The following is a 43,039-nucleotide window of genomic DNA, read 5'->3' on the forward strand; positions in this document are numbered from 1 at the left end:
GAAGCACGGGCTGATCGGATTGACGCGCTCGATCGCCAACCTCTACGCCGACGACGGCATCCGGGCCACCGCCGTGTGCCCCGGTGGCGTCGCGACAGGGATCGGCGCGACGGCCGCCCCGACGGTGCCATGGGCCTACCAGCGGCTCGAGCGCTCCTTCGGCCGCATCACCCGCATGGCGCAACCCGACGAGATCGCGACGCTGATCTGCTGGCTCGGCTCCGACGAGGCGGTCAACGTCAACGGAGCCGTGGTGACGTCGGACGGCGGCTGGACCTCCTGACCTCGGACCGGTCACCGCAAACGGCGAAGGAACGGGTCCCACGACGGCCACGGCTCGACCCGCACGCGGGCGTCGACGACCACCATGCCATCGGGCCGGGCGATGACCGGGTTCAGGTCGATCTCGGCGATCTCAGGATGCTCGATCGCCAGCCGCGCCAGGCGGACGAGCAGCTCCTCCAGGCCGGCGAGGTCGACGGACGGGTGGCTGCGGTATCCCCGCAGGACGGCGGCGATCCGCGGCGCCCGCACCAGCTCGGCCGCGTCGACGTCCGTCAACGGCGCCAGCCGGGCGGCGCGGTCGGCGAGGACGTCGGTCGTCACGCCGCCGGAACCGAAGACCACGAGCGGTCCGAAGGTGGGTTCCTGCACGACACCGGCCAGTACCTCGACACCGTCGGCCGCCATGCGCTGCACCAGCACGCCACGGAGCCCGTCGCCGAAACGATCGGACATCTCACGAAAGGCGCTGCGGATCTCCCGATCGGTCGCGAGACCGAGCGCCACCGCACCGGCATCGGACTTGTGCACCACCCCGGCGACGTCCGCCTTCAGTGCCACCGCTCCCCCAAGGTCGGCGGCGGCCCGCGCGGCGGCGTCCTCTGTCGTGACCCGGCGCCAGTCCACCATCGGGATGCCGTAACACCCCACCAGCTCCAACGCGGCGGCCGTCTCCAGCCAGTCTCCACCGGGCCGGCCGGCCAACGCCTCGTCGACGATCCGGGCGGCGCGTGTCTGGTCGAGGCCGGTGAGAACGGGCTCCCGGCCTTCGGGACGGGTCAGCCAGCTCGCGTGGTCGGCCGCTCGGCGCAAGGCCCACGCGGCGGCCTCCGGCCCGGCGTACCAGGGCACGCCGTGTCGCATCAGCACGGTCTCGGCCTGGTCGATGGCCACCGCCGCGATGGGCTTCCCGGCGACGGGCCGGACACCGGCGGCCGGGTCGCTGACCGCCGTCGGGACCGTGACCGCGACGACGGCGTCGACCTCCTCGGCCGCGGCCACCAGATCGACGCACCGCCCGAACAGCTCGGCCGGCACGGCGGCCGTCGTGTCGACCGGCCCGGCGCAGGCGGCCCCGGCGGGGAGCAATGACCGTAGTCGTCGCTGCGTCTCGTCGGCCAGGGCCGCAACGGACAGGCCGGCGTCGGTGCAGGCGTCGGCCGCGAGCACCCCGGCGCCACCGGCGTTCGACACGACGGCGACCCGGTACCCGGCCGGCAGCGGCTGGTGACCGATGAGCGCGATGGTGTCGACCAGTTCGTTCAGTGTGGTCGTCGTGATGACGCCGGCTTGGCGGAACAGCGCCTCCCGGGTGGCCGCGGGCGTGGCGGTTGCGGCCGTGTGGGACACGGCGGCGCGCTGGCCCGCGTCGGAGCGGCCGGCCAGCACCGTCAGCAGTGGCATCGTGCGCGCGAGGCGCCGCGCCACGCGCGAGAACTTGCGCGGGTTGCCGAACGACTCCAGGTACAGGATCCCGAACCGGGTGGCGCCGTCGGACTCCCACCAGCGCATCAGGTCGTTGCCGCTGATGTCGTACTTGTCACCGACCGAGACGAACGACGACATGCCGAGCTCCAGCCTGTCCAGGTGTTCGAGCAGGGCGATCCCGACACCGCCGGACTGCACGACGATGCCGGCGTGGCCGGGCCGCGGCCGGCGGGCGCCGAAGGTCAGATCCAGCTTCGCCGTCGTGTCGGCGATACCGAAGCAGTTCGGCCCGACCAGCCGCATGCCGTGCCGGCGACAGGTCGCGAGCAGCTCCGCTCCGGCCGAGGCGTCGAAGCCCGAGGTCACCACGACGAGCGCGCGGACCCCTCGCGCGCCGCACTGCTCGGCCACTCCGCCCACCGCCGGCGCCGGTACGGCGACGACGGCCAGGTCCGGCGTCTGCGGCACGTCGAGCACGCTCGGGTAGCAGTCCACCCCGGCGACGGCCGTCGCCTTCGGGTTGACGGCGTACAACCGTCCCGGGAAGCCGGCCGCTCGCGCGTTGCGCAGGATCAGGTGACCGACGGAGCGCTCGTCGCGACCGGCGCCGATGACGGCCACGGTCGCCGGGCGCAGCAGCGGACGCAGGCTCTCCACGTCGGACAGCCGCTCCCGCTCGGCCACGGCGTCCAGGTACCGGTCGTCGACGTCCAACGGCACGGTGAGGGTGATCACGCCTGCCTCGGCGACGCCGGTCGCGTGCAGGCCGGCGTCGGCGAAGAGCTGCAGGATGGCCCGGTTCTGGCCGAGCACCTCGGCGCGGAACGCCGTCACGCCGTGAGCCCGGGCGCGGGAGGCGAGATGTTCGACGAGCAGGGTCCCGACGCCGCGATGGTGCAGGTCGTCCCCCACCACGATGGCGATCTCGGCAACGCCGTCGCGGTCAGGCGGCTCATGGTGGGCCACGCCGACGATGCGCCCGTCCAGGCAGGCCACCAGGGCGTGACCGGCGACCTCAGGAGCGACGCAGATGCGCTCGGCGATATCCAGGGGCATCCGGGGGTTCGTGCCGAAGAACCTCAGATAGTGACTCTCCGGCGACATGCGCCGGTGCAGGTCGACGACGCCGGCGAGGTCGGCGGCGGACGCGACCCGGATCTCCACCGTTCGACCGTCGGTGAGCAGGGCGTACGTGGAGCTGGTGTCCGCAGGTGCCGTCATCGGGTCCTCCCGGGTCGCTGGTTGCGACGCTAGACCTGCGGCCATCGACCGTGGTCGGGCCGAAAGTCCCCGGTTCACGGGCTTCGGCCTCTACGGCCGGCGTCGTCGGGGACGGACGCTGGAGGTATGCGGAACCACGCGAAACCAGTGCCAGCGGTGCGGCGGTTGCTCGTCGTCTGCGCCCATCCGTACGACGCGACGTTCGCGCTCGGCGGCGTGATCGGCGCCTTCGCCGACGCCGGGACGTCGGTGCACATCCTGTGCCTGACCCACGGGCGCGGCCCCGACCCGAGCCCGCGCTGCCGGCTCGACCGGGCACGCGACCTCGGCCGTGCCGTCCGGCGGCTCGGCGCCGAGGACGTCATGCTGCTGGACCATTCCCCAGGCACGCTCGGCACCGCGAACCTGGACGAGCTGGCCGACGAGATCCAGGAGGCCGCGGCCGCCGCCGACGCGCTGCTTGTCGTGGACGCCACCGGCCGCGATGCCCACCCCGACCACGTGCGGACCATGCGGGCGGCGTATCGCGCCGCCACCGCCACAGGCACCGTCCTCTACGCCTGGACGCTGCGCCCGGCCGAGCCGGGAGTCGGTCGCCCGGTTCTGGTGGTCGACGCCGACCGCGCCCGTCAACGCGCGGCCATCGCCTGCCACACCGGCCTTCCGGCCGACGATCCGCTGCGCAGCCGGTGGATGCGGCACCAGGACCCGACCGAGCGGCTGGTCGTGCTCAGGGCCGAGCGGATGCTCGCGCCCGCGAACCGGCCGCCGGCCGTCGGCGAAGAGGGAGACGATCACGATGACGACACGACCACCGATCACCCAGCTGGGGCTCGACACCGGCAAGAAGGCGCGGCTGCACCGCATCCTGTTCGAGCACGGACTGCGTAACGGGACCGCGCTGTTCCTCCCCTACGACCAGGGGCTGGAGCACGGGCCGCGCGACTTCTTCGCCAACCCGGCCGCCACCGACCCCTCCTACATCATGCGGCTCGCCCGCGAGGGCGAGTTCAACGGCATCGCCATCCAGATCGGCCTGGCGGAGAAGTTCTACTGGGACTACGCCGGTGAGATCCCGCTGATCCTCAAGCTCAACGGCAAGACCGACATCCCGTCCGACGCCGAGGCGCTCTCCCCCGTCCACGCGACGGTGGAGGACGCGGTCCGGCTGGGCGCGGACGCGGTCGGCTACACGCTGTACGTGGGCACGCCGGTCCAGGACCGCGACTTCGCGCAGTACCGCGTGATCCGGGCCGACGCGCAGCGGCTGGGCATGCCGCTCATCGTCTGGGCGTACCCGCGAGGCTCGGCGATCGAGGCCAAGGGCGGCAAGGACTCCTTCTACGCCGTCGACTACGCCGCGCGCGCGGCCAGCGAGCTCGGCGCGGACGTCGTCAAGGTCAACTTCCCGCATCCGGAGCAGCGCACCGGAGTCAAGCCCGAGTACGACGTCGACGTCGCCTCGCAGGCCGCGATCGACGCGGTGGTGCGGTCGGCCGGCCGGACCCTCGTCCTCGTCTCGGGCGGCACCCGCGCCGGCGACGACGCCATGCTCGACAAGGCTCGCCAGACGATGGACGCGGGCGGCACCGGCCTCATCTTCGGCCGCAACGTCTGGCAGCGGGGCCACGACGAGTCCCTGCGCTTCGTCGACCGGCTCAAGGACGTCCTCGCCAAGTACCCGAGCTGATGCTCGCTCGCTCGAACGGAGCCCACCATGACCAGCACCAATGCCATCGTCGTCGGCGTCGACGGCTCGCCCGACAGCAGCGTCGCCCTGGACTGGGCGATCGCCGAGGCCCGCCTGCGAGGAGCGCCGCTGTACGCCGTCTACGGACTGTGGATGCCGGTCGCGGCCGTGCCATTCGGCGGCGTGGCCGTCCTCCCACCCCCCGACGAGCTGCGCGCGTACTCCGAAGAGGTGCTCGACAAGGCACGGCAGCGGGTCAAGGACGCCGCGCCCGAGCTGGAGATGGACACCTTCCTGATCCTCCGGACGCCGACGGCGGCCATCCTCGAGATCGGAGGCGACGCCGGACTGATCGTCGTCGGCACCCGCGGCCTGAGCGGCCTCGGGGCGCTGGCGCTCGGCTCGGTCAGCGGCCGGGTCGCGGCCCACGCGAAGACCCCGGTCGTGGTCGTGCCCGGCCACCGCGTCGAGGACGACGGATCGATCGTCGTGGGCGTCGACGGATCGGCACACGGCGACGCCGCCCTGCGGTTCGCACTGCGCGAAGCCGATCGCCGGTCCGCGGCCGTCGTCGCGGTCGGCGCGTTCAACACCCAGTCGGTCCCGATGCCGATCTTCGACGCCGACGGGATCGCCAAGGCCACCGCACTGGAGCGTCGCCACACCGAGGCCATCGTGGCCGAGGCGGTCGCCCGCGCCCGCGCGGCCACCCGCTCCGCCGCGCACGTCACCGTCCGCGCCGAAGCCGGCTATCCCGCCGACGTCATCACCGGCGCGGGCCGGAACGCCGCGCTCATCGTCGTCGGCTCCCGCGGCCGGGGCGAGCTGCGCAGCATGCTGCTCGGCTCCACCAGCCACGCCGTCCTGCACCACGCGACCCGCCCGGTCGCCGTCGTGCACGTCCAGGAGATGAGCTCTCATGGCTGACAGAGGGGCGGCCGCCGGCGGCGGCGCCATCTACGGCCTCGGCATCTTCGGGGGGCTGGTCTTCTTCTGGCAGCAGGCCGAGTCCTTCTGGGAGTACCTGCTCGCCATCCTGCAGGGCCTGTTCTGGCCCGCGTTCATGGTCTACGAGGCCTTCCAGGCCCTCGACTGAACAAGCGAGGCGATCCACCATGCGCAAGAAGGTCCTGGTGCTCGGCGGCAACTTCGGCGGGCTCACCGCCGCCCTGAGCGTGAAGCACGAACTCCACGGCGACGTGGACGTCCGCGTCGTGTCGGCGTCGGACCACTTCCTGTTCAACCCGTCACTGATCTGGCTGCCGTTCGGCAAGCGGCAGCCGCAGGACATCACGTTCCCGCTCGCGCCGACGTTCGAGGAGCACGGCGTCGACTTCGTGCACGCCACGGCGACCCGGATCGATCCGGTGAACCGGCGGGTCACCACCACCGCCGGCAGCTACCCCTACGACTATCTCGTCGTGGCCACGGGCTACCGCAACGCCGTGGACGTGGTGCCGGGGCTCACCGGCACCCCCGGCGTGCACACGATCACGACCCTCGAGGACGCCATCGCCGCCGGCGCCGGCTGGCGCCGGTTCCTGGACGACCCCGGCCCGGTGGTGGTCGCCGCGACCCAGGGCGCCGGTTGCTTCGGGGCTGCGTACGAGTTCCTGTTCAACGTGTCCTACCAGCTGCGCCGCGCCGGGCTGAAGAAGCAGGTCGACCTCACCTACGTCACCGCCGAACCGTTCGTCGGCCACTTCGGCATCGGCGGGCTGCCCGGCGGCGAGAAGCTCCTCGGCATGTTCCTGCGCAAGGAGCACATCACCGCCGTCACCGGCACTCCGATCGCCGAGGTCACCCCCGGCAAGATCGTCCTGGCCGGCGACGCGATGGTCGACTTCGCCTACGCCGTGATCATCCCTCCGTTCGAGGGACAGGACGTCGTACGCACCGCCGACGCGCTGGCCGACGAGAAGGGCTACGTGCCCGTCCACGACACCTACCAGTCGCTGGCCTGGCCGGACATCTACGCCGTCGGCATCGCCGCCGCCGTCCCGGTGCCCTGGACCACCGCCGTCCCCATCGGCGTCCCCAAGACCGGGTTCCCGACCGAGGTGCAGGCGAAGGTGGCCGCCGCCAACATCGCCAGTCAGATTCGCGACGGCGAGCCGGCCAAGCACAAGCAGTTCGGCGACATCCCGGCCGTCTGCGTGATGGACGCCGGCAACAACGGCGTCATGATCCTCGCCGACAAGATGCTGCCGCCCCGCAAGGCCGGCGTGCTCATCCCCGGACCGCAGGCGCACGGAGCGAAGCTGCTGTTCGAGAAGTACTACCTGTGGAAATCACGGCACGGATACGTCCGCCTGCCCTGACGGGATGATGGTGACCGAACTACATGCCGCGGCTCATGCCCACGGCGCGCCAGTCGAACCATAGCGCCAGCCAGCGCCGCATCTGGACGATCTCGGCGTGCTGGTCGTCGCGGATGGTCCGGGCAAGCCCCGCCACCTGCTCATGTACGGTGCCTCGTCCCAAGAGCTGCTGCGACCACATCACCGCGGCCATGTGGTGGCCGATCATGTCCTGGAGGAAGACCTCGTCGAGCCGGTCTCCGGACAGCCCCGACAGGTCACGCATCATCGGCCGGTAGTCGACGGCCGGCGGCTGTTCCGGATACCAGGCTCGCAGCCAGCCGCGCATCTGATGGATCTGCGCGGACTGAGTCTCGACGATCGAGTCGCCGAACCGCCGCATCTCGGCTCGGCCGGACCGGGCCAGCTCACGCGCGGCGGTCACAGCCTCCTCGTGGTGGGCGACCATCCCGGCCAGGTACTCCGGCTCAGCGCTCACACCGAATCGGCCCACCGTCCCTGGGCCGTGGCGGTCCCACGAGTCGTCGTCCCGGCCGGATGATGCCATCACAGCGAACGCGCCCAGCACGGTCACCGCCGCGACCACGACCAGACCGACCACCAATACGGACAGGCGTCTCATGGGATCCTCCTGGGTTTCGTCGCTTACTCGGCCAAGGGTTCTCCCGTGCGGACATCACCGGCAGAGCAAACCCACCTGTAGGTGGCGGTCGAAAGTCCCACCTCCATCCGATAGCTGCACCGTGGGTCCAATGTCGACGCCGCCGCGGGACTCACGGCCCTGTCGGTGTGGTGCGCCGGTGACAAGGCTGAGGGAATGGATGTCGTCAAGGGCCGGGTCGCAGTGTTGCTGTTCGCAGCGTCCACACTGCTCTTGGCGCTCGGGGGCGCCTTGTGGCTGCTCGGGCCGGTCGACGCCGCCGAGGTGTGCTGGCTCGTCGGCACGGTGCTCGGCCTGGCGGCCTCCGTAGCTTGGACGGCTGCCGCAGTACGCAGGCGGGAGCCGTCGGTCGACGTCATCGCCGTACTCGCTCTGGCGGGCGCGCTGGCGGTGGGCGAGTACTTCGCCGGCGCGATGATCACCGTGATGCTGGCCACCGGGCGGCTGCTGGAGGCTCGGGCGGACGCGCGCGCACGCCGTGAGCTGCGGCTGTTGCTGGAACGGTCGCCGCGCACCGCTCGACGTCGTGCCGGCGATCAGCTGATCGACATCCCCGTCGACGACGTCACCATCGGCGATCGGCTGCTCGTGCGGAGCGGGGACGTCGTCCCCGTCGACGGCCGGCTGTTCACCGAAGCGACCCTGGACGAGTCGGCGCTGACCGGTGAGCCGCTCCCGGTCGAACGGACGCCGGGCGAGGACGCCCGCAGCGGCGCGGTCAACTCCGGCGCGCCGTTCGACCTGCTCGCCACTGCGGCCGCGGCCGACTCCACCTACGCGGGGCTGGTCCGGCTCGTCGAACAGGCACAGGCCTCGTCGGCGCCCTTCGTCCGATTGGCCGATCGCCTCGCGGTCCTGTTCGTTCCCCTGACGCTGCTGCTCGCCGCCGGAGCCTGGGCTCTGGCCGCAGACCCGGTGCGCGCCGTCGCCGTGCTGGTCGTCGCGACGCCCTGCCCTCTCCTGCTCGCCGCACCCATCGCGTACATCTCGGGTCTGTCCCGCGCCACCCGCGCCGGCGTCGTCATCAAGGGAGGCGGAACGCTGGAACGCCTCGCCGCGGCCCGCGTGGTCCTCTTCGACAAGACCGGCACCCTGACCCGAGGCCGCCCTCACGTCACTGACATCGTCACCGGATCCGACGCCCTCGGCGCCGACGAGTTGCTCCACCTGGCCGCGTCGCTGGACCAGATGTCGCCGCACGTCCTCGCCAGCGCCATCGTGTCCACCGCCAACACCCGCGGTCTGAAGCTGGACCTGCCGCGGCAGGTGACCGAGGAGCACGGCTACGGCCTCAGCGGTGTCGTCGGTGACCACGAGGTCGCTCTGGGAAAGCGGTCCTGGATCGCCCCCGACCCCGCCCCACCCTGGGTGCGTCGCGTGCGGCGGCGTGCCGGCCTGGACGGATCTCTGACGGTGTTCGTCTCGATCGACGGACGACCGGCCGGTGCGTTCCTTCTCGAGGACGTCATCCGGCCCGACGCACCACGGATGATCCACAGTCTGCGCGAGGCCGGGATCAGGCGCATCGTCCTCGTCACCGGTGACCGCACCGACACCGCCGAGTCGGTCGGCAGGATCGTCGGGACCGATTCCGTCCGAGCCGATTGTGATCCGGGTGAGAAGCTGGCGGTCATCGAGGCCGAGCGGGAGGCGGGCACCACCGTGATGGTGGGCGACGGAGTCAACGACGCCCCCGCCCTCGCCGCGGCCGACGTCGGAGTGGCCCTCGCCGCCCACGGCGCCACCGCCTCCTCCGAAGCCGCCGATGTCGTGCTCACCGTCGACCGGGTGGACGCGCTCGCCGACGCCATCCTGATCGCACAACGCGCCCGCCGCATCGCGCGGCAAGCGGTCGGCGTCGGCATGGGCCTGTCCTTGGCGGCCATGCTCATGGCAGCCGCCGGTCTCCTTCCCCCGGCCGCCGGTGCCGTCCTGCAGGAGCTCATCGATGTGCTCGCGATCGGGCTCGCGCTACGCGCCGTCCTACCCGGTCGCACCCACACGGTCACCATGCCGCCCGCGGACGTGGCGCGGGGCCGCGAGCTGCGCGCCCAGCACGAGTCCTCCCTCGCCGTCGTCGAGGAGATCCGCGCCGTCGCTGACGGCCTGACCACGCACGACCCCGGCCTCGGCCCAGTACGCAGGCTCGTGGAACGCCTCCAGACGGACCTCCTCGCCCACGAGCGAGCCGATCAGGACGACCTGGTGCCCATCGTCGCCCGTGTCCTGGGCGATCCGGCGACGTACGCGCTGACCCGGACCCATGCCGAGATCGAACACCAGGTCGCCACGCTCGGCCGGCTCCTCGAAGGCCTCCGGGACGAGCACGTCCAGCCCGAGGACGTCATCGAACTGCGCCGGCTGCTCTACGGACTCTACGGCGTGCTCCGGCTCCACAACGCCCAAGAGGACGAGACCGCCTTCAGCCTGCTGCCGTCATCACCGGTCGCTGTGGGTCCCCGAACACGCTGAAGCAGCTCGTCGCGCCGTCAGGGCAGGCCCGAAGTCCCGCCGGCAGCGGCCTATCCCGGTTCGACCAGGGCGCCAGCACACAACTGCTGCTGCTCTTCGTGTTCTTGACCTCGCTCACGGCGGCGGTCGCCGTCATCGAGACGCGCCGGCTCGGCATCTCTCGGCGGATGTTGCGACGCCCACGCCCATCGGCGTGATCATCACCGGCGAGGCCGCCGGTCGCTTCGCGGTGGCCATCGCCCAGGCTGCGGTGATCATCACCGGGACCTCGCTCTTCTTCGGCGTCAACTGGGGCGATCCCGTCGGCGCGGCCGCGTTAATCATCGCGGGCTACGACACAGCCACAAGACGCTGATGGTCGAGGCGCGGACGCCGGAGATCCTGTCCCACGAGAGGAACGCCTGGCGATGCATCCTGTCGAGGGTTTCGACGGGAGATCGAGGTCGTCCCACAGATATCCCACAGAACGGGAACAGGAGCGTGGAGGACATGATCGAAACAGCCTCTGACCTGGGTGGGCGATACTGGGATCGAACCAGTGACCTCTTCGGTGTGAACGAAGCGCTCTCCCGCTGAGCTAATCGCCCGGGCGCGACCAGAACCATACCGCACCCCGGGGCCGCGACGGAAACCACTGCCCGGGTTTCGCGTTGCGCGATGTCCGGAATGGCCTGACACTACTGGCCATGAGCGCGTCGACCATCTCCTATCCCCTGGCTCTGCGCCTGCTCGACGACGGTGACGGCGAGCGGTACATCCAGGCGGAGCTGCGCTACAGCGCCACCGATCCGCTGGCGGTCACGGCGGTGTTCGACACGACGGCGCGCGAGCCGGTGCCGTGGGTGTTCGCCCGCGACCTGCTCAGCGCCGGGCTCGACGACGCCAGCGGCCAGGGCGACATCAACGTCTGGCCGGCGATGGACCAGCACGGCACGCCGACGGTGCGGCTGCGGCTGCGCTCCCCTGACGGCGACGCGGTGCTCGAGGCGCCGGCGACGGCCGTCGAGGACTTCCTCATCCAGACGTGGGCGCTGGTGCCCACGGGCATCGAGGGCCGGCTGCTCAGCATCGACGCTGTGCTCGACTCCCTGCTGGACCGTACCTGACCTCTCCACCTGTCCCTCGCCTGTTGTGCCCCACGCACCGGTGGATTACGGTCATCCCACTTGAGACCCCGGAATCCGAGGTAAGGGCAGGCACGTGACCTTCAGCCACGACGTCGAGCACGCTCTCGAGGTTGTCGTCGACCTGGTGAACACCGATCCCGTCGCGACCGGCACCGAGGGGTTACCCGACGTCGGCTCGCTGCGGTCGTTCATCGATCTGTACAAGATCAGCGACCTGCCCACGGTCACCGAGGCCGACCTGCGCGCCGTCCGGGCGCTGCGCCCGCGGCTGCGCGAGGTCTTCGAGGCCGGCGACACCGCCGAGGCCGCCGACCTCGTCAACGATCTGCTCGACGGCGCGCGAGTATGCCCGCGGCTGACCAACCACGACGGCTACGACTGGCACACCCACTACTTCGCGCCCGGCGCGGCGCCCGCCGAGCACCTGCTGATCGACGCCGGCATGGCGTTGTCGTTCGTGGTGGTCGCGGGCGAGCAGGAGCGGTTGCAGGTCTGCTCCGCACCCGACTGCGAGCGCGTGCTGGTCGACCTCTCGCGCAACCGCTCCAAGCGCTACTGCGACAGCCGCACGTGCGGCAACCGGCTGCACGTCGCGGCCTACCGCGAGCGGCAGCGCGCCGCCGCCGTCTGAGGCCGCGACGGCGTCAGCTCACGGCTCGGGGTCGGCCGCCGCACGCTCGGCGAACGTCGCCGCGGCGCGGGCCGTCACCGGGCCGGGCGCCGGCAGCTCGCGCCGTCGCCCGTCGTCCCAGACGACCGCCGAGACCGCCTGCACGTCGCGCGTCGTCGACGTGAGGAAGATCTCGTCGGCGGTGTCGAGGACGCCGAGGTCGAGCTCGGCCTCCGTCGCGCCGCACCACTCGATGACGAGGTCGCGGGTGACGCCGGCCAGGCACCCCGTCGCCGTCGACGGCGTCAGCAGCCGGCCGTCCACGACGACGAAGACGTTGCTGCCCGTGCCCTCGCACAGCCGGCCGCGGGTGTCGGCGCACAGCGCCTCGCTGGCCCCGGCCGAGGCCGCGCGCTCGAGCGCGACGACGTTCTCGGCGTACGACGTGGTCTTCAGGCCGGCCAGCGCACCCCGTTCGTTGCGCGGCCAGGGCACCACCGCCACGGTCGTCTCCGGCGGCTGCGGCGCGGCCGCCGCCAGCGCGACCACGAGCGTCGGCCCGGCGTCGCCGCGCTGCGAGCCCAGCGGCCCCACGCCGCCGGTGTAGGTGATGCGCAGCCGGTACACGCCGTCGCCGGTGGCCTGGGCCGCGACCTGCTCGCACGCCTTGGCGACCTCCGCGTGGTCGGGGGCCGGAAGCCCCAGCCCGGCGGCCGAGCGGCCCAGGCGGGCCAGGTGCCGGCCCAGCGCGAAGGACACGCCGCCGACGACCTTCACGGTCTCGAAGACGCCGTCGCCCACCGTGAAGCCGTGATCGAACACGCTGGCGGTCGCCTCGGACTCGTCCAGCAGCTCACCGTTCACCCAAGTCAGCACGAGGCCAAGCCTACGAGGCGCTCCGCCTTGAGCTCCGTCTCGGCCCACTCGCGGTCCGGATCCGAGCCCCACGTGATGCCGGCGCCGGTCCCGAACCGCAGCACGCCGTCGCGCGCCCAGAACGTGCGGATGCCGACGGCCAGCTCGCCCTCCCCCGTGTCGGCGTCGACCCAGCCGACGGCGCCGCAGTACGGCCCGCGCGGCACCGGCTCGAGGTCGGCGATCGCCCGCAGCGCCGTCGACTTCGGCGCGCCGGACACCGAGCCGGGCGGGAACGTCGCGGCGAACAGGTCGGCCCAGCCCGCGCCGGGCCGCAGCCGCCCGCTCACCGTCGACACCAGGTGGACCAGGCCCGGGTGCTTCTCGACGCTCAGCAGGTCGTCGACGACGATGCTGCCGGTGACGCAGACCCTGGAGAGGTCGTTGCGGACGAGGTCGACGATCATCACGTTCTCGGCGCCGTCCTTGGCCGTGAGGTCCGCCGCCGTCCGTCCCGTCCCCTTGATCGGCGACGACGTGACGTGGTCGCCGCGGCGGCGCAGGAACAGCTCGGGCGAAGCCGTCACCACCTGGAGACCCGGGATCGCGACGATGCCGGCGAACGGCGCGTCGTGCCGGTCGCGGAGTCTGTTCGCCAGCGGCAGAAGATCGTTGTCGCCGCCGGGCAGCGGCGCCTCGAGCACCCGGCACACGTTGACCTGGTACACCGTCCCGGCCGCGATGCGTTGGCGCACGTCACGGACGGCTCGGACGTAGGCGGCCCGGTCCATCGACGACGTCCAGGCGGCCTCCGCGGGGCCGGTCCACGGCCGATCGGCCCGTGGCAGCGGCGCGTTCTCCCAGTGCTCGAACCGGGCGCAGACGACCTCGCCCTCGAACGTGACGACGACGGCCCACCGCCCGGATTGGTCGAGGACCCGCAGGTCGGACGACACCTCCACCAGCCCCGTGGCCAGGTGTCCCCCGAGGTGCGCCAGGGGCGTCGGCGGCACGTCCACAACACGCGACGCTACCGGGTTTGGCGACGGCGGCATGGATGGGCTAATGTTTCACCCGCACCGCGGTTCCGGGAAACCGGCCCGATGCAATGCGGACGTAGCGCAGTTGGTAGCGCATCACCTTGCCAAGGTGAGGGTCGCGGGTTCGAGTCCCGTCGTCCGCTCGGAGCGGGGCTCTGGCCCTCATCACGGTGGAGTGGCCGAGAGGCGAGGCAACGGCCTGCAAAGCCGTCTACACGGGTTCAAATCCCGTCTCCACCTCGCACGAACACACGGGCGATTAGCTCAGCGGGAGAGCGCTTCCCTGACACGGAAGAGGTCACTGGTTCAATCCCAGTATCGCCCACCCAGGTCAGAGGCCCTATCGATCTTGTCGGTAGGGCCTCTTTCATGCCCGTACAGCAGCGAAGTACAGCAGTAGTCATCATTCGCCCTGGTCGTCGTCGGCCCAGCCGAGGGCGTCTCCGAGCTGGCGGAGGGCGTCGCGGGTCTGGTCGGATGTGACCTTGCTGTAGATCTCCATCGTCATGGCGATCTTGCTGTGGCGGAGGATCTGCATGACCACGCGGGGGTGTACGCCGAGGTCGACGAGCAGGGTTGCGCAGGTGCGGCGGGCGTCGTGGACGGTGATCGTTGGCACGGTGGCCAGCCCGCAGCGGCGGGTGAAGGAGCGGTTCACGTTGCGGGGTTCGATCGGGGTGCCGTAGCGGGTGGTGAACACGAGGTCGGTGGTGTGCCACAGCTCCCCCGCCGTGTCCTGGTCGGCGGACTGGTCCTGGCGACGTTGCTTGAGCGCGGCGACGACGATGTCGGGCAGTGGCAGCCGAGCGGACGAGCTGTCGGTCTTGAGGTCGCGGTGCAGCAGCTCTCCCCCGACGCGCTGGAGTTGACGGGTCAGGTGGACCTCGCCGCTGTCGGTGTTCACATCGGACCAGCACAGCCCGAGCACTTCGCCCTTGCGCAGCCCGAGCACGAGGACCAGGACGTAGAGCGCGAGCAGTGGGTCATGGTCGCGGCGAGCGGAGTCGAGGAACAGGCGGGCCTGTTCGCTGGTCCACGCTTGTGTCTGGCGGGCGCGGCCGTGCGGGAGCTTGACCAGGGCGGCGACGTTGCGCGTTACCAGCTCGTCAGTCAGCGCGGCGGACAGCATCGAGCGGACGCACTCACGGATCGCCCGGACCGAGCTGGGCGCGGGCAGGTCCTTGCAGCACCGTCGCGGCTTGACCGCGCAGCAGCGGGCGGCCTCTCCCCTGGCGGCATCCTTGCCCTGCGCGCAGCACTGGCAGGTGGTGCGGACCTTGTTGAGCCAGGTCTGCACGTCGCGGACGGTGAGCCGGTCGACCCGCTTCGAGCCGATGCCGGGGATGATGTAGCGGCGCACGAACGTCTCGTACTTGGCGTAGGTGGCCGGGGCGAGGTTGGGCCGGATCAGGTCTTCCAGCCAGTTCAGCGCGTACGCCCGCACGGTCATGGAGCTGGTCGCGACCGGGCCACGTTCGGCAGCCTCGCGGACGTTGCCGATCTTGTCCCGCACCTCGTCTTCGGTCTTGCCGTAGACGTACTTGCGGGCGCGGTTGCCGTTGGGCTTGGTCACCCAGGCGTAGGCGGCGTAGCCGGTGCGGTACGGGTAGATCGACCCTTCACCGTTCGCACGGACGCGGCCGGTCATGCCGCTGCCTCCTCGACGATGCGGGCGATGTACTCGTCCACCCACTCGGGCAGCACCTTGCGATACCGGCCGACCTTGACCGAGCGCAGCTCACCCGTGAGCACCAGCATCTTGGTCTTGGACAGCCCGAATCCGAGCATGAGCGCGACCTCGGCGGTAGTCAGCCACTTCGGCCGGATGATCGTGTCAGTCATGAGAGTCCTCCCGTTGTCGGGGCCGGAAGATTTCCTGTTGGAGCAGCTGGCCTGGCGGGCGAATCCGGCAGCCGCGGTCGAAGGATTTACTGCGCACGTCGGATGCGGGTCAGGGTGTGGGTGCGGACGGCGTTCGCAGCGTCGAAGTCGGTGAGGTAGCCGCGCCCGGCGTAGGTCCAGGACCCGAGCGTGATCACGGCGTCGACCTGGTCGACCTGGTCGGGGTCGAGGTCGAGCACGTCGCGCACGACGGCATCGGGCTCGAGGTGGGCGCGGCGGCGTCGCCAGGTGCGGCGTGCTTCGCGGCGGGAGCCGAAGGTGACGCCGTAGGCGCGGGACTTGGTGATGGGGTGGCCTCGGTAGCCGAGGGTGGCCAGACGCCGTGCGATGGGTTGGTAGTCCTCGTTGACGGTGACGAGGCGGGCGGCGGCGGCGATGATCCGGCAGGCGTGGTCGGTGGCCCCGGCGTGGCGGGCATCGGACGCGGAGCGGATCCGCCCGGTGGTGGGGAGCCCGAAGTCTTCGACGCCCTTGGTGAGGTACTTGGACAGGTAGCCGCCGACCATCTCCGGGTGCGCCGGACCGGTGCTGTTGTCGCGGCCAGCGCCGAGGGTGATGGTGCGGGTGTCGAGCTGGGTCCCCCACCGCAGCCGCAGCGTGTCGCCGTGCGGGGTGTCGGCGTCGGCGTAGACGTGCGCGGCGGCGGCACGGACGGCGGTGGTGATGTCGTCGGCGCTCAGGTCGAGCAGCGGCGGACTGTCGGGACCGGTGGGACCGTCGAGGCGGACGACGGCATGGAAGTGCACCACGCCGCGTGCTTGGAACTCGGTGACCTTGGTGTAGGCGACGCGGGCGAAGTCGACGAACCCGAGGCCCTTCTTCGAGCTGACCGGCAGCCCGACCGAGCGGGCGAGCTGGCGGCGCAACGCGATGGTGAACCTGCGCCACAGTTCGGGGGCGTGCCACTGCCACACCACGTGGGCGGTGTAGTCGTAGCAGTCCCGGCACAACGGCTGACCGACGAAGCGGTCGTCGTCGGTGTGGCGGCGGGTGCACGACAGCGGGCGTCCGTGCGGGCAGACGGGGCGGTCGCGGCGGGCCCGGCACGGTGTCTTCTTGCCGTGCCCGTTCGTGCTCGTGGCGCGGTGGACGGGGCCGAACGAGGGGGCGGTGAGGGTGACGAACACGCTCGGGTGGGTGCGCACCGTCTCGGGTACCCCGTGACCACCGACAAGCCCGGCCATGAGGACGTGCCAGGCGTCGCCCTTGTACTCGCGCGAGCAGGATGGGCAGACAGCTTCGCGGCGGTTGCCGCAGCGCACGTAGGTGTAGCCGTCGTGCTCGTCGTCGGAGCTGTAGGTGCCGACGACCTCACCCGTGACCGCGTCCACGTGCACGGAGCTGCCCTGTAGGCGGATGGGGTTGGAGCACCCCCGCGTGGACCGCTCGGCCTCGGACTGGGAGAGCCGGGCGGCGAGCTGGTCCACGTCGAGGGCGGCCAGGCTGGCGGTCGAGGTCACGACGCGGCCTCGCGGTCGACGTGAGCACCGTCGCACGGCCAGGACCGGCATCCGGTGGCGGTGCGGTGCGCGAGCTGGGTCAGGCACCGGGTCGAGCAGACCCCACCGTCGGCCTTGGCCTTGCCGCCACACACGACACACACAGCGGTCATGGCCGGATCCGGGCGGCGAGGTTGACCGAGTACTCCGGCGGGACGGCGTTGGACCGGAACAACACCGGGCCGGTCGAGCGGAGCACGTCGAGCACGTCGGCGAGCAGTTCCGAGGCGGCCTCGCACTCCTCGCGGCTGCCGGTGACACGGATGCGGATCATGCGGCTGCCCTCACGTCCTCGCCGGGCGCGTTCAAGGCCGAGGTCGATGCCGCCGATCCCGGAGAACAGCGACAACACGGTCAGACCGTTCATGCCGCCACCGCCGGGGTCTCGGCGGCGTCGTGGTCGTCGGGGTCGGGGACGGCGGCCAGCGCGGGCGTGGCTGGCTCGACGGCGGGGGGTGGTGGGGGTGGGGTGGTGTAGTTCCAGGCGAGGTCGCGCACGTCGTCGTCGGTGATGTGGGTGAACCGGACCCGCCACGGGGTGGGTTGGCCGTCGATGAGCACGAACGCGACACCGGGCGTGGACATCGGGATCGATTCACACAGCGCGCCGCGTTCCCACGCCTTCTTGCCCAGCACCATCTTGGACTCTTCTTCGGAGTCCAGGCGCAGCCCGACTTTGACCGGGAAGAGGTTGCGTTGCGGGACCGTCTCCTTGCGGGGGTCTTGCAGCAGCGCGACGACGGTCACGCCGACCGCGCGGCCTTGGGACAGGACCGTGGTCAGGGCGGAGTCGAACCGGGTCTTCAGGGTCTTGTAGGGCATGTAGGCGGTCAGGAACGCCAGCTCGTCGACGATGCAGACGATGAACGGGTGTTCGGTCGACGGGGCGAGTTTGCGGGTGCGTCCGGCCAGGTCGCCGGTGCGTTCCCGCACGAGCGCGGCGAGGTCTTCCATGAGCGTCACCAGCTCTTCGGCCTTGGCCTCGGCGATACCGTCGCGGCCGTTGTCCCAGGCCAGCCGGTCGAACAGCATCCGGCCCATCGTGAGCTCCATGCCGCCCTTGGGGTCGATGCCCCACAGCCGGACCAGCCGCGTGGGGATCGCGGGGGCGAGCGCGGCGACGATGGACCACAACACGCTGCCCTTGCCCGAGCCGCTGGCCCCGGCGACCAGGACGTGCGTGTAGAGCACCTGCAGCCGGTAGGCCAGGCCGTCCTCGCGGCGGGCGACCGGGAGCCGTTCGAAGTCGATCTGCTCGACCGGGAGTGGGGCGAACCGGGGCACCGGGGCGGCCAGCTTGTCCGCCCTGGGGAAGACCAGCGTCACGGTGCCGGACTTGACCGTGCGGGCGGTCACGCGGTCGATGTACTCCGGGTGCGAGCCGCCGACCCGGTAGGCGTGCGCGAGCTGCACGACGTGGTCGCGCCAGTCGTCCGGGGTCTGGCCAGGCAGCAGCCGGACCCGCAGCTCGTCGCGGCCGTAGCGGGAGATGACCCGCACCAGGCGTGGGATGACGGGGTCGCCGTTGCGGTCCTTGGTGGCCAGGCCGCAGGCGATGGTGTGGCGACGCCACCGGGGCCGGTAGAGGAACGTGGCCCGGACCCCGCCGAGCAGCCGGGCACCGACCGGGGCGAACGAGGCCCGGTGCAGGTGCCGCCACAGCGCGAGCAGACCGGCCGGCGCCACGACGGCGGCCGCCACGAGGATCCAGTCCGCAGCCAGGAAGTACCAGGTCGTGAGCACGGCGGCGACACCGACCAGCAGCGACCCGACCAGCGCGGGGAACTTCCACAGCAGCAGGACCAGGCCGGGGAGCACGGTGAGGATCGCCAGGACGACGAGGAACCACGCCAGGAGCTGACGCGGCCAGGAGTCACGGTCACGCAGGCCCTTGGCGAACGTGGCCGCCTGGCCGGGAGTGATCGTGGTGACGGGAGCGGTCATCGTGGTCACACCACCTTCACGAGGTCGGGCCAGGTGGCGACGGTGAACCGGTGATCGTCGCAGTAGACGAACCCGGTCAGCCGGGACAACCACATCGGGTCGGTGGTCCGCTTGCAGTTCATGCAGCGCCCGTCGTAGCGGGGATCGGGCTTGGTGTACATCAGGTGTCTCCGTCCGGGGTCAGAGCTGGGCCAGGTCGAAAGGCTGGCCAGGATGATCGGGCAGGCACTCCGGGCAGCGGGCATTGCCGGGGCCGTCGTGGTCGGTGAAGACGAACCACCCGCCCGTCGAGTCGTCAGCGACGGTGGTCGACGGGCAGGCATCGCAGAACAGCAGCCGCGCCACGACCGATCACCGCTTCGCGGCCGTGCTCTTACGGGCCGGGCGGCGAGTCCGCTTGGCGGGCTTGGCGCACGAGGCACAGGCGGTGTCGGGCTGGGTGGCCTGGCGCCGTCCGCACACCGTGCAGGCGAACCCGTACGACGCGACACCATCGACGGCGAGCGCGGCGAACAGGACCGGTTCGCCGTTCACGACAGCACTCCGAGAGCGGTCGCGGTCGTGCCGACGACACCGGCCAGGACCAGCAACGCCAGCAGCACCAGCGGCAGCGCCCACGAGGTGGGCCGGGCAGTACTACGGTGGAACATGCCTCTCCCCTCCTTCTCAGGGGGTTGGAGATGGAAGCCGCCCAGGAGCCGAAGGTTTAGCGGCCAGTCCGGCTCCTGGGCGGTGCTCATCGAGGGGCGACAGCCCCCGTGCCCGCCTGGGTGGCGAGCTTGCTCGTGAGGGTGTCGGCGGCGACCATCGCGCACGCGGCCAGCCGGTAGAGCACGCCCGGATCGAGCGTCACGAGCTGCACCGTGCCGCCGTCGACCCCGTCGAAGGTGACGCCGCAGTCCAGCGGGTCGACCGTCACCGACTCATCGACGTACAGCACGCCACCGGACGGTGCGAGCGCCCCGGCCATCACGCAGCCGCCTTCGACAGCGCGGCCAGGTCGTCGCGAGTGGCGCGCAGCTCTGCAGTGAGCCGGTCGATGTCGTCCAGGTCGAGCAGAAGCGAAGCGTCCCCGACGTTGACCGAGGCGAACGTGTCGCAGAACTCGCCGCGCTGGTGCACGACGTGCGTGATCGGGGTGTCCTCGTTGACGTGGACGTTGACGGTCAGGTTGCTCGCCACGGTGATCACGCGGCCTGGTTCTCACCGGACGGACGGCGAGCGCCCTTGCTCGGAGCCTGCACGCCGGTGGCGCGGTAGCTGTAGGCCATCCGGGGCCGTCCGCGACCCTCTTCCACGTACGGGGTGACCGTCATGCCGGTGAACTCGACCGGCCGGAACGGCAGACCGTGGATGGTGTCCGGCAGCGTCGGGCACACATCGGCGAGGATCTTGACCGTGATCGTCTCCTGACCCTTGCGGACCTCCGGGTCCATGTCCTCGACCCGTACCTGCCACACCCGCAGGCCAGTCACCTTGTCGATCTCCTGGACCCGGTTGTCCTTGGTCGACTGGTCGAAGTTGTCCACCTGGGTGGCCTCGCCACGGACCATCGCGCCGTGCGGGAAGACCATGTCGTGGGTGACCGGGATACGTCCCTGCAGTGCCATCACTGCCTCCTTGGGTTCAGGCACCGGCCGGACCGGTACCCCTAGTTGGACTCGTACCATTCATTGGTACGAATTTAGCTTCTCATGGGTGGGTCACAAGGTCAAGGGGTACGGGTAGAATCGTTGGTACGAATCTCTGGAGGACTCCTTGACCAGCGACGACACGCCCATGCGGCCGAGCGGTAAGCACCTACGGACCGCCGTTGCCGATGACCTACGGCGCGCGATCGAGACCGGTGAGCTTCCGCCAGGTGCGACCCTGCCGACCGAGCCGGTGCTCATGCAGAGATACGGCGTGTCCCGCAACACTGTCCGGAACGCCCTCGGCGATCTAGAGAACGCGGGGTTGATCGAGGTCCGGCAGGGTCGAGGACGGCAGGTGCGCCGACGAGAGCCAGTCTGGATCTACGCGTCGCGGTCGGAGAGCCGCGCCAGGCGGAGGCCGTCGGGCGTCGACTCGTGGGTCGACGACATGCGCAGCCAGGGTCGCGTGCCACGGACCGACATTGAGGTCGCTGTGCTGCACGCGCCAGTTGACGTTTCCGAACGGCTGAACCTCGACAACGGTGCGACGGTGGCAGTACGCAGGCGTATCCGTTTCGCAGACGATCAGCCGTGGAACATGAACGACTCGTACTACCCCATGTGGCTCGCACAGGAAGTGCCCGCGATCCTCGACCCAGCAGACGTCACTACCGGCCTGACCGTCCACCTCGCGGACCGGGGCTATGCGCAGGTCTACTACAACGACGAGCTGACGGCCCGCATGCCGACGCCGGACGAAGCGAAGGCACTCAACATCGGTCCCGGCGTCCCGGTGATGTGCCACATGCGGACGGGCGTGACGAAGGGCGGCAAGCCGATTCGAGTGACCGTCACGGTCATGCCCGGCGACCGTCACCGGCTGCTGTACGAGGTGCCCGCGTGACGCACATCGAACAGGCGACCCCCCGAGACCTGGACGCGTTCCTCGACGTGCTGTCAGCGGCGAGTGCGCGCCTGCACGCGCGCGGCATCGACCAGTGGCCGCGCCGGTTCGCCGCGAGCAAGGTCCTGCCGGACATCGAAGCGGGCCGGGCCTACGTCGTTCGAGACGGCCGACCGGTCGTCGCCACGACCATCCTCAGCGAGGTAGGAGACGCCGACTTCTGGACCCCGGCCGAGCTGGCGGACCCCGCCTACTACGTGAGCAAGATCGCGACCGTGGACGGATACACCGGACTCGGGTCGGCGCTGCTGGACTGGTGCGGGCGGCAGGCTGCTCGCCAGGGCGGCGAGCTGTTGCGGCTCGATGCCTGGCGGACGAACCCGGACCTGCACGCCTACTACCTCGCGCGAGGATTCCGACACGTGCGCACGGTCGAGCTGCCTCACCGCAACTCCGGGGCGCTGTTCGAGCGGCCAGCCCGCGACACCGTCACGGACGCGATGCGAGACTACGGCCTCGCAGATCCCTCACCGGTCGAGGTGACGCCGTGAACGACCTAGCAGTACGACTACCGGCCAGCCTCCGTGCGCATATCGAGATGGTGGCCGACGAGCGCGGCGTGACGTTCGACGACGCCGTCGTGGCTCGTCATCGCCATGGGCTTGGCATGCCGAGCGAACCACGACTACGGCATCGAGGAGGACATCGCTGTGGGCGAGCTACTGGCCAGTCTCCAAGGGCTTGGCGACGAGGGCCGCTTGAAGTGGACGGGGAGTCATGCCGCTGAAGGTGAGTGAGATTCTGAAGCTCATCGAGGCCGACGGTTGGTACCTACACGCCACCCGTGGCAGCCACCGCCAGTACAAGCACCCGACCAAGCCGGGTCGGGTCACGGTGGCCGGGAAGCCGAGCGCCACCTTGCCGATAGGCACCGAACGGAGCATCCTGAAACAAGCAGGTCTCGACACCAAGGAGGCGAAGTGAGCACCTACGCCGTGATCATCGAACGCGCCGAGGACGGCGGGTTCGGTGCGTGGTCTCCTGACCTTCCTGGTGTCGTCGCGCTGGCCGACACCGAAGACGCCGTGCTGGACGAGATGCGCGCGGCGGTCGAGTTCCACCTTGACGGGTTGCGCGAGGACGGACTACCAGTCCCGCACCCGTCCACCGTGGCCGCCACGGTCATCACCCCGGCGGCCTGACCTGTCCGAGACTGACCGATGCCCCGCACCTGGCCCCCCTGGTGCGGGGCATCGGCCGTTGTGCCAGCAACTACGTTGTGGGTAGGTTCTTCCCTGGGCGGGAGGTTCGAGCTGGTGCGGCACGTGGGACACAAGCAGGCACGCGAGCTGATCGTGCGCTGGCGCTACGCCGGGCTGGGTGAAGCCGCGTTCCAGGAGATCACCGGCCACGCGTACGACTCCGCAGCCGGGATGAGCTGGGACGAGCTGGACCGGGCCTTCGAGCGAATCGCGGCCGTGTACCGCGACCGAGCCACGTCAGACGGCTCGCGGAACGCAGGCGACGCCCACTGACCGCATCGACGGTGGAGCCGGTGAGCGGACCGCACAGGCCCGAACCAGGCACCGGGTCGACTCCAGCGACCACCGGCCGAACTCGACCCGTCTACGGGCCGCACAACGGCCAGCCAGAGCCGATACCGCATCAGCTCTGGGCAGTGGTCCGCGAGCGGCGCGTCTCACCACCTCACCCCGCCCCGGCCCGGCGACGCTGATGCGTGGTGAGAACTTTCTTTACTCCGTTAAAGCGGCGAGCAAGCTCGCCGCAGCCGCCCGCCCGGCACGCCGGGCGTGCGGCCTTCGGCCGTTCCGGGCGACCGGGACGGGCGGCACGGAAGCAGAACAGGCCGGTGACGAAGTGAGAGACGTTCCCACCTGTCACCGGCCTGGTGATCCAACAACCGCACGCGGCTACTGACCGAGATCAGGCGGCCCACGCACCAGCTCGCCGCCGTCGACCACGAGACGAGATCGAGCCGGACGGTTCGCCGGGATCGAACCGTGCCCGTCGAGCTGTGCGGACCGGTCCCCATCCCCCTCATGCCGGAATGGTCGGCCACCACTGCACGAGTCAAGGGCGGCCTTCGGCCGTCGCACGCGATGGCGCAAGCGCCACCCTTGACACGCACAGCGTCGGCCTAGGAGCTGGCAGTTATGAGGGGGATGGGGAAGGAGTGAGGGTGGGGCAGCCGTCACCGTCGTACAGCAGCGAAGTACAGCAACCAGGGCGACCGCCAGCAGCATCCAGGCCACCACCACACGCCGATGACCAGCGCCGGAACCCTCAGGAACCCTGCCGCTTGGAGCTGACACGGAAGAGGTCACTGGTTCAATCCCAGTATCGCCCACCAGGTGAATGGCCCTATCGATCATGTCGATAGGGCCTTTCTCGTGCTGTTGACGGGCCGCGGGATCTACGGGCCTGCGTGTCCGCACTCGCCGTCGAGCTTGTGACCGAACGCGGCGGGCGTGTCGATCGTCTCGTCGATGGCGCGCAGCGTGCTGGTGTCCGAGTGGCTCCCGAATCCGGGCGTCTGGCCCGGTGGATCGGCCACGTCCCCGAGCGGGTGCGCCGCGTCCGCCGTCGAACTGGCGCAGTCCGCTGACTCGACGATCGGATGAATCGTCGCTGATGCGCTTGGAGCGACGAGCACCGTCGCCGCTGCTGCCAGAGCGCCGATCGCCAATGCTCTCTTCATGACAGCCCCCCTTGCCGTCAGCGCGAGGTGCACACCGCTGACCGGCGTTGCTCGAGAGTCCCTCGCGCCTGAGCCCATTCACTCTCGTCCGGCCACGACAAGCATCGGCAAATGGTGACAGTGGTGTGCGTCAGATCCGCCGGTCCACGACGATCCAGTTGGTCTCCCACGTCTCCCCGCCGTCGTCGGAGAAGGCCTGCTCGAATCGTGCCTTGTCCGGTCCCTGCCGGACGATGCGGAAACGCACCCTGATCGGGCGGCCGTTCAGCTGGTCGTCGCCGAAGAACTCGCCCACGCCGTCGTGGAAGCCGCCGTACACGGCCGGCGCGAGCAGACCGTCGCGCAGGTTGGCGAAGCTCAGGCTCCAGCGATCGGCCTGGGGCTCGTAGAGCCGCAGGTTGAGCGCCTCGATTCGCCCGGCCGGGCCCTGGACGTCGAACTCGACGACGTTGGCGCGGCGGTCCATCAGCGGACGGACCACGCTCGTCCCGCTGAACTCGAGCCACTCGTCCGGCGACTCCGAGAGCGGATCGGCAAGGACCCGGACGTCAGAGCGCCAGGTGCCGATCTCCCAGTCGAAGCTGTGCTGGCCGTCCGCGGCGGCGGCCTGAGCCGTTGACGGAATCGGCGCCGCCTCGCCCGAGGCGGCGCCCGCCGTCAGCGCGAGGAGCGACAGGCACACGACGACGAGGCGCCGCTGTGGCAGGGTGACCTTCGTGTGAGCGTTCATGACGCGACTATCCGAGCGGAGCAGGTCCATGAACAAGAAGGCACCTTCAGGTAACCCCTCGCCGTCGCGCCCCAACCCCATTCCCGGTTGCCCGATGGCCGCGGCCTTCGCCGCGATCGGCGGGAAATGGAAGCTGACCCTGGTGTACTGGCTCGCCCACGGCGAGTCGCACTTCGCCGGCCTGCGGCGCCGGGCCGCGCCGATCACTGCGAAGGTGCTGGCCGAGCAGCTGCGCGAACTGGAGGCCGACGGGCTCGTCGAGCGGGTCGAGACGGGGCCCGTCCCGGCGCCGGTCATCTACCGCCTGACCCCGTACGGCACGACGGTGCTCCCCGTCGTCGAGAACGTCCGGGCCTGGGGCGAGGTCCACCTGGAACGCACCCAGGGCGAGACTGCTCCCGGCACGGCCATGAGCTGCGCCGACGCGGTCGCGTAGGCCCGGGCGCGCCTCAGCGCTCGAGCCCGGCGACCTGCCACGTCAGGCCGCGGTGGGCATAGGCGGGCCGCAGCCCCCGCTCCCGCAGCACGTCGAGCATCGCCTCCGGCGGGTGGACGAACGCCCGGTACCGCTGCTTGCGCAGCCGCATCGCCAGGTTCGTCACCCCGACGAAGACGCGCCCGGCGAGGTTGCGCGGCGGGTGGCTGAAGACCACCAGCCGACCGGCGTGGTCGGCCACGGCGGCGAGCAGCCGCTCGTAGTCGGGGTAGCAGCACACCACACGGTGCAGCACGACGACGTCGGCCGCGGCCACGCCGCCGGGATCGGCGGCGATGTCGTGGATGCGGTACTGCGCCCGCCCCGTCAGCCCCGCCTCGGCGAGCAGGCGGGCCGCCTCGTCGCGGTAGGACGGGGACAGCTCGAGGCCGACCGCCGAAGCCGCGCCGCGGCGGAGCAGCTCGATCTGGATCTCGCCGACCCCGCCGCCGATCTCCAGCACCGTCGCGCCCTCGATGCCGCGCTCCTGCAGGAACGCGACCATCCGCGCCGCCGTCCGGTCCAGGCCGCGCTTGCGGTAGCGTCGCGCCACGTGCCGGGCGAACCCCGTCGTGAACATGCGGTCGCAGCCGCGCGGATCACAGCAGCCACCCATGTCACCACTTCATAGCGCAATGACGCGCCGCGAGTCGATCCCCGTGCCGTACACGGGGTCGCTCCCCCGGATGTGCACCGAGTGCTCCGTCACCCGCGCCCGCCACAATCGCAGCCGCTCGGGCGGGTACAGCCACTCGACGGGGAACGGCTGCCGCTGCTCCGGGAACCGCGCCCGGCAGGCCACCGGTGCGCACGCCGCCAGCTCGTCGTCCGGCACCCGGCCGGCGGTGGCCTTGAGGTAGACGGCGCGGACGTCCCCGCCGATCGGCACGGTGGAGTCGAAGATCGCCATGCTCACCTCCGGCTGCCGTAAGACGTTCTGGGAGTGCTGCGCCTCGAGTCCCGACATCCAGTACACGACGTCGTAACCGTCGGGCGCGTAGTAGACCGGCGACACCCTGGCCCGGCCGTCCGGGTCGACAGTGCCGAGGCTCATGTACCGGGTGGTGTCGATGATGTGGCGAGCGTCGTCCTCGAGCGTCATGGCGTCCTCGATCACAGCCTGCGTGCCCGCGTCGCCATCCTTGCCGACCGCCGCGTCGCCGGCAACCACGCACGGGAGAATCAGGGCATGGAACCGTTCGGGGTCCGGCTGCTGCTGGCGGCCATCGTCGCCGCGTGCTCACGCTGACCGCGGCCGCGACTCCGCACGACCGCTCGCGCCGCTCGCGCCGACGGCGGCGCCGCGCGTGCGGCCGTACACCCGCACCGTCCGGCCACGGCCGAGGGCCGGCGTCAGCGGCGGTGGCGCTTCGCCTCCAGCTCGGCGACGACGGCGCTGCGACGGCCCGGCGTGCGGCGAGCCGCGTTCAGCTCCGCCTCGCGCCGCAGCTTGCGCCACCGCCTCAGCCGGTCCGCGTCGAGCTCACCGTCGTCGACGGCCAGCAGGACGGCGCAGCCGGGCTCGGCCAGGTGCGCGCAGTCGCGGAACCGGCAGCGCGCCGCCAGCGCCTCGACGTCCGCGAACGCCCCGGCGACGGCGGCGTCGTCGGCGACCAGCCCGACGGCGCGCAGCCCCGGCGTGTCGACGATGACGCCCCGGCCCGGCAGGACGACGAGCTCGCGATGGGTCGTGGTGTGCCGGCCGCGGCCGTCGCGGGCCCGCACGGACCCCGTCGGCATCAGGTCCATCCCGGCCAGCGCGTTGGTCAGCGTCGACTTGCCCGCGCCCGACGGCCCGACCAGGGCCAGCGTCCGGCCGTTGCGCAGCAGCGCGCCGAGCTCGTCGAGACCGGTCCCGGAGAGCGCGCTGACCAGCAGGACCTCCACCCCGGGCGCGACCTCGGCGACCTCGTCGCGCATGCCCTGCGGGTCCGGCACGAGGTCGGGCTTGGTGAGGACGACGACCGGCTGGGCGCCGCTCCCCCAGGCCAGCACCAGCAGCCGCTCGATGCGGCCGAGGTCGGGGTCGGGGTCGAGGTGCTCCACGATCGCGACGACGTCGACGTTCGCGGCGACGACCTGGCCGTGCGACGTCCGGTCGGCGCTGTCGCGCACGATCGCGGTCCGCCGCGGCAGGACCGCCTCGAGCGTGACGCGGTCGTCGGGCCAGTCGCGGACCGCGGCCCAGTCGCCGACGGCGGGCAGCGCCATCCGGTCGGCGGCGACGGCGCGCAGCACGTCGCCGCCGTACGTGGCCCGGACGGCGCCCATGCCGCCGGCGAGGTCGGCGCCGGCACGGTCGACGCGGCAGACGCGGGCCAGCCGGTGGGCGCCCCGGTAGGGCCGGAAGGCGCGCCCGACGTCGGCCGTCCAGCCGAGGTCGAGCAGGCGTTGCTGGGAAGCAGACATGTGAGACCTTTCTGGTGCGGCCTCACGCGCGACGGTGTCAGCGGCGGCGTGCTGGCCGGAGAGTACTGGAGCGAACGGATCTGCGCAGGTGCATGGCCGCTCACCTCCTCCGTCGTCCACAGCCCGACTGCGATCGTCACGTTATCCACAGGCGGGCACTCGCGGCCAGCGAATAACGGGCCGGCCGGTCCCCAAGGAGGGCCGGGCAGACCGGTGATGAGAGGGGGCCGGAGGCCTCCTCGAAGTCGTCGGTGCGAGCGCCGAGCCGGGGCGACCGTCGCTGGGGCCGTGCCCGGCCCGACGACATCCGGAGTCTTATCGTGGGTGTGTGGGAGCGACACACGAGGTCACCAACCAGCCGCCGCCGCTGACCGGCTACGACGTGTTCGGTGCCGACGCCGCGCTGGTCGAGGCGTTCGACCGCTACGGGAACACCGGCGACCGCGTCGAGCTGGAGTCGCTGGGCCGGCTGGCCGGCTCCGCGGAGGCGCAGCGGTGGGCCGTCGAGGCCGACCGCCACGCACCCGTGCTGCGCACGCACGACCGCTACGGCCACCGCGTCGACGAGGTCGACTTCCACCCGTCCTGGCACCGGCTCATGCGTGCCGCCGTCGACCACCGCATGCACGCCGGACCATGGGTGGATGCTCCGCTGAGCTCACACGCCACGCGGGCGGCGAAGTTCGTGGTGTGGAGCCAGCTCGAAGCCGCCCACCTCTGCCCCGTCTCCATGACCTACGCCGCGGTGCCGGCCCTGCGCACCGACCCCGCCGTCGGCGACGTGTGGGTGGGCCGGCTCGGAGCCTCCTACGACCCGGTCCTTCGTCCTCCCGCCGAGAAGGACGGCTGCCTGGCGGGCATGGCGATGACCGAGAAGCAGGGCGGCTCCGACGTCCGCGCCAACACCACGCGCGCCGAGCCCGTCGACGGCCTCGGCGCCGGGTGGTACCGCCTCACCGGGCACAAGTGGTTCTGCTCGGCGCCCATGAACGACGTGTTCCTCGTGCTCGCCCAGGCGCCGGACGGGCTGACCTGCTTCGTTCTCCCCCGCGTCCTCGACGACGGCACCCGCAACGCCCTGCGGCTGCAGCGGCTCAAGGACAAGCTGGGCAACCGGGCGAACGCCTCGGCCGAGGTCGAGTTCGACGGTGCGCTCGCCCAGCGGCTGGGCCCCGAGGGCCGCGGTGTGGCCACGATCATCGAGATGGTCGCCGCCACCCGGCTCGACTGCGTGCTCGGCTCGGCCGCGCTGCTGCGCCGGTCGGTGGCCGAGGCGACATGGCATGCGGCGCACCGGTCCGCGTTCGGCGCCCGGCTGGCCGACTCCGAGCTGATGCGCGCCGTCCTCGCCGACCTCGCGCTGGAGTCCGAGGCGGCGACGGCGCTCGGCCTGCGACTGGCCGCGTCCGTCGATCGTGCTGACGACCCGCACGAGCGGGCGCTGCGGCGCATCGGACTGCCGCTGGCGAAGTTCTGGGTGTGCAAGCGGACGCCGGCCGCCGTCGCCGAGGCGCTGGAGTGCCTGGGCGGCAACGGCTACGTCGAGGAGAGCGAGATGCCGCGGCTGTATCGCGAGGCGCCGCTGAACTCGATCTGGGAGGGCGCGGGCAACGTCCAGGCCCTCGACCTGTTGCGGGTCCTGGCGCGCGAGCCCGACGCCGTCGCCGCATGGCGGGCCGAGGTCGAGGCCGCGAAGGGCCAGGACCGCCGCCTCGACGACGCGCTGGCCTCCGTGACGTCCCTGCTGGCGGGCGGCGACGCCGGCGCGGCCGGGCAGGCGCGGGTGCTGGCCGGCCGGATGGCGGTGCTGCTGCAGGCCAGCCTGCTGGTCCGGTTCGCTCCGCCGGCCGTCGCCGACGCGTTCTGCGCCAGCCGCTGCGACGCCCGCCACGACGTCTACGGCGCGCTGCCCGCCGGACTCGACACCGCCGCGATCGTCCACCGCGCCACCCCGGTGCTCTCGTGATCTGCCCCGCCTGCGCCGATCAGCGCCACGACGACTGCCCGGCCCGCGAGAAGGGCCGCTCCTGGTGCGATTGCCAGCACCAGACCACCGATCGCCCCATCGAGCCCGCGACGGGCCACGCCTCCGAGTGAGCCGGCCTCGGTACGCATGGCCGGGCAGCTATCAAGGGGACGGCGTTGAGAACCGTGATCAAGGGCGGTTTACTGTGGCTCTGGCGACACCAAACCGCCCATGATCATGGTTCTCAGCCGGCCCGGGCGGGCGATCCTCAGAAACTCACGTTCACCGAGCAGTCGGGGATCTCGTCGACCTGCGCGATCGCCTCGTCGTCCACGAAGACGCCCAGCGACCCGCTGCAGCCCGAGCTGGACAGCGTCCCGTCGAACTCCGCGCGCACCGCACGCCCGTCCACCGCGGTGCCGGAGCAGGAGGCGTCCCCGCTCAACGACGTGCCGTCGCGGTTGAGGTCGGTGCTGCAGTCGGGGCCGCTCTCCAGCGTGATGCCGGCGTCGGACAGCTGCCGCGTCACGGCATCTTCCAAGGCCGTGGCGGCGAGGTCGTTGAGGCTCTGGTCCAGCTGCTCGGAGCAGGCCGTCAGAGCCAGGACGGCACAGCCGAGCAGGACCACGGGGCGCAAGATTCGTCGCACGGCGCCGACCCTACCCGCCCCGCAGGAAAACCTATCGAACCGATAGGAAATCTCGAACTGTAAGACAACAATGCCCGAATGGTGGACACGCCGTTCGCGCCGGGCGCCACAACATGGCACGATGCTCGGCATGTTGTCCGTCATTCCGCTGCTGCTGGTGAGTCGGCGTCACGTCGACTACGGCCGCATGGACAGCATGCTCTGTCTGGCGTTCTGACCGCCCCGGACTCACTCAGCCGGGCGCGCGGTCGCGCCGGCGGGCAGCCCGGGCACCGGCCCCGGATCCCTCATCCGCCACCAGAACCAGCGCGCACCGTGCGTCCCCGACCCCTCGAGGACTGCACTGCACATGTCTCCCACGCAGACGCCGACCCCCAAGCGCCCCCGGGGCCAGGGGCAGTGGGCCCTCGGCCACCTGGAGCCGCTGAACCCGAATGAGCGGACCAAGAAGGACGACGACGGGCTCAACGTCCGCAAGCGGATCGAGACCATCTACAGCAAGCGCGGGTTCGCCAGCATCGACCCGCAGGACCTGCGCGGCCGGTTCCGCTGGTGGGGTCTGTACACGCAGCGCCGCCCCGGCATCCCGGGCGGCAAGACGGCCGTGCTGGAGCCGCACGAGCTCGACGACGAGTACTTCATGCTGCGGGTGCGCATCGACGGCGGCGCGCTGAGCCTGGAGCAGCTGCGCACCGTCGCGGAGATCTCGACCACCTACGCGCGTGACACCGCCGACGTCACCGACCGGCAGAACATCCAGCTGCACTGGATCCGGGTCGAGGACGTGCCGGTGATCTGGGAGAAGCTCGAAGCCGTCGGCCTGAGCACGACGGAGGCCTGCGGCGACGTCCCGCGCGTCATCCTCGGCTCCCCCGTCGCCGGCATCAGCGCCGACGAGGTGCTCGACCCCACATGGGCGATCGACGAGATCCAGCGCCGCTACATCGGCTCGCCCGAGTTCTCGAACCTGCCGCGCAAGTTCAAGTCGGCGATCAGCGGGCTGCCCGACATCGTGCACGAGGCCAACGACATCGCCTTCGTCGGCGTGCACCACCCCGAGCACGGCCCCGGCCTGGACCTGTGGGTCGGCGGCGGCCTGTCGACGAACCCGAAGCTGGCGGTCCGTCTCGGCGCGTGGGTGCCGCTCGAGGAGGTCCCCGACGTCTGGGCCGGCGTCACCGGCATCTTCCGCGACTACGGCTACCGCCGGCTGCGCCACCGGGCGCGGCTGAAGTTCCTCGTCGACGACTGGGGCCCCGAGAAGTTCCGGGAAGTCCTCGAGTCGGACGAGTACCTCGGCCGCCGCCTCATCGACGGCCCGCCGCCCCCGCCGCACGTCGAGCCGATCGACCACGTCGGCATCCACGAGCAGAAGGACGGCCGGTTCTACGTCGGCGTCGCCCCGCTGGTGGGCCGCGTGTCCGGCTCGATGCTGGCGAAGCTGGCCGACGTCATCGAGGCGCATGGCTCGGGCCGGCTGCGCACGACGCCGCACCAGAAGCTCGTCATCCTCGACGTCGACGGCGACAAGGTCGAGTCGCTGGTCACCGCGCTGGACGCGATCGGCCTGCAGGCGCGGCCGAGCGTGTTCCGCCGCAACACGATGGCCTGCACGGGCCTGGAGTACTGCAAGCTGGCCATCGTCGAGACCAAGCAGCTCGCCGTCGACACCGTCGCCGAGCTGGAGCGGCGGCTGGCCGACCTCAACGAGCAGCTGGACGTGCCGATCTCGCTGCACCTCAACGGCTGCCCGAACTCGTGCGCGCGCATCCAGGTCGCCGACATCGGCCTCAAGGGGCAGATCGTCAAGGGCGAGGAGGGCTTCCAGGTCCACCTCGGCGGCGGCCTCGGCCTCGACGCCGGCTTCGGCCGCAAGCTGCGCGGACTCAAGGTGACGGCGGCCGAGCTGCCCGACTACGTGGAGCGCGTCGTCCGGCGCTTCGCCGACCAGCGGACAGACGGCGAGCGGTTCGCCCAGTGGGTGGCCCGCGCCGACGAGGACGCACTCCAGTGAGGACGGCGAACTAGACATGGCCGAGACCAGGGCCGCGATCATGCACTGCCCGTTCTGCGCGGAGGAGGACCTCCACCCCGTGGAGGAGCCGCACGGTGCGTGGGAGTGCCGGTCCTGTCTGCGGGTGTTCTCGGTGAAACTGCTCGGCCTCTCGACCAGAAGGAGCGCAGGATGACCCTCTGCCCGACGAACTCCCTCGAGGCGCTCGCGCTGGACGCCGCGCGGAACCTGGAGGACGCACCGGCCGGCGAGATCGTCCGCTGGGCGCACGAGACCTTCGGCGAGCGGTTCGCCATCACCGCCTCGATGGCCGACGGCGTGCTGTCGCACGTGGCGTCGACGGCGGTGCCGGGCATCAAGGTGCTGTTCCTCGACACCGGCTACCACTTCGCCGAGACCATCGGGACCCGCGACGCCATCGCCGCGACGTACGACGTCGAGGTCGAGACGATCACGCACCCGCTGCGCGTCCCCGAGCACGAGGCCGAGTACGGCAAGCTCTACGAGATCGACGCCGACCTGTGCTGCGCCATCCGCAAGGTGTGGCCGCTGGACCGCGCGCTGAAGCCGTACGACGCCTGGGCCGGCGGCGTCCGCCGCGCCGAGGCGCCGTCCCGCGCCGGCACGCCCGTCGTCGCCTGGGACCCCAAGCGCGGCAAGGTCAAGGTGAACCCGCTGGCCACCTGGACCGACGAGCAGGTCGACGCCTACGTCGCCGAGCACAACATCCTGGTGAACCCGCTGCGCGAGCTCGGCTACCTGTCCATCGGCTGCGAGCCGTGCACCCGCCCCGTCGCGCCCGGCGAGGATCCGCGTGCGGGCCGCTGGGCCGGCTCGTCGAAGACCGAGTGCGGGATCAACATCTGATGTATCCGCTGCAGCTGGACGTCGAAGGCAAGCGGGTCGTCGTGGTCGGCGGCGGCCCGGTGGCGTCCCGCCGCGCACGTCCCCTCGTCGACGCCGGGGCCGAGGTGCACCTGGTGGCGCCGTTCCTGTGCGAGCCGCTGGCCGAGCTGGTCGCGGCCGGACGGGTCACCTGGTCGCCGCGCGACTACGCCGACGGCGACCTCCAGGGCGCCTGGCTGGTGCACACCGCGACCGGCGACCCGCGGGTCGACGACGCCGTCGCCGTGGCCGCCGACGCCCAGCGCACCTGGTGCGTCCGCGCCGACGACGCGAGCCGCTCGGCCGCGTGGACCCCGGCCGTCGCCCGGGTCGGCGACGTCCTGGTCGCCGTCACCGCCGGCGGCGACCCGCGGCGCGCCGTCCGGCTACGCAACGCCGTCCAGACCGCGCTGGAGACCGGCGAGCTGCCGCTGCGGCGACACCGGGCCGCCCGACGGGGTCGGGTCGCCCTCGTGGGCGGCGGCCCTGGACACCCCGGGCTCATCACGACGCGCGGCCGGCAGCTGCTGGCCGCCGCCGACGTCGTCGTGGTCGACCGCCTGGCGCCGCGCGCCCTGCTGGCCGAGCTCGACGACGACGTCGAGGTCATCGACGTCGGCAAGACGCCCGGCCACCACCCGGTCCCCCAGCACGAGATCAACCGGCTGCTGGTCGAGCACGCCCAGGCCGGCAAGCAGGTCGTCCGGCTCAAGGGCGGCGACCCGTTCGTCCTCGGCCGCGGCGGCGAGGAGGCGGCCGCTTGCCGGGCCGCCGGCGTCCCCGTCGAGGTCGTCCCCGGTGTGACGAGCGCGGTCGCCGTGCCCGCCTCCGCCGGGATCCCCGTCACGCACCGCGGCCTGGCCAAGCAGTTCACGGTCGTCTCCGGGCACGAGGGCCTCGACTGGGCCAACCTCGCCGGCACCGAGGGCACCCTCGTGTTCCTCATGGGCGTCAGCCTGCTCGCCGACACCGCCGCCCAGCTCGTCGCGCACGGCATGGACCCCGGCACCCCCGCCGCCGTCGTCGAGGACGGCTTCGGCCCGCGTCAGCGGGTCACCACCGCGCCGCTCTCCGGTATCGCCCAGGCGGCCGCCGAGGCCGGCGCCAAGCCGCCGGCCGTCATCGTCGTCGGCGACGTCGCCGCGCTCGCCTCCGTCTGACGCCGCCCTCTCCGCTCGCCTCGCCTCGCCACGCGGGGGCCCGTTGCCCCGGTCGGCACGCCCGCGCGATCGCGGCCGCTCGCGATGACACCGGCCCGCCCCGACCGGCGCCGACCGGGCGGGACGACCCAGCGCGGACGTCGCGCGGAACCGGCGCGTAACGCGGTCGTCACATAGCGCCCGCGACCTGCCGTTGCCGACGCCAAGACGTGATGCCGACAGCCCTTGACGTGAAGATTGGATCCTGTATCTTCAATCGACATACGTCCAGGGTGGGCCTGGATGCCACGAGCCGGCCGGTTGCGGGCTGAGCACAGTCGCCCGCAGCCGGCCGATTCACACGGTCGACGACGGCACGACTCACGGGAGTGGTGGATGGCCAAGATCTCGTTCGGTATCCGGGTGCCCAATTCGGGCCCGCTGTCCGGCGTCGAGAACATCGTGCGGACCGCGCAGAAGGCCGAGGAGCTGGGCTTCGACTCGATCTTCGTGCACGACCACGTGGTCTGGAGCACGGAGATGCACCGCCACCACATCTCCTCGGGCGCGCACGAGGCGCTGGCCGACGACCAGTCGGCCGACTTCTACGAGGCACTCACCGTCATCGGCTACCTCGCCGCCGTCACCAGCCGGGTCCAGATCGGCGTCGCCTGCCTGGTGATGCCGACCCGCAACCCGATCTACGCCGCCAAGCAGCTGGCGACGCTGGACCACCTCAGCAACGGCCGGCTCATCGCCGGGGTCGGGCTCGGGTCGAAGGCGAGCCAGTCGTCCAACGAGTTCGAGGTGTTCGGCGTCGACTTCAAGCAGCGGGCGCGGCTCACCGACGAGTACATCGACGCCATGCGGGCGATCTGGACCCAGCCGCTCGCGACCTACCACGGCAGGCACGTCAGCTTCGACGACGCCGAGATCTACCCCAAGCCCGTGCAGCAGCCGCACCCGCCCATCTGGGTCGGCGGCTGGACGGACTACGCCGCGCGCCGCACCGGCCGGGTCGGCGACGGCTGGGTGCCGGGCTGGCTGTCGCCGAAGGAGATGGCCCGGGGCGCGGAGATCGTCCGCGACACCGCCGCCGAGTACGGCCGCGACCCCGGCGCCATCACCATCGCCGTCGAGAAGCTGGCCGTCATCAAGCGCGACCGCGACGCCGCGCTGGAGCGCGCCATCCCCACGGTCCGCACCAGCAGCACCACGTACGAACGCGATGTCGACGACATCTCGTTCGCGCTCGACCGCCACATCTTCGGCTCGGTCGACGACGTGAAGCGGCGGGTGGAGGAGTTCGTCGAGGCGGGCGTGACCCACTTCGAGCTGAAGCTGATCTACCCGTCCATCGACGATCTCGAGGACCAGATGACCCTCTGGGCCGACGAGATCCTGCCGCTCTACCGCGACTGACACCGTCCGGCGAGCAGGCGCGGCACCCCACTGACCAACGGAGTTCGTTCGTACATCCCAGCTGAAGGATTGGACGAGTTCATGTCCCGTACCGCACTACGATCGCCGCGTCGCCGGCGCGCGACCGCCGCCGCCGCGCTCGCCCTCGTCGCCCCGCTGGTCCTCACCGCATGCGGCGAGGACTCGGCGGCCGGCTCCGACGACGGCACCTGGGAGCCTGAGCGCGACATCGACTGGATCGTGCCGTACACCCCCGGCGGCGGCTTCGACACCTACTCGCGCGGCATCGCCGAGGTGATGCAGAACGGCCACCTGCCCGACGGCGTCAACGTCGTCGTCCGCAACTCTCCCCCGCTGCCCCAGGGCATCAGCTCGATGTTCAACGCCGAGCCCGACGGGTACACGATCGGCATCCTGCCGATGCCCGCCGCGATCGCCCAGGAGATCCAGGAGCCCGACCTCGCGCAGTGGACGACCAGCGAGTTCACCGTCCTGGGGCAGGTCGACGAGAACGGCTACGTCGTCTACGTGCCGGCCGACTCGCCGTTCGAGACCATCGAGGACCTCATCGCCGCCGAGGACATCCGCGCGATCACCGTCGAGGAGGGCTCGTCCTCCGCGCTGGCCGGGCTGGCCACCATCAGGGCGCTGGACCTCGACGCCGACGTCACGTACGGCGCCGAGGGCTCGGCGGAGGTCGTGACGGCGGCCCTGCGCGGCGACGCCGACTTCTTCGTCTACGGCAGCACCGACCTCGTCGGGTTCGTCGAATCCGGCGACATCCGGCCGCTCATGTACCTGGGTACCGAGGACCAGCTGCCGGAGAACGTCGACTGGCTGCAGGACGTCCCGACCGCCGAGGAGGCCGGCTTCCCCGACCTCGCCGGCGCCGTCACCGAGCTGCGCGTCATCGTCGCGCCGCCGGACCTGCCGGAGCCGGTCGCCGAGTACCTGCGCGGCGCCCTCGCCGACACGATGGCCGACGAGGAGTTCGTGACCTGGGCCGAGGAGGCCGGCCGGCCGATCGTTCCGCGGACCGCCGAGGAGACCGAGGCGAACATCGCCGAACAGATCGAGCAGATGGAGGAACTCGTCCCGCAACTGGCCGACGGCTGACGGATCGGGCCGCGCTCCGGCGCGCCTGACAGGAGGTTTGGCTCGTGGATTTCGGTTCTGGCCTGGTCGAGGCCCTGCAGCAGATGACGACGTGGTCGTTCCTGCTGTGGTTCCTGATCGGGGTGCTCAACGGAACGATCTTCGGACTGCTGCCGGGGCTGAGCGGGTCGGTGGGCATCGCCCTGATGATCCCGTTCACCTTCGACATGGAGCCCATGCAGGCGATGGGGCTGTTCGTCGCGGCCCTCGCCGGCCAGAACTTCGCCGGGTCGATCACGGCGATCCTCATCAACACGCCGGGATCGTCGGTGAACGCGGCCACGACGTACGACGGCTACCCGTTGTCGAGACAGGGGCGCGGCGGCTTCGCCATCGGCGTCTCGGCGATGGCGTCGTTCCTCGGGTCGCTCATCGGCATCGCGATCATCATCGCGCTGTTCCCGCTGACCCGCAGCATCCTGCTGTCGTTCTCGTTCCCCGAGCTGACGATGCTCGGGGTGCTCGGGCTGGCGGTCATCGCGGTCGCCTCGCGCGGCTCGATGATCAAGGGCCTGATCGCCGGCATGATCGGCCTGCTGATCTCGTTCGTCGGCTTCGCCCCGATCGGCGGTGACGTCCGCTACGTGTTCGGCCAGGCCGAGCTGTACGACGGCATCGGCGCGGTCATCGTGCTGATCGGCCTGTTCGCCGTGACCGAGGCGCTGAGCCTGATCGTGCACAACCAGAAGGTGGCCGCCGGTTCCGGCACCACCCGGCTGGGTCGCTCGCAGGTCTGGGAGGGCGCCCGCTACGTCTTCACCAAGCCGTTCCTGCTGCTGCGCAGCTCGGTGCTCGGGACGGGGATCGGCCTCATCCCGGCGGTCGGCGGGACGCTCGCGGCCTTCCTGGCCTACTTCCAGGCCGCGAAGACCGTCCGCGACCCGAAGTTCGGCCAGGGCGACCCGCGCGGCGTCCTGGCCCCCGAGGCCGCCAACGACGCCAAGGACGCCGGTGCGGCGCTGCCCAGCCTCGCGTTCGGCATCCCGGGCAGCGCCGACTGGGCGATCGTGCTGGGCGCGATGATCATGCACGGCATCACGCCCGGCCCGAACCTCATCCGCGACAGCCCGGACATCGTCTGGATGAGCATCCTGGTGATCATCGGCGCGAGCTTCGTGTCGTCCAGCTTCGGCATCGTGTTCGCGCCGTGGCTGACGAAGGTGACGAAGGTGCGGGCCAGCCTGCTGGCGCCGCTGATCATCGTGCTGGCGGTCACCGGGGCGTACGGCATCGAGTCGCGGACGACGGACGTGCTGCTGGCCATCGCGTTCGGCCTGCTCGGCTATGCGATGCGGGCGATCGGGATGCCGGTCATCCCACTGATCCTCGGCTTGGTGCTCGGCCCGATGGTGGAGCGGTCGTATCTGCAGTCGGTCGAGACCTTCGGCGGGCTCAGCGCGTTCGTGACCCGTCCCATCTCGCTGGTGCTGGTGGTCCTCACCGTCGCGGTCATCGTCTTCGAGATCGTCTCGAACCGGCGCGCCAAGGTGCCCGAGGAGGCCAAGCGCGAGGGCGTCCGGTCGGCGACCCGGCCGCGGACGCTGGCGATCATCGCCCTGTTCGGGGTGATCGCGGCGGTCGCGCTGGTGCTGGCCACGGACTTCCGCGAGCAGTCCCGCACGTTCCCGCTGATCATCTCGACCGTCATGCTGGCGCTGGTCGTGCTGTACCTGGCGATCGCGCTGGTGCCGGTGCTGCGGCGCCGGTTCGGCGGGGTGATCGCCGACGGCCACGGCATGGAGCAGCTGATGCACGTGCCGGACGACCTGCGCGAGCAGCTGGACGAGGCTGTCTCAGCGGCCGACGGCTCCGGCCCGGACCCCGCGGCGCAGGCCGGGACCGCCACCAAGGTGGAGACCGCGACGGCCGTGGAGCCGGCCGGCGAGCAGGAGGCGAACGCCGACCTCGCGGCCCGGATGCGCAACTCCATCGTCCTGCTGGTCGCGTTCGCCGCCGGCGTCTGGCTGGTCGGGCTGGCCGTCACGGTGCCGGTCGTCCTGTTCCTGATGATGCGCTACGTGGGCCGGGAGACCTGGCGCACGACGGTGATCACCACCGTGGTCACCTCCGCGGCGTTGTACTTCCTGTTCGTGTCCGTCCTGCGGATGCCACTGGAGGGCGGCACCCTGGTGCCGTTCTGACGCCGTCCACCCACTCGAGAAGGGACCAGCGGGCCGATGGCGGAGCGCACGGAGGGGCGGGGCGGCGTCTCGCCGGGCATGGTGATCGCGGTCGCCAGCCTGGGCGCGGCGGTCGTGACGGCCGGTATGCAGGGCATCGCGCCCGCGCTGCCGGCCATCCAGGACCGGTTCGACCTGAGCCCGGCCGAGGTCGCGCTCATCACCAGCGTCTACCTGCTGCCGAGTGTGCTGTCCGCGCTGGCCGGCGGCATCCTCGCCGACCGGGTCGGCAGCCGGCCGGTGATCGCCGGGTCGCTGCTGCTGTTCGGCCTGGGCGGCGGGCTGTTGCTGCTGGACGTGCCGTTCTGGACGCTGCTGGCGGTCCGGTTCGCCCAGGGCGCGGCGTTCGGCGCGGTGCTGTCGCTGACGGTCGGGATCATCGGCGACGTCGCGCCGTCGGGCGCCGCGGCGGCGCGCGGGCAGAGCCGGCGGATCATCGCGATGGCGATCGCCGAGGCGGTCCTGCCGATCGTCGCCGGGCTGCTGCTGGCGTGGGGGCTGGGCTGGTCGTCGCCGTTCGCGTTGCAGCTGCTGGCGCTCCCGCTGGCCGTGCTGGCCTGGCGGGTGCTGCCGCCGCTGGTCCGGGCGCCGGGGCGGAGCGAGGCCGCCGGGAAACGCGCGGAGAACTCCGGTGGCATGCGGGCGGTGCTGAGGGCGCCGGCGGTCGTCGGCGTGCAGGTGCTGGCCGCGATGCGGTTCGTGTTCAAGTTCCCGGTCATCACGTACTATCCGCTGCTGGCGACCGGCCAGCTCGGGTTGTCGCCCGCCACCGTCGGCGTCGTCATGGGCGCCTCGGCCGCGATCGCCGCCCTGACCGCGGCCCTCACCGAGAAGCTGGCCGGCCGGTGGACGTCGGCGCAGCTGATCGCGGGCAGCCTGGTCGTGGCGGCGCTGTCGGTCGGCGGCATGGCGGCCGGCGAGTGGGTGGCGCTGGCGATCGTCGCGATGCTGGTGTTCGGCGCCCAGGACGGCGTCTACGGAGTGGCGCACAACGTGCTGGTGACGGAGCTGGCGCCGCCCGGCCTGCGGTCGACGTACGTCGGCCTCACCGGCATGGTCCGCAACGTCGGCAAGTTCTCCGCACCGGCGCTGTTCGGCGCGGCGACGCTGGTGCTGTCGCTGACGCAGACGTTCCTGGTGCTGGGCGCCGCCGGGCTGGCGTCGGTCGCCGTGGCCACGCGGGTGGCGGCGGTCCAGTCGCGACTCGGCCCGCCGCCGCCTCCGTCCTCCTAGAGCACCCCCGCCGCCGTGCCGCGGTGAACGTAGTGCTCCCAGAGCTTGTTCGGACGGTGCCGGCTGCGGCTGTAACTGCGGCCGATCTCGGCGCACTCCTCCGCGCTGAGCGGGCGCAGCTCGCCGCCGCCCGCCGTCAGCTGGGTGGCCGCCAGCAGCGTGCGAGCGTTCTCCTCCAGGTCCAGGCAGTCCATCAGCAGCTCCTGGATGGTCGGCGCGACGAGGACGGTCCCGTGCGCGCGCAGCAGGCAGGCGTGCCCGTCGCCGAGCGTCTTCGCCACGGCGTCCCCCTGCTCCCGGGTGGTGATGTGGGTGGCGTCCGGGTGGACGGGCAGCCCGTCCGGGTCGCGGTAGGCGAAGTGACGCATCGGCAGGAACGGGCGATCGGTCATGCTGAACGTCGTCGACAGCGTCGGGTGGCCGTGACAGACGAACGCCGCGTCGGGCCGGTTGCGGTAGACGCCGGTGTGGATCGCGGTCTCGGCCGGTGGCGGGATCTCGCCCTCGACGAGGGTGCCCTCCAGGTCGACCACCAGCAGATCGTCCGCCGTGAGCGCCGCACGGCTGGCGTCGCGCGGCTGAATCAGCACGCGGTCGGTGCCGGGGATCCGGGCGCTCAGATGCCCGCTGTAATCCAGGACGTCGGTCATCACCAGCAGCCGGGTGCAGGTGACGAGATCGCGCTTCAACTGCTCGAGCTCGGGGTCGGTCATGGCGCCTCCAGGTCAGATTGGATTCAAGATACTGGATGCGACGGCACACCGCCCGCGTTGATCTTGGCGTTGTTCGGCAATTACGGGGTGAAATGTCCGATAGATGGCCGAACAACGCCAAGATCAACGGCGGAGTGGGTGGAGTGCGACCGGACGGTGCGCCGGCGGCGCAGGCAGCTCGTCGGGGTCGGCGAAGAGGCGGCCGACCTCGGCGGCGCGGTGCGGCACCGCACGGAGCCGGGCCAGCACGAGCCGTTCGACCAGCTCGTTGAGCGCATCCTCGACGACGGCCAGGTCGCGCGGGCCGAGGGCGCGGGCGCGGCCGGCCAGCCGGGTCAGCTCCCGGCCGATGATCGCGTCACCGCGGCGCCGCAGCAGCTCCACCGTCGCGCCGGCGTCCGGCGGCTCAGTGCGAGCCATGGCCGTGCCCGCCCGCCAGGCCGGCGACGCCGTCGTAGCGCAGTTGCAGCATCATGCCCTTCTCCGCGTGCGGCAGGTTGTGGCAGTGGTTCATCCAGACGCCGGGGTTGCCGGCCTCGAACGCGACGTCCCACACCTCGCCCGGCCGCACGTCGAAGGTGTCGACCCACAGCGGGCTGCCGGTCGCCGACCGCCCGTCGCGCGCGAGCACCAGGACGCCGTGCCCGTGCAGGTGCCACGGGTGCGTCTCGAGGCTGCGGTTGACGACGGTGAACCGGACGAGGTCGCCCTCGGCCACCACCTGTTCCGGGATGGACGGGTGGCCGCGGCCGTTCACCGTCTGTGCGAACGCCGGCCGGCCGTCGACCATCGCCACACCGCGGTCCAGCACCATGGTGAAGTGCCGGTCGTACCGGGTGTCCAGCGTGAACGGCACCTCGGCCGGCGCGCCGTAGTGCAGCGGGTCCAGCTCGGGCCACTCACCCGTGGCCGGGTCGTCGTCGCCGCCGCCGAGGCGCAGCCGCACCTCACCGTCCACCGTCAGCGCGGCCGGTCCGTCCGGCATGGTGAACGCCAGGTCGTAGCGTCCGCCCGCGGGCAGCCGCAGCGCCCGCTCCGAGACCTCACCGGGCTCGTGCACGTCCCGGCCGTCGACGGCCACCAGCCGGAACGCGGTGCCGGCCAGCCCGAACCGGTGCGGCTCGGAGTCGGTGTTCAGCAGCCGCAGCCGTACGGACGAGCCCGGTGCGGCCTCCTCGGCGAGGACGCCGTCGTCGTCGCCGATCGCCAGCACACCGCCGTAGGTGTGAACGGGCAGGACGAGGTCGACGTCGGCCGGCTCGGCGTCGCGCGGGGTGACGACGAGGGTGCCGTACAGCCCGCGGCGCACGCCGACGTGAGAGACCTGGTGGGTGTGGTACCAGAACGTACCGGCCTGGTCGGCGCGGAAGCGGTAACCGAACTCGGCGCCGCGCGCGACGACGTCCTGTGTGGTGCCGGGCGCGCCGTCCTCGCCGCACGGGACGTCGTAGCCGTGCCAGTGGATCGTCACGCCGTCGTCGATGTCCTCGTTGCGCAGCGTCACCTCGACGAGGTCGCCCTGGACAGCCGTCAGCGGCGGCCCGGGCAGCCGCCCGTCGTACGTCCACGCGTCGACCTCGCGCCCGGACGTGAGCGCGACGGTCGCCGTCCGGGCGGAGACGGTGTACGGCCGGACGGTGCCGCCGGCGGCGGGCGTCGTGGGACCGCGCAGGTCGGTGACCGGCGTGCCGTGACCGGCCGGCTGCGCGGCGGCCGCTCCCCCGCCGGTGTCGGCCGAAGGCGCGCGGACGAACGCCAGC

Annotated in this window: 50 protein-coding genes and 4 tRNA genes (1 of these 54 only partly in view); 29 read left to right on the forward strand and 25 right to left on the reverse strand. The window is 71.5% G+C overall.

Annotated features, from left to right (window positions below):
- On the forward strand, window positions 1–283 hold the final stretch of the coding sequence (locus tag DY240_RS21790) for an SDR family NAD(P)-dependent oxidoreductase (RefSeq protein ID WP_158602938.1). 476 nt of this gene lie to the left of the window's left edge; 283 of the gene's 759 nt are visible here — the last part of the coding sequence; the start codon falls outside the window, past its left edge; the stop codon is at window positions 281–283.
- An 11-nt stretch (window positions 284–294) separates the two neighbouring features.
- On the opposite strand, the gene DY240_RS21795 is transcribed toward DY240_RS21790, so the two are convergent.
- Complete coding sequence (locus DY240_RS21795; RefSeq protein WP_119661941.1) at window positions 295–2,931, reverse strand: bifunctional acetate--CoA ligase family protein/GNAT family N-acetyltransferase; 2,637 nt, start codon at window positions 2,929–2,931, stop codon at window positions 295–297.
- A gap of 156 nt (window positions 2,932–3,087) precedes the next feature.
- Here DY240_RS21795 and DY240_RS21800 point away from each other — a divergent pair, with 156 nt between their 5' ends.
- Genes DY240_RS21800 through DY240_RS21815 form a run of 5 tightly spaced genes read left to right on the forward strand, consistent with a single transcriptional unit; the run spans window position 3,088 to window position 6,942 of the window.
- On the forward strand, window positions 3,088–3,822 hold the full coding sequence (locus DY240_RS21800) for a PIG-L deacetylase family protein (RefSeq protein ID WP_158602939.1): 735 nt from the start codon (window positions 3,088–3,090) through the stop codon (window positions 3,820–3,822).
- The gene (locus DY240_RS21805; RefSeq protein ID WP_119661943.1) at window positions 3,731–4,621 is read left to right on the forward strand and encodes a class I fructose-bisphosphate aldolase; all 891 of its coding nucleotides are present in this window, start codon (window positions 3,731–3,733) and stop codon (window positions 4,619–4,621) included. Before DY240_RS21800 ends, DY240_RS21805 begins: the two co-directional genes overlap by 92 nt.
- A 27-nt stretch (window positions 4,622–4,648) precedes the next feature.
- The gene (locus DY240_RS21810; RefSeq protein WP_119661944.1) at window positions 4,649–5,548 is read left to right on the forward strand and encodes a universal stress protein; all 900 of its coding nucleotides are present in this window, start codon (window positions 4,649–4,651) and stop codon (window positions 5,546–5,548) included.
- Window positions 5,541–5,717, forward strand: coding sequence for a hypothetical protein (locus DY240_RS32965; RefSeq protein WP_199702010.1), 177 nt, complete (start codon window positions 5,541–5,543; stop codon window positions 5,715–5,717). Before DY240_RS21810 ends, DY240_RS32965 begins: the two co-directional genes overlap by 8 nt.
- A gap of 19 nt (window positions 5,718–5,736) precedes the next feature.
- Window positions 5,737–6,942, forward strand: a complete 1,206-nt coding sequence (locus tag DY240_RS21815) for an NAD(P)/FAD-dependent oxidoreductase (RefSeq protein WP_119661945.1) — start codon at window positions 5,737–5,739, stop codon at window positions 6,940–6,942.
- Between the two features lie 19 nt (window positions 6,943–6,961).
- Here DY240_RS21815 and DY240_RS21820 read toward each other — a convergent pair whose 3' ends face one another.
- Window positions 6,962–7,564, reverse strand: a complete 603-nt coding sequence (locus tag DY240_RS21820) for a DUF305 domain-containing protein (RefSeq protein ID WP_119661946.1) — start codon at window positions 7,562–7,564, stop codon at window positions 6,962–6,964.
- 195 nt (window positions 7,565–7,759) lie between these two features.
- On the opposite strand from DY240_RS21820, the gene DY240_RS21825 reads away from it, so the two are divergent.
- Entirely contained in the window at window positions 7,760–10,075 is a 2,316-nt protein-coding gene (locus DY240_RS21825; RefSeq protein WP_119661947.1) for a heavy metal translocating P-type ATPase, read from the forward strand.
- Between the two features lie 193 nt (window positions 10,076–10,268).
- Window positions 10,269–10,430 carry a hypothetical protein gene (locus DY240_RS32185; protein ID WP_158602940.1) on the forward strand — a complete coding sequence of 54 codons (162 nt, stop codon included), beginning with the start codon at window positions 10,269–10,271 and terminating at the stop codon, window positions 10,428–10,430.
- Between the two features lie 160 nt (window positions 10,431–10,590).
- On the opposite strand, the gene DY240_RS21830 is transcribed toward DY240_RS32185, so the two are convergent.
- A tRNA-Val gene (locus DY240_RS21830) sits at window positions 10,591–10,662 on the reverse strand.
- Window positions 10,663–10,761: 99 nt separating this feature from the next.
- On the opposite strand from DY240_RS21830, the gene DY240_RS21835 reads away from it, so the two are divergent.
- On the forward strand, window positions 10,762–11,181 hold the full coding sequence (locus tag DY240_RS21835; protein ID WP_119661948.1) for an SsgA family sporulation/cell division regulator: 420 nt from the start codon (window positions 10,762–10,764) through the stop codon (window positions 11,179–11,181).
- Between the two features lie 94 nt (window positions 11,182–11,275).
- Complete coding sequence (locus DY240_RS21840; protein ID WP_119661949.1) at window positions 11,276–11,833, forward strand: CGNR zinc finger domain-containing protein; 558 nt, start codon at window positions 11,276–11,278, stop codon at window positions 11,831–11,833.
- 18 nt (window positions 11,834–11,851) lie between these two features.
- On the opposite strand, the gene DY240_RS21845 is transcribed toward DY240_RS21840, so the two are convergent.
- A complete protein-coding gene (locus DY240_RS21845) occupies window positions 11,852–12,688 on the reverse strand; it encodes an aminotransferase class IV (protein ID WP_119661950.1) in 837 nt (278 codons plus the stop codon).
- Window positions 12,682–13,722 carry a chorismate-binding protein gene (locus DY240_RS21850; protein WP_119661951.1) on the reverse strand — a complete coding sequence of 347 codons (1,041 nt, stop codon included), beginning with the start codon at window positions 13,720–13,722 and terminating at the stop codon, window positions 12,682–12,684. Before DY240_RS21850 ends, DY240_RS21845 begins: the two co-directional genes overlap by 7 nt.
- 55 nt (window positions 13,723–13,777) lie before the next feature.
- Here DY240_RS21850 and DY240_RS21855 point away from each other — a divergent pair.
- The 3 genes from DY240_RS21855 (at window position 13,778) to DY240_RS21865 (ending at window position 14,032) form a co-directional block, all read left to right on the forward strand.
- Window positions 13,778–13,850: transfer RNA gene (locus DY240_RS21855), tRNA-Gly, on the forward strand.
- Between the two features lie 26 nt (window positions 13,851–13,876).
- Window positions 13,877–13,947, forward strand: a tRNA-Cys gene (locus tag DY240_RS21860).
- 13 nt (window positions 13,948–13,960) lie between these two features.
- Window positions 13,961–14,032 (forward strand) — tRNA-Val (locus DY240_RS21865).
- 78 nt (window positions 14,033–14,110) lie between these two features.
- Here DY240_RS21865 and DY240_RS21870 read toward each other — a convergent pair.
- From DY240_RS21870 to DY240_RS21910, 11 genes are all read right to left on the reverse strand, one after another.
- The gene (locus tag DY240_RS21870; RefSeq protein ID WP_119661952.1) at window positions 14,111–15,355 is read right to left on the reverse strand and encodes a tyrosine-type recombinase/integrase; all 1,245 of its coding nucleotides are present in this window, start codon (window positions 15,353–15,355) and stop codon (window positions 14,111–14,113) included.
- Window positions 15,352–15,549, reverse strand: coding sequence for a helix-turn-helix domain-containing protein (locus DY240_RS21875; protein ID WP_119661953.1), 198 nt, complete (start codon window positions 15,547–15,549; stop codon window positions 15,352–15,354). The genes DY240_RS21870 and DY240_RS21875 overlap by 4 nt, the downstream gene beginning before the upstream one ends.
- 86 nt (window positions 15,550–15,635) lie before the next feature.
- Entirely contained in the window at window positions 15,636–17,069 is a 1,434-nt protein-coding gene (locus tag DY240_RS21880) for a replication initiator (protein WP_119661954.1), read from the reverse strand.
- Between the two features lie 148 nt (window positions 17,070–17,217).
- Entirely contained in the window at window positions 17,218–17,475 is a 258-nt protein-coding gene (locus DY240_RS21885; RefSeq protein WP_119661955.1) for a hypothetical protein, read from the reverse strand.
- A complete protein-coding gene (locus DY240_RS33765; protein WP_147375431.1) occupies window positions 17,472–19,052 on the reverse strand; it encodes an FtsK/SpoIIIE domain-containing protein in 1,581 nt (526 codons plus the stop codon). Before DY240_RS33765 ends, DY240_RS21885 begins: the two co-directional genes overlap by 4 nt.
- A 5-nt stretch (window positions 19,053–19,057) precedes the next feature.
- Window positions 19,058–19,213 carry a hypothetical protein gene (locus DY240_RS32190; protein ID WP_158602941.1) on the reverse strand — a complete coding sequence of 52 codons (156 nt, stop codon included), beginning with the start codon at window positions 19,211–19,213 and terminating at the stop codon, window positions 19,058–19,060.
- Window positions 19,214–19,232: 19 nt separating this feature from the next.
- Window positions 19,233–19,397 (reverse strand): hypothetical protein, encoded by a 165-nt coding sequence (locus DY240_RS32195; protein ID WP_158602942.1) that lies wholly within the window; start codon window positions 19,395–19,397, stop codon window positions 19,233–19,235.
- Between the two features lie 6 nt (window positions 19,398–19,403).
- On the reverse strand, window positions 19,404–19,586 hold the full coding sequence (locus DY240_RS21895; RefSeq protein WP_119661957.1) for a hypothetical protein: 183 nt from the start codon (window positions 19,584–19,586) through the stop codon (window positions 19,404–19,406).
- 202 nt (window positions 19,587–19,788) lie between these two features.
- Window positions 19,789–19,992, reverse strand: coding sequence for a hypothetical protein (locus tag DY240_RS21900; protein ID WP_147375432.1), 204 nt, complete (start codon window positions 19,990–19,992; stop codon window positions 19,789–19,791).
- A gap of 29 nt (window positions 19,993–20,021) precedes the next feature.
- Window positions 20,022–20,234, reverse strand: coding sequence for a hypothetical protein (locus tag DY240_RS21905; RefSeq protein ID WP_158602943.1), 213 nt, complete (start codon window positions 20,232–20,234; stop codon window positions 20,022–20,024).
- 5 nt (window positions 20,235–20,239) lie between these two features.
- Window positions 20,240–20,662 carry a plasmid replication, integration and excision activator gene (locus DY240_RS21910; RefSeq protein ID WP_119661960.1) on the reverse strand — a complete coding sequence of 141 codons (423 nt, stop codon included), beginning with the start codon at window positions 20,660–20,662 and terminating at the stop codon, window positions 20,240–20,242.
- A 148-nt stretch (window positions 20,663–20,810) separates the two neighbouring features.
- Here DY240_RS21910 and DY240_RS21915 point away from each other — a divergent pair, with 148 nt between their 5' ends.
- The 5 genes from DY240_RS21915 to DY240_RS21935 all read left to right on the forward strand — a co-directional run bounded on the left by DY240_RS21915 (window position 20,811) and on the right by DY240_RS21935 (window position 23,125).
- Window positions 20,811–21,590, forward strand: a complete 780-nt coding sequence (locus DY240_RS21915) for a GntR family transcriptional regulator (protein ID WP_147375433.1) — start codon at window positions 20,811–20,813, stop codon at window positions 21,588–21,590.
- Window positions 21,587–22,141 carry a GNAT family N-acetyltransferase gene (locus DY240_RS21920; protein ID WP_119661962.1) on the forward strand — a complete coding sequence of 185 codons (555 nt, stop codon included), beginning with the start codon at window positions 21,587–21,589 and terminating at the stop codon, window positions 22,139–22,141. The genes DY240_RS21915 and DY240_RS21920 overlap by 4 nt, the downstream gene beginning before the upstream one ends.
- Window positions 22,142–22,367: 226 nt before the next feature.
- Complete coding sequence (locus DY240_RS21925) at window positions 22,368–22,574, forward strand: type II toxin-antitoxin system HicA family toxin (protein WP_119661963.1); 207 nt, start codon at window positions 22,368–22,370, stop codon at window positions 22,572–22,574.
- On the forward strand, window positions 22,571–22,792 hold the full coding sequence (locus tag DY240_RS21930; RefSeq protein WP_119661964.1) for a type II toxin-antitoxin system HicB family antitoxin: 222 nt from the start codon (window positions 22,571–22,573) through the stop codon (window positions 22,790–22,792). Before DY240_RS21925 ends, DY240_RS21930 begins: the two co-directional genes overlap by 4 nt.
- A 114-nt stretch (window positions 22,793–22,906) precedes the next feature.
- Window positions 22,907–23,125: a hypothetical protein gene (locus tag DY240_RS21935; protein WP_119661965.1), complete on the forward strand. Its 219-nt coding sequence runs from the start codon at window positions 22,907–22,909 to the stop codon at window positions 23,123–23,125.
- Between the two features lie 899 nt (window positions 23,126–24,024).
- On the opposite strand, the gene DY240_RS31455 is transcribed toward DY240_RS21935, so the two are convergent.
- Both DY240_RS31455 and DY240_RS21940 read right to left on the reverse strand, forming a co-directional pair.
- Window positions 24,025–24,309, reverse strand: a complete 285-nt coding sequence (locus DY240_RS31455; protein ID WP_147375434.1) for a hypothetical protein — start codon at window positions 24,307–24,309, stop codon at window positions 24,025–24,027.
- A 130-nt stretch (window positions 24,310–24,439) separates the two neighbouring features.
- Window positions 24,440–25,015 carry a hypothetical protein gene (locus DY240_RS21940; RefSeq protein WP_407659371.1) on the reverse strand — a complete coding sequence of 192 codons (576 nt, stop codon included), beginning with the start codon at window positions 25,013–25,015 and terminating at the stop codon, window positions 24,440–24,442.
- Between the two features lie 118 nt (window positions 25,016–25,133).
- Between DY240_RS21940 and DY240_RS21945 the strand changes: the two genes are divergently transcribed.
- Window positions 25,134–25,475, forward strand: a complete 342-nt coding sequence (locus DY240_RS21945) for a winged helix-turn-helix transcriptional regulator (RefSeq protein WP_119661966.1) — start codon at window positions 25,134–25,136, stop codon at window positions 25,473–25,475.
- A 13-nt stretch (window positions 25,476–25,488) separates the two neighbouring features.
- Here the strand turns inward: DY240_RS21945 and DY240_RS21950 are convergent, their stop codons facing one another.
- Both DY240_RS21950 and DY240_RS21955 read right to left on the reverse strand, forming a co-directional pair.
- The gene (locus DY240_RS21950; RefSeq protein WP_199702014.1) at window positions 25,489–26,094 is read right to left on the reverse strand and encodes a class I SAM-dependent methyltransferase; all 606 of its coding nucleotides are present in this window, start codon (window positions 26,092–26,094) and stop codon (window positions 25,489–25,491) included.
- 45 nt (window positions 26,095–26,139) lie between these two features.
- Window positions 26,140–26,568 (reverse strand): pyridoxamine 5'-phosphate oxidase family protein, encoded by a 429-nt coding sequence (locus tag DY240_RS21955; RefSeq protein WP_158602944.1) that lies wholly within the window; start codon window positions 26,566–26,568, stop codon window positions 26,140–26,142.
- Window positions 26,569–26,589: 21 nt separating this feature from the next.
- Here DY240_RS21955 and DY240_RS32200 point away from each other — a divergent pair, with 21 nt between their 5' ends.
- Entirely contained in the window at window positions 26,590–26,763 is a 174-nt protein-coding gene (locus DY240_RS32200) for a hypothetical protein (RefSeq protein ID WP_158602945.1), read from the forward strand.
- Window positions 26,764–26,867: 104 nt separating this feature from the next.
- Here the strand turns inward: DY240_RS32200 and rsgA are convergent, their stop codons facing one another.
- Window positions 26,868–27,923 carry a ribosome small subunit-dependent GTPase A gene (gene rsgA, locus DY240_RS21960; RefSeq protein ID WP_199702016.1) on the reverse strand — a complete coding sequence of 352 codons (1,056 nt, stop codon included), beginning with the start codon at window positions 27,921–27,923 and terminating at the stop codon, window positions 26,868–26,870.
- A 328-nt stretch (window positions 27,924–28,251) separates the two neighbouring features.
- On the opposite strand from rsgA, the gene DY240_RS21965 reads away from it, so the two are divergent.
- Window positions 28,252–29,889, forward strand: coding sequence for an acyl-CoA dehydrogenase family protein (locus DY240_RS21965; protein ID WP_119661969.1), 1,638 nt, complete (start codon window positions 28,252–28,254; stop codon window positions 29,887–29,889).
- Between the two features lie 268 nt (window positions 29,890–30,157).
- Here the strand turns inward: DY240_RS21965 and DY240_RS21970 are convergent, their stop codons facing one another.
- Window positions 30,158–30,538 (reverse strand): LPS-assembly lipoprotein LptE, encoded by a 381-nt coding sequence (locus tag DY240_RS21970; protein WP_147375435.1) that lies wholly within the window; start codon window positions 30,536–30,538, stop codon window positions 30,158–30,160.
- Between the two features lie 349 nt (window positions 30,539–30,887).
- On the opposite strand from DY240_RS21970, the gene DY240_RS21975 reads away from it, so the two are divergent.
- The 8 genes from DY240_RS21975 to DY240_RS22005 all read left to right on the forward strand — a co-directional run bounded on the left by DY240_RS21975 (window position 30,888) and on the right by DY240_RS22005 (window position 40,566).
- Window positions 30,888–32,552: a nitrite/sulfite reductase gene (locus DY240_RS21975; RefSeq protein ID WP_119661971.1), complete on the forward strand. Its 1,665-nt coding sequence runs from the start codon at window positions 30,888–30,890 to the stop codon at window positions 32,550–32,552.
- A gap of 16 nt (window positions 32,553–32,568) precedes the next feature.
- Complete coding sequence (locus DY240_RS32970; protein WP_199702018.1) at window positions 32,569–32,727, forward strand: hypothetical protein; 159 nt, start codon at window positions 32,569–32,571, stop codon at window positions 32,725–32,727.
- On the forward strand, window positions 32,724–33,419 hold the full coding sequence (locus tag DY240_RS21980) for a phosphoadenylyl-sulfate reductase (RefSeq protein ID WP_119661972.1): 696 nt from the start codon (window positions 32,724–32,726) through the stop codon (window positions 33,417–33,419). Before DY240_RS32970 ends, DY240_RS21980 begins: the two co-directional genes overlap by 4 nt.
- On the forward strand, window positions 33,419–34,597 hold the full coding sequence (gene cobA / locus DY240_RS21985; protein WP_119661973.1) for a uroporphyrinogen-III C-methyltransferase: 1,179 nt from the start codon (window positions 33,419–33,421) through the stop codon (window positions 34,595–34,597). The genes DY240_RS21980 and cobA overlap by 1 nt, the downstream gene beginning before the upstream one ends.
- A gap of 375 nt (window positions 34,598–34,972) precedes the next feature.
- Window positions 34,973–35,998: an LLM class flavin-dependent oxidoreductase gene (locus tag DY240_RS21990; protein WP_158602946.1), complete on the forward strand. Its 1,026-nt coding sequence runs from the start codon at window positions 34,973–34,975 to the stop codon at window positions 35,996–35,998.
- Window positions 35,999–36,079: 81 nt separating this feature from the next.
- Entirely contained in the window at window positions 36,080–37,114 is a 1,035-nt protein-coding gene (locus DY240_RS21995) for a Bug family tripartite tricarboxylate transporter substrate binding protein (RefSeq protein ID WP_147375436.1), read from the forward strand.
- A gap of 44 nt (window positions 37,115–37,158) precedes the next feature.
- The gene (locus DY240_RS22000) at window positions 37,159–39,294 is read left to right on the forward strand and encodes a tripartite tricarboxylate transporter permease (protein WP_119661976.1); all 2,136 of its coding nucleotides are present in this window, start codon (window positions 37,159–37,161) and stop codon (window positions 39,292–39,294) included.
- Between the two features lie 36 nt (window positions 39,295–39,330).
- Window positions 39,331–40,566: an MFS transporter gene (locus DY240_RS22005; protein WP_119661977.1), complete on the forward strand. Its 1,236-nt coding sequence runs from the start codon at window positions 39,331–39,333 to the stop codon at window positions 40,564–40,566.
- On the opposite strand, the gene DY240_RS22010 is transcribed toward DY240_RS22005, so the two are convergent.
- The 3 genes from DY240_RS22010 to DY240_RS22020 form a co-directional block, all read right to left on the reverse strand.
- Window positions 40,563–41,279 carry a class II aldolase/adducin family protein gene (locus tag DY240_RS22010; protein ID WP_119661978.1) on the reverse strand — a complete coding sequence of 239 codons (717 nt, stop codon included), beginning with the start codon at window positions 41,277–41,279 and terminating at the stop codon, window positions 40,563–40,565. The genes DY240_RS22005 and DY240_RS22010 overlap by 4 nt on opposite strands.
- 123 nt (window positions 41,280–41,402) lie before the next feature.
- On the reverse strand, window positions 41,403–41,699 hold the full coding sequence (locus DY240_RS22015; RefSeq protein ID WP_119661979.1) for a hypothetical protein: 297 nt from the start codon (window positions 41,697–41,699) through the stop codon (window positions 41,403–41,405).
- Window positions 41,686–43,039: multicopper oxidase family protein (locus tag DY240_RS22020; RefSeq protein ID WP_147375437.1), on the reverse strand; the 1,354-nt coding region annotated here is incomplete at its 5' end. The genes DY240_RS22020 and DY240_RS22015, both read right to left, overlap by 14 nt.

The organism is Jiangella rhizosphaerae (genome assembly GCF_003579925.1).
Taxonomy (GTDB): Bacteria; Actinomycetota; Actinomycetes; order Jiangellales; family Jiangellaceae; genus Jiangella; species Jiangella rhizosphaerae.

Excerpts from the sequence above, each read along its gene's own strand:
- DY240_RS21910 (WP_119661960.1), bottom strand. The coding sequence starts at position 20,662 with ATGGCACTGCAGGGACGTATCCCGGTCACCCACGACATGGTCTTCCCG.
- DY240_RS21955 (WP_158602944.1), bottom strand. The coding sequence starts at position 26,568 with ATGAGCCTCGGCACTGTCGACCCGGACGGCCGGGCCAGGGTGTCGCCG.
- DY240_RS32190 (WP_158602941.1), bottom strand. The coding sequence starts at position 19,213 with ATGTACACCAAGCCCGATCCCCGCTACGACGGGCGCTGCATGAACTGC.
- DY240_RS21875 (WP_119661953.1), bottom strand. The coding sequence starts at position 15,549 with ATGACTGACACGATCATCCGGCCGAAGTGGCTGACTACCGCCGAGGTC.
- DY240_RS21975 (WP_119661971.1), top strand. The coding sequence starts at position 30,888 with ATGTCTCCCACGCAGACGCCGACCCCCAAGCGCCCCCGGGGCCAGGGG.
- DY240_RS22015 (WP_119661979.1), bottom strand. The coding sequence starts at position 41,699 with ATGGCTCGCACTGAGCCGCCGGACGCCGGCGCGACGGTGGAGCTGCTG.
- DY240_RS21885 (WP_119661955.1), bottom strand. The coding sequence starts at position 17,475 with ATGAACGGTCTGACCGTGTTGTCGCTGTTCTCCGGGATCGGCGGCATC.
- DY240_RS21925 (WP_119661963.1), top strand. The coding sequence starts at position 22,368 with ATGCCGCTGAAGGTGAGTGAGATTCTGAAGCTCATCGAGGCCGACGGT.
- DY240_RS21990 (WP_158602946.1), top strand. The coding sequence starts at position 34,973 with ATGGCCAAGATCTCGTTCGGTATCCGGGTGCCCAATTCGGGCCCGCTG.
- DY240_RS21980 (WP_119661972.1), top strand. The coding sequence starts at position 32,724 with ATGACCCTCTGCCCGACGAACTCCCTCGAGGCGCTCGCGCTGGACGCC.
- DY240_RS21850 (WP_119661951.1), bottom strand. The coding sequence starts at position 13,722 with ATGCCGCCGTCGCCAAACCCGGTAGCGTCGCGTGTTGTGGACGTGCCG.
- DY240_RS21820 (WP_119661946.1), bottom strand. The coding sequence starts at position 7,564 with ATGAGACGCCTGTCCGTATTGGTGGTCGGTCTGGTCGTGGTCGCGGCG.
- DY240_RS21950 (WP_199702014.1), bottom strand. The coding sequence starts at position 26,094 with ATGTTCACGACGGGGTTCGCCCGGCACGTGGCGCGACGCTACCGCAAG.
- DY240_RS21825 (WP_119661947.1), top strand. The coding sequence starts at position 7,760 with ATGGATGTCGTCAAGGGCCGGGTCGCAGTGTTGCTGTTCGCAGCGTCC.
- DY240_RS32970 (WP_199702018.1), top strand. The coding sequence starts at position 32,569 with ATGGCCGAGACCAGGGCCGCGATCATGCACTGCCCGTTCTGCGCGGAG.
- DY240_RS21870 (WP_119661952.1), bottom strand. The coding sequence starts at position 15,355 with ATGACCGGCCGCGTCCGTGCGAACGGTGAAGGGTCGATCTACCCGTAC.
- cobA (WP_119661973.1), top strand. The coding sequence starts at position 33,419 with ATGTATCCGCTGCAGCTGGACGTCGAAGGCAAGCGGGTCGTCGTGGTC.
- DY240_RS21815 (WP_119661945.1), top strand. The coding sequence starts at position 5,737 with ATGCGCAAGAAGGTCCTGGTGCTCGGCGGCAACTTCGGCGGGCTCACC.
- DY240_RS21795 (WP_119661941.1), bottom strand. The coding sequence starts at position 2,931 with ATGACGGCACCTGCGGACACCAGCTCCACGTACGCCCTGCTCACCGAC.
- DY240_RS21810 (WP_119661944.1), top strand. The coding sequence starts at position 4,649 with ATGACCAGCACCAATGCCATCGTCGTCGGCGTCGACGGCTCGCCCGAC.
- rsgA (WP_199702016.1), bottom strand. The coding sequence starts at position 27,923 with ATGTCTGCTTCCCAGCAACGCCTGCTCGACCTCGGCTGGACGGCCGAC.
- DY240_RS21835 (WP_119661948.1), top strand. The coding sequence starts at position 10,762 with ATGAGCGCGTCGACCATCTCCTATCCCCTGGCTCTGCGCCTGCTCGAC.
- DY240_RS33765 (WP_147375431.1), bottom strand. The coding sequence starts at position 19,052 with ATGACCGCTCCCGTCACCACGATCACTCCCGGCCAGGCGGCCACGTTC.
- DY240_RS31455 (WP_147375434.1), bottom strand. The coding sequence starts at position 24,309 with ATGAAGAGAGCATTGGCGATCGGCGCTCTGGCAGCAGCGGCGACGGTG.
- DY240_RS22005 (WP_119661977.1), top strand. The coding sequence starts at position 39,331 with ATGGCGGAGCGCACGGAGGGGCGGGGCGGCGTCTCGCCGGGCATGGTG.
- DY240_RS21995 (WP_147375436.1), top strand. The coding sequence starts at position 36,080 with ATGTCCCGTACCGCACTACGATCGCCGCGTCGCCGGCGCGCGACCGCC.
- DY240_RS32965 (WP_199702010.1), top strand. The coding sequence starts at position 5,541 with ATGGCTGACAGAGGGGCGGCCGCCGGCGGCGGCGCCATCTACGGCCTC.
- DY240_RS21805 (WP_119661943.1), top strand. The coding sequence starts at position 3,731 with ATGACGACACGACCACCGATCACCCAGCTGGGGCTCGACACCGGCAAG.
- DY240_RS22010 (WP_119661978.1), bottom strand. The coding sequence starts at position 41,279 with ATGACCGACCCCGAGCTCGAGCAGTTGAAGCGCGATCTCGTCACCTGC.
- DY240_RS21945 (WP_119661966.1), top strand. The coding sequence starts at position 25,134 with ATGGCCGCGGCCTTCGCCGCGATCGGCGGGAAATGGAAGCTGACCCTG.